This window comes from Thermoactinomyces sp. CICC 10523, from assembly GCF_016055105.1.
Classification (GTDB): Bacteria; Bacillota; Bacilli; order Thermoactinomycetales; family Thermoactinomycetaceae; genus Thermoactinomyces_A; species Thermoactinomyces_A daqus.
The window spans coordinates 57672-115342 of sequence record NZ_JAECVX010000007.1; the positions used below are offsets into that span (position 1 = coordinate 57672).

Here is a 57671-nt window from a genome sequence, read left to right on the forward strand (position 1 = left end):
AACGTGATCGCCGCGAAATTCATGGAAGTCTTGCACGAAGCCGGGGTGCCGGATGGCGTGGTCAACTACGTTCCGGGTCCCGGCGGCGAAGTGGGCGAATACTTTGTAACCCATCCGCTCACCCGGTTCATTTCCTTCACCGGCTCCAAAGAAGTCGGCTTGCGCATTAATGAATTGGCTGCAAAACGGGCGCCGGGACAAAAATGGATCAAGCGCGTCATCGCGGAGATGGGCGGCAAGGACGGCATTGTTGTCGATTCCGATTGTGATCTGGACTTTGCGGCAGAGACGATTGTCAAATCGGCATTCGGGTTCTCCGGGCAAAAATGCTCGGCCTGCTCACGCGTTATTGCACATCAGGATATTTATGACGAACTGTTGGAAAAAGTGGTGGCTAAAACCAGCCAATTGAAAGTCGGCGAAGCGCAAACGCCGGGCATCGACCTCGGTCCGGTTGTGGATGAAAAAGCGTACAATAAAATTCTCGAGTATATTGAAATCGGGAAAAAAGAAGGGCGCTTGATGACCGGCGGCGGGAAAGCGGAAGGAAACGGCTATTTCATTCAACCGACGGTATTCGCTGATGTGGCACCAGATGCCCGCATCGCTCAGGAAGAGATCTTTGGTCCCGTAGTCGCTTTCATCAAAGCAAAAGACTTTGACCATGCGTTGGAAATTGCCAACAACACCGAGTTTGGCCTGACGGGTTCCGTGATCAGCCGCAACCGTCTGCATTTGGAAAAAGCCCGCGAAGAGTTTTTCGTCGGCAATCTGTATTTCAACCGCAAATGCACAGGCGCATTGGTCGGCGTCCATCCTTTCGGCGGTTTCAACATGTCCGGAACCGACTCCAAAGCAGGCGGACGCGACTACCTCTTGCTGTTCACACAAGCGCAAGTGGTCTCTGAGCAACTTTAAACCAATCTCCGAAAAACCGCATCCAAATCCGGGTGCGGTTTTTTATGAATCGCTGCCCCCGAACTTTCCCGATTGCATCCAAAACGGATGATTAAAAATTCAGAACAAATACTGTACAGCCTGTTTTTTTTCTTTATAATGGAATAAAAAGGAAACGAATGAGGCTGATGTAATGGATGAAGTAAAGTCCTTATTGCATGCGATTATGGAACGGCTGGACGTACAAAGCGCCAACATTGAACAGATGAAAGCGGATCTTGCCAAGCTGAGTGAGGGTTTGCTCCGTGTCGAAACCCGTGTGGAAGAATTGAGCCGGCAATGGAGTGAAACCAGCGAAACGGTTGAGGGAATTCAAAAGGAGATCATCTCTCTCAAACAAACGCAGAAACGGTTTGACGAGCAACTGCTGAAAGAAGAAGATTGGCAGAAGCAGATCATGCAGGCTCTTTCGCTGACTTCAGGAGAGCGCGAAAAGACGTTGAAAAAAGGGGTCAATAAAAGCGCCGGATAAAACCCGGACTTCCCGAAAAGGGCAAGCCCGGGTTTTTTGTTGCATAGAATAGTTTGTGACATCTCTGGTAATTGGCTGGACGGCAAACATTGCCTTCCATTATGATCAAAGATGATAGAAAACATTTATGCCCTGTCTAAAACAATCCGGGATGAAAATTAACAACATTCGGAGGGGAGTGAAACCCCTTTGAGCGACCATTGCCAAGATGGGAGCGAAGGGGCCCCAGCCGACCATTATGACACTTCACAGAAAATCGCAATGAAAAAGGCAGGTAAGGGGATACGAAAATGGACCAATTTATCTATTCGGTGCTGGAGTGGCTTTCCAGTCTGGGTTATTTCGGCATCGCTCTTGGACTGATGGTTGAGGTAATTCCGAGTGAAATCGTTCTTGCCTATGGCGGTTTTCTCATCGCTTCCGGGCAAATCAATTTTGTCGGAGCCCTGATTGCCGGCACGATCGGCGGGGTTCTGGCCCAGGTTTTTCTGTACTGGATCGGTTATTACGGCGGCCGCCCTTTTTTGGAGAAGTACGGCAAATATCTCCTGATCAAGAAAAAGCATTTGGATGTGGCAGAGTCCTGGTTTGACCGTTACGGCACGGGTGTGATCTTTGGCGCGCGCTTTATTCCGGTCGTTCGCCATGCCATTTCCATTCCGGCCGGAATTTCCAAAATGCCGCTGTCCCGCTTTACTCTGTTGACCACGCTGGCGATTGTTCCGTGGTCGGTACTGTTTTTATATCTGGGAATGCAGCTGGGCAGTAGTTGGAAAGAGATCGAGGAGATCGCCGCTCCCTACACCGATGATGCGGCCATTGTCGCCGGTGTGCTGCTTCTGCTCTATTTCCTGTTCCAGTGGTATCGCAAAAAGCAGCGTTCCCGAAATGGTTTTTCTCCAAGATAAGATTTCCCTCCTTTGGGTGTAACCGTTTCCGGTATATAATAAAATAGAAATGTTGTGACTTGTCCCTTAAAGGAGGGAAGAGAGTGAGTATCAGCGGAATTGAATGGATTCTGATCTTCGTCGTCGCTCTTATCTTGTTCGGCCCGAAAAAACTTCCCGAACTGGGACGGGCTGTCGGCAAATCCATACGTGAGTTTAAAAAAGCCACCAACGGGATTTTGAGCGAGGATGAGGAGAAAAAGCCGGAACCGGTGAAACTGGCACAAGATCATGAAAAGGCGGGAGAGACGAAGCAACAGTCGGAAAACGGGGCACATCTGAAATGACAAAAAACCAGGCGGTTCAGGGCCTGGTTTTTTGCTGCGCTTTTAAGCAAGCTCTTTTTGCGTCCTGCCAGTCCGAAGCAACCAGCGGTGCTGAAAATGTTCCGTCACGGCTAGCAGCCATCCTGTCACCAGAGCGCCAAACACATTGACATATGCGCCTGGGAGCAGTTGGCCGACAAAATAGACGATCAGCGAAGCGAAAATGAAATCGAGGACGTTATTTTCCCAAAGACGCCCGCGCCTGAGAAAGATGATTTCCATCAAGTGCCCCGTCAGAGCGAGCAAAACGCCGGTCACGATGGCCTGATAAATGTTAAAGAAGTACACTTCGCTCAGGACCCGGTCTGCGAAGATTACGACGAGCGGACAGATGATCAATTTAAGCAACAATCCGGCCATTCTTTCTCCTCCTCTACTTACATCATCTCAGACCGGGATTCTTTTTATGCAAGAAGAGGTTGGAGAAAGGTTAACAACAGCGGCGGATGGAGCCTCCCCCGTATTTTTCGTCGATGGCCCGCCGGTGAAATTCCGCTTCGGTCAGCGGGGTTTCATCCGGATGAGCTTTCCGGAAATGTTCCAGATAGCGTTCATAGTTGGGCACTCCCGCGATTTCATTCAGCACATAGGCGATTTTTCGGAAAGCCCGTTTCCATTTGGGGCAGGCCTGATCGCCATTCATGCGCATCATCCCCCGATCACCCCGGATTGACGGCCGATATAGGGAGATTCTTTTAATGGAAGCTTTTCACGCTTGACCAGGATTTTGTACCAGACGCGGATTGCATCAATGACGATCACGGCCACCAAAATCATGAAGATCGCAGTAAGAATGGCATCGATCTGATTATTCAGCACGATTCTTTGCATTTCTTCGACCGACTTGGCCGGGTTCAGCACCTGTCCGGAGGAAATTGCTTTTTGGTAGACATCGGCCGCTTTCAGAAAACTGATCGACGCTTTTTCATGGAAAAGCTTTTGCCAGCCGGCTGTCATGGTTACTGCCGTCAGCCAGGCAAGCGGGACGATGGTGATCCAGGAGTAAGCCGTTTTGCCCATTTTGATCAATATGGTTGAGCCGACGACCAGGGCGACCACCGCCAGCATCTGGTTGGCGATTCCAAACAGCGGCCATAACGTGTTAATCCCGCCAAGCGGGTCGACTACACCCTGATAGAGGAAATATCCCCAGGCGGCGACGATGAGCGCGCTGGACAGGACGTTGGCCGGGTACCAGTCGGTTTTGCCCAGTTTGGGGGCAAAGCGGCCTAGCAAGTCCTGCAGGATGAAACGCCCCACCCGCGTTCCGGCGTCGATGGTGGTCAGGATGAAGACGGCTTCAAAGAGAATGGCAAAATGATACCAAAAAGCCATCATTGTTTTGCCGCCGATGATGCTCGAGAATATGGTGGCCATTCCAATCGCCAGCGTCGGAGCGCCTCCTGTGCGGGACAGGATGGTTTTTTCCCCGATCGATTGCGCCAACTGCTGAAGATCTTGCGGTGTGACTTTAAAGATGTCGCCAAATTGGGAAATCGTATGGGCGGCGGTTGCCAGATCCGTGCCGATCACCGAAGCGGGACTGTTCAGCGCAAAGTAGGTTCCCGGCGTCAAGACACAGGCGGCGATCAAAGCCATGATCGCGACAAACGATTCGGTCAGCATGCCCCCGTAGCCGATCATCGGCGCATGCGATTCGCGCATGATCATTTTCGGCGTTGTTCCCGAAGAGACCAGCGCATGGAATCCGGAGATGGAACCACAGGCGATGGTGATAAACACAAACGGGAACAGATTGCCGGCGAAAACGGGACCGGTTCCGTCGATAAAACGGGTAAACGCAGGCATCTGCAAATCCGGCATCACCAGCAGAATTCCGAGCGCCAAAGCCCCGATCGTTCCAACCTTGAGAAACGTGCTGAGGTAATCGCGAGGAGCCAGCAGCAGCCACACGGGCAGAACCGAAGCGATAAAGCCGTAGATGATCATCATCCAGGCAATCGTCTTTCCGTCAAACGTGAACAGGGCTGCGAGCGAAGGATGCTGGGAAACATACTGGCCGCCGTATAAAGCGAGCAAGAGCAGAACAAAGCCGATCAGGGATACTTCCAGCACCTTGCCGGGGCGGATATACCGCATGTACAGTCCCATGAACAAAGCGATCGGGAGCGTCATGGCGATGGTAAACATTCCCCACGGGCTGTTTGCGAGCGCTTTCACGACGACCAATGCGAGGACGGCAATCAGGATGATCATAATGCCCAGGATGGCAAACATCGCAGTAAATCCGCCGACCGGACCGATTTCTTCGCGGGCCATGTCCCCAAGCGATTTGCCGTTGCGGCGCATTGACCCGAACAAGATGATAAAATCCTGTACGGCTCCTCCGAGGACAACCCCGACGATAATCCATAAGGTTCCCGGGAGATAGCCCATCTGGGCAGCCAGAATCGGCCCTACCAGCGGTCCGGCCCCGGCGATCGCCGCAAAATGGTGTCCAAATAAGATCCATTTGTTGGTCGGCACAAAATCTTTTCCGTCATTATGAATTTCTGCCGGAGTTTTTCGATTGTCATCCAATTCAAAAACTTTTCTGGCCATAAAACGGGAATAAAACCGATAAGCGACTGCATAAGTGCAAATGGCGGCGACGATGAGCCACATGGCGTTGACCGATTCGCCCCGGTGCAGGGCCAAAATGGCGAAACCTGCTGCGCCGAGGGCGGAGATCGCAGCCCAAACGAGGATCGAAATCCAACGATTTTTCACGTCCGAGCCCTCCTGATTTCATAAATTCGATAAAAATAATGGAATTATACTTATTATACTGAAAAGATTTCAACATTTCGACACAAAAATATATTCTAACTCTACCCATTTGCCATTTTGTCGCAAGGGTATGATGAGGAATCAGCCCGTTTTGTGCTATACTGTTGAAAGATTTGAATGGGAAGACTGGAAATAGGTTTCCAATGTACCGATTGAGCGAATTTCGGAGGTGAAACGATGACGATTTCAAAAGAACAAGTGCAAAAAGTGGCCGCCTTGGCCCGCTTGAAACTGACCGAACAGGAAGCGGACCAATATACGGTTCAGCTTAACAATATTTTGCAATTCGCCGAGAAATTGAATGAATTGGAGACGGAGCAGGTGGAACCGACGAGCCATGTGCTTCCGATGGCAAACGTTTTGCGTGAAGACGAAGTGATGCCCTCGCTTCCGCGTGAGAAAGCCTTGGCCAACGCACCGGATCAGCAGGATGGCATGTTCCGCGTTCCGGCAGTATTTGAAGAGTAAGGGGGAGAACGATGTCGCTGTTAAGAGAATCGCTCAAAGAAATACATAAGCGGCTTGCCAGCCGGGAACTTTCCGCGCGGGATCTGGCAGAAGAGTCGCTCAGGCAGATTGAACAGAAAGATAAAGAGGTGGGCGCTTTTCTCCTCGTCGATCAGGAAGGGGCCATGGAGCGCGCCGCCAAGTTGGACGAGCAATTGGCCGCAGAGGATCAGCGGGGGATTTTGGCCGCGTTGCCGGCGGGCATAAAGGATAACTTGTGTACCGAAGGAGTGACGACCACCTGCGGGAGCAGACTGCTCGCCAATTATGTGCCGATTTACAATGCGACAGTGGTGGACAAGTTGAATGAGGCCGGCGCAATCGCCATGGGCAAGCTGAACATGGATGAGTTTGCAATGGGGTCTTCGACGGAGAATTCCGCTTTCAAGCTGACGCGTAACCCATGGGATCTGGAACGGGTTCCCGGCGGTTCGAGCGGGGGTTCTGCCGCAGCTGTCGCAGCAGGCGAAGTCTATTTTGCACTCGGTTCGGATACGGGTGGTTCGATTCGCCAGCCTGCGGCATTTTGCGGAGTGGTCGGGCTGAAGCCTACTTACGGACGCGTTTCCCGGTATGGTTTGGTCGCTTTCGCCTCATCGCTTGATCAAATCGGCCCGCTGACGAAAAATGTCGAGGATGCCGCCTATGTGCTGCAAGCGATTTCCGGCTTGGATGTGAAAGATTCCACTTCCGCCGATGTGGAGGTTCCTGATTATTTGAGTGCGTTGACCGGGGAGATCAAGGGTCTTTCCGTCGGGGTGCCAAAGGAAATGATGGGGGAAGGCGTGTCAGCCGGCGTCCGCGCACGTGTGGAAGAGGCAATTCAAAAGCTGGAACAGATGGGAGCCACCATCAAGGAGGTATCGCTGCCGCATTCCGAGTATGCTGTCGCCACCTACTATTTGCTCGCTCCGGCGGAAGCTTCTTCCAACCTGGCCCGCTATGACGGAGTGCGATACGGAGTACGCAAACCCGGCAAAAATCTGCTGGACATGTACCTGGAAACACGGAGCCAGGGTTTTGGCCCGGAAGTGAAGCGCCGGATCATGCTCGGGACTTATGCGCTCAGCTCCGGTTATTATGATGCTTACTATCTCAAAGCGCAAAAGGTCCGCACCTTGATCCGTCAGGATTTTGAACGCATCTTTGAAGAAGTGGATGTGATCGTCGGCCCCACCGCCCCGACAACCGCCTTCAAAATCGGGGAAAAGGTGGATGACCCGCTGACCATGTATATGAACGACATTTTGACGATTCCGGTCAACCTGGCGGGATTGCCGGCGATCAGCGTTCCCTGCGGTCTGGCGGACGGACTTCCGGTCGGATTGCAGGTGATCGGCAAAGCGTTTGACGAGTCGACGATCCTGCGTGTGGCGCACGCTTATGAGCAAGCAACGGAACGCTTACCCGTTCCGCCGTTGGGAGGGATCGAGGCATGAGCAAATATGAAACAGTAATCGGACTGGAGGTTCACGTTGAGCTCTCCACCAAGACGAAAATCTTCTGCAACTGTTCCACCGAATTCGGTGCGCCGCCAAATACCCATACCTGCCCGGTTTGCCTGGGGCATCCGGGAGTTCTTCCCGTGCTCAATCGTGAGGCGGTCAACTTCGCGATCAAAGCGGCGATGGCCTTAAATTGCGAGATTGCCGAATACAGCAAGTTCGACCGGAAAAACTATTTTTATCCGGACTTGCCCAAAGCGTACCAAATCTCGCAATATGACCAGCCAATCGGAAAAAATGGCTGGATTGAGATCGAAGTGAACGGGGAGAAAAAGCGCATCGGCATCACCCGTCTGCACTTGGAAGAAGATGCCGGGAAGCTCAACCACATTGAAAACGGAGAAGGCTCCCTGGTCGACTTTAACCGCGTCGGAGTTCCGCTGATCGAAATCGTCTCCGAACCGGATCTGAGATCGCCGGCTGAAGCGCGGGCTTATCTGGAAAAATTGAAAACGATCATCCAATATACCGGCGTCTCCGATGTAAAAATGGAAGAAGGTTCGCTGCGCTGTGATGCCAATATCAGTTTGCGTCCGGTGGGGCAAACGGAGTTCGGCACCAAAACGGAAATGAAAAACCTCAACTCCTTCCGCAACGTGGAACGGGCTTTGGAATATGAACAAAAGCGCCAGGCGGAACTGTTGGATCGCGGTGAACAGGTGGTACAACAAACGCTGCGCTGGCTGGAAAACGAAAACCGCACCAAAACGATGAGAAGCAAAGAGGAAGCGCATGACTACCGCTACTTCCCGGAACCTGACCTGGTTCGCCTGCACATCGACGAAGCGTGGAAAGAAGAGATCCGCCGTTCGATTCCTGAACTGCCGGATGCCCGCAAAGCGCGCTATATGCGTGAGTTCGGGCTGTCGGATTATGATGCGGCCATCCTGACCGGATCCAAAGCGGTGGCCGATTATTTCGACATGACCGTAATGGAAAAAGCGGATCCGAAAACCGCTTCCAACTGGATCATTACCGAGTTGCTCGGATACCTTAACGCTGAGGGAAAAGAAATCGGCGAAATCAAAATGAAGCCGGTTCATCTGGCCGGGATGATCAAGTTGATCCAGAACGGAACCATCAGCAGCAAAATCGCGAAAAAAGTATTCAAGGAAATGCTGCAAACCGGGAAAGATCCGGAACAAATCGTGAAGGAAAAAGGGCTCACGCAAATCAGCGACGAAGGCCAGATCAAGGAGATCGTCGTGAAAGTGCTGTCCAATAACCCGCAGTCGATCGAAGACTTTAAAAACGGGAAAGACCGGGCGCTCGGTTTTCTCGTCGGCCAAGTGATGAAGGAGACGCGGGGCAAAGCGAATCCGCAGCTTGTCAACAAACTCATTCTGGAAGAAATCAAATAAAATTCTTGTTTCGGAGGGCTCGCCTCGGATGAAGGCGGGCTCCTTTTCGCAAAAAAACATTGATCTTTTCCCGGCATACCCAGGGATAACAGGAAAGCAAACACGGAGGGGAGCGGTTCCCCGTGGCTGATCATCGGGCGCGAAAACCCGAGTTGAAGCTTGTTTGCAGAAAAAGGAGGCTCATGATTGCAGATTTTTCATATCGTAATCGTCATTTTCTTTCTTTTATCGGGGATTTATCAACTGTATACAGGGGATATGCCGGTCTTGGCCATCCACTATTTTTTGATCGCCTTATATTTTTTCATCACCTATCAGGAATGGAGAGGGAACCCCTTTTCGCGACTGATCTATTGGCTGGCCATCTGCCTCTTGACGGCAGACGGACTCGCCAACCTGTTCATCTATTCGTACAGTCTGATCGGCGGGGTGATCAGTTTGATTTTTGCCTTCTTGGTATGGAAGTCCTCCCAGCGCCTTACGGGTTGAGAACAGGGCAATATCTTCTCACAGTTTAGCCAGGATGAGGTGATATCGTGGGAAAAAGAGGGATTCTGGTCATCGCTCACGGATCGAGTAAACCGGAATGGGTCCAACTGGTGGATGAAGCGGTAAGCCGGGTGGAAGTGGACCTGCCTGTGGCGACAGGTTTTCTGGAAATGGTGGAGGGACGGACGATATTGGACGGGATCCGGGCGCTCGAAACCGCGGGAGTCACCGAGATCATCGCTGTTCCGCTGTTTGTTTCTTCCGGCAGTACGCATATCGTAGAGATCGGATATTATTTGGGGCTGGTGTCCGAGCCGCAGATTGAAACAGAGGGAGAGAGATTGCCGATCAAGGCGCAAGTCCGGATGACGGACGCGATGGACGATCATCCCTTGATTGCGGAAATCTTGCTCGAACGTGCCCGTGAACTTTCTGAACAGCCGCAGCAGGAAGCGCTGTTATTGGTTGGGCACGGAAGTGAACTTCCCGGCTTTAAGGAGAAATGGGAAAACAGTATGAACAGCCTGGCCAGGCAACTTCAGGAAAAAATGGGCTTCCGGAAGACTGCATGCGCCACCCTGCATCCCGACAGCGTCCGGGAAAAAGCGGAAGCATTGCGTCGCACCTTTTCCCGCGTCATTGTGCTCCCGCTGTTCTTGAGCGAAGGTTATTTTACGAGAAAGGTGGTCCCCGGTCGGTTGCAGGGGCTTGATGTGCAATATTCCGGCAAAACCTATCTGCCGCATCCCCTGATTTCCCGCTGGATCGCATCCGTTGTCAAAGAGCAAAAGGCTGCTGCGGAAAATCCCACAATCCCTTCTGTTTAAGTGTTCGACAGCTTCCGGACGGCGAAGGCATTTTGGCCCAGGCTCATTGCGGATAAGACGAACATACAATAGTGAAGAATTGAACAGGAGGTGGATTGATTTGCAAAAGTATGTTTGCAGTCCTGAGCATCCCGATTACTACCTGCTGTGCCAGGCGTTTTATCATAACCGGGAAGCATACTGGGAATTAAAGCGCTTTTTGAGATCACAACGTTATGGACTGCCGCCGGATCCTCCTGCCCGCAACAATAATCCCGATCCGTCGCCAACCCCTGTGACGCCGGTACCGACCCCCGGTTTTTAAGCAGGAGATTGGAAGCGAAAAAACGTTCGAGGCTGCTGATCTGATCGGTCAACAGCCTCGAACGTTTAAAACAGGCATTTATTCTCATTGGGGGAGCCGGTTTAATCGATCGCATACTTGTTCGGGTGTAAGCCCGTCGCAGTTGATCACCGGGCAATTGTGGACGATGTCTTCCATGCCCATCATGTTCCGGTCCTTCCCGGAAATGAGAATCGCGGAGTATTGGCCTTGATTTTGATTGGCCGTGCTGTTGTTCAGATCTTCCACTTGGAATCCTTCCCGGCTTAAGTATTCGCGGATGGGGGTAAGACCTGACTCAATGGCAACGCGTTTCATGAACGACCCTCCTAAGTAAGAATCTACGAATGTAGTTTGATTCAAAACGTCTGGTTTATGCAGGGAAAGAGAAAGAATTGTAGCCCTTCCCGAAATTCCGGGTTATAATGATAAACGACGATAGGATGAAAGGGGTGGCGAAATTTGGACTGGGACCTTTCCGCATTTGAATGTGTTCTGCTGTTGCTGACCGCTTGTGCTTTTTTATGGTCGGTCCGGTTTCAGTTTCATTTTTCGCACACCCGGGTTCAGCCGACTTGCGCCAGCAAAGCAATACTTCCCCGTGAACGGCAATGTTTGCCTTTGCGTGAAAGCTGGCTTCTCGTCACTCGCATGAAGATGGGAAATGCCGATGGGGAAGGACGGATGGATTCCACCTTGTTTTCATAAAAAACGAGGAGGAATCCGGATGACGAATTGGACAATCATTCAAAAGTTGGCGCATTTGCTTCAGCCCGCGTTTGACCAGCTGTATCAGTGGCTGGGCGACTGGGGGTTGGCGCTGATCTTCTTTACTCTGCTCGTACGCGTTTGCCTGATTCCCGTTTCGCTCAGAACCGCCCGCTTGATGGCCAGTCAGTTTGTTTTTTCCCGGAAAGCGGCTGAATTGCAAAAAACATGGACCGGCTCGAAGGAAGAACTGAGCGGGGAGATCGCAAACCTGATGCAAAAACATAAATTCAATCCTTTCTCCATGCTGTTAAATGCCCTGTTGCAGTCACCGATTCTCGTGGCGGTTTTTGCCGTATTTTCTCATCTTGGAGCACAGGCGTCCTCCGTGCTGGTGCCATGGGTGGACAGTATTGGTTTACGGGACCCGTGGCATTTGCTGCCGCTGATCATCGCACTGCTGACCGGTTTGGCGAGTCGGGTCTCCCTCATTCCAAGGGAGTATACCCCAAATGGTCAGGCGAAAATGAACTTTTTCCTGATGGCCGGGATCGCTCTTTTTATTCTTTGGTCAGCCCCGGTCGCAACCGCCCTTTATTACGGAACGTCTAGCTTGTGGGGTGTACTGGAACGAAAGGCTCTCTCCCGGTATACGCGAAAACTGATCGAAGCGCAGACAGAGGTGTCCACAGGGTAAGCTGAGGAGCATGGAAACTTGATTCATACAGGGGAACCGTTTGGCTTGAAAGAGCGAAATCGGTTCCTTTTTGTCTCTGATTGTGGAGGCAACATTCTCCTTTCCATGTTTTTTATTACGATGAAAATTTTAGTGGATAACAGGAGTAAGGAGAATGAGGAATGGGAAAATAGGTATAGAAATTCAGCGTGAATGAGGAGGGAAAATCGATGGCAAACAGCGATATTGGCGTAATCGGTCTGGCCGTCATGGGAAGAAATCTGGCACTCAACATGGAAAGCAAAGGTTTTACGGTGTCTCTATTTAACCGCTCGCCGGAGCGAACCAAAGCACTTATCCATGAAAATCCGGGGAAAAAACTGGTTGGAACCTATACAATGCAGGAATTTATTGATTCCCTGAAAAAACCGCGAAAAATTATGCTCATGGTCAAAGCGGGGAAACCGACGGATGAAATGATCACGCAACTGAAGAAATATGTTGAACTGGGCGATATCATTATCGACGGTGGAAATGCCTATTATGAGGACACAATTCGGCGCAACCGCGATCTGGCCAGTTTGGGAGTTCATTTTGTCGGCACCGGCGTTTCCGGCGGAGAAGAGGGGGCGCTGAAAGGCCCGGCGATCATGCCCGGGGGGCAAAAAGAAGCGTACGAACAGGTTGAACCGATTTTGACGGCCATTTCCGCCAAAGTGAACGGCGAACCGTGCTGCACCTATATCGGTCCGAATGGAGCCGGCCATTATGTGAAAATGGTACATAATGGAATCGAGTACGGGGATATGCAGCTCATCAGCGAAGCCTACTTCCTGATGAAAAATCTGTTGAAAATGGAAGCGCAGGAGATGGCCGAGGTTTTTGCAGAGTGGAATCAAGGGGAGTTGGACAGCTATCTGATCCAAATCACGGCCGATATTCTTGCCAAAGTGGATAAAGAAACAGGCAAACCTTTGGTCGACCTGATCCTTGATACGGCAGGGCAAAAAGGGACCGGAAAGTGGACGAGCCAAAGTTCGCTGGATCTCGGTGTGCCGCTGACGATTATCACGGAGTCGGTCTATGCCCGCTTCCTGTCCGCGATGAAAGAAGAAAGAATTCGGGCGAGCCGGGAACTGAAGGGACCCAACCTGCCCTGTACGGTTGTGGAGGATCGCGCTGCGTTTATCGAGTCGATTCGCAAAGCGCTCTATGCCAGCAAAATCTGTTCCTATGCTCAGGGATTCGCACAAATGAAGACGGCATCGGATGAATTTGGCTGGAATCTGAACCTGGGGGCCATCGCCAAAATCTTCCGCGGCGGATGCATCATCCGGGCCCGCTTCCTGCAAGAGATTACCAAAGCCTACGAAAGCGATCCGGCCCTTCCCAACCTGCTGCTGAGTCCGTATTTCAAAGAGATTGTCGAATCCTATCAAGATGCATGGCGCGATGTCGTGGCCACCGCTGTGTTAAACGGGATTCCCGTTCCGGCGTTTGCCAGCAGCCTGAGCTATTACGACAGCTACCGTTCGGCTTCGCTTCCGGCCAACCTGCTGCAAGCTCAGCGCGATTATTTCGGTGCCCACACTTACCGCCGGATCGACCGGGAAGGGGTATTTCACACAAATTGGCTGCAAGAAGATTAAGATGAAGATTACCGAACAAGACGGGCCGAAGCTGTTGACCAAGGCGGGCAACAGCTTCGGCCCTTTTATGTTGTTGTGAAAGAATGCAACTTTGGTGTTCCATCTTTTCCAACCATGCCGACTTGTTTTTGGCATGGTTTTTTATTGAAAGTGCATTTTATAAAATAAACCTTGCATCGTTTAATATAAACGAATATTATATAACATGGCTATGGCTAATATTCGTATTTGGAGGAACAATCGCCGATGTTTAAGATACAACAATATGGATCAACTGTTCGGAGAGAGATTGTCGCCGGGATTACGACCTTTGTGACCATGTCCTATATCATGGTTGTCAATCCGATTATTCTGTCCGATGCCGGTGTCCCCTTTGAAATGAGTTTTATGGCCACGATCATTGCCACGGTTGTGGGCACGTTGATCATGGGCTTGTTTGCAAATTATCCGATCGCAATCGCGCCGGCCATGGGGCTCAATGCCTACTTTGCCTATTCCGTGGTCAAGGCGCACGCCGGGCTCGGTTATCAGGCCGGGTTTGCTGCCGTGTTCGTGGCAGGCCTTTTGTTTGTCCTCTTATCCCTGACACCGGTGCGCACCAAACTGATTGAGGTGATACCCGGCAATCTGAAAAGTGCGATTACCACCGGAATCGGGTTGTTTATCGCTTTTATCGGTTTGCGCATGTCCGGTCTGATTCAGGCACACCCGACCAATTTGGTTCAGTTGGGAAATGTGCATTCACCCTCGGCCATCCTTACTCTGATCGGTTTGGCTGTCACGCTGATCTGTCTGGCGCTGAACATTAACGGGGCTTTGTTTATCGGGATGATCGTGACGGGAATTTGCGCTTATTTTATGGGTTTGCTCTCTTTTAAAAAAGGATTTGTCTCCATGCCGCATCTGCCCGATCATCTGGCCATCAGCCCGGTACACGCCTTCCAGGATGTCATTCATTTCGGGCTGTATGCCCTGGTATTTTCCTTCTTGCTGGTTACGTTGTTCGATACGACCGGGACGGTTCTGGGGGTGGCCAGGCAGGCCAATCTGATGGAGGGAGACAAACTGCCGCGCGGGGAGCGTACGTTGCTGGCGGATTCGCTGGCTACCCTGGTCGGTTCACTGTTTGGTACAAGCCCCACCTCCGCCTATATTGAATCCGCTTCGGGTGTCGCTTCCGGCGGCCGAACCGGTTTGACGGCAGTGGTCATCGCGATCCTGTTTGCGATCTCGTCCTTTTTCAGCCCGTTGATCGGCGCAGTTTCCGGCATTTCGGCCATTACTTCCCCGGCTTTGATCATCGTGGGTTCGCTGATGGTCAGCCATGTGAGCCAGATCAACTGGAAAGAAATCGACGAAGCGTTTCCCGCTTTTCTCGTTATTTTGAGCATGCCGCTCACATCGAGCATCGCAACGGGAATTGCCCTTGGCTTCATCTCCTATCCTTTGATGAAAATTTTTAAAGGGAAGTGGAAAACGGTTCATCCGCTGGTGTATATCTTTGCAGTCCTGTTTATCCTGCAACTGGTTTACCTTCCGCACTGATCTCTTCCTGTGGAAAAGGCTTGGATCCCAGCTTCAAACGGATCCAGGCCTTTTTTCCGTAAAGGTTTGCCTCCCTGCCTTCTGATCCATCCCCGGGTTGTGCCTGTCGGTTATGATCGGTTTATCGCGTTATTGGGAAAGATAATAAAGGAAAATGAAGAAAAATCGACACAGGTTTGATCAGAATCACTTTGAAGTGAGCGGGGACGATGAGTAAACTTAACACTGGGAACGTTGATAAAAGTCGATGGAAGGCAGATTGTTGGAAGGATTTTAAAGCCGAGAAAAGGGGTGGGCAGAATTGAAGCGTGCTCGCCTGATTTACAATCCGACCGCCGGTCGCGAACTGGTGGAGAAAAAATTGCCCCTTTTATTGAAAAGGTTGGAAAAAGCTGGATATGAAACTTCTTGTTATGCGACGAGTAAACCGTGGAGTGCCGCGGAAGAAGCTGCATTGGCGGCTGAGCGCGGTTTTGATATAGTGATTGCCGCCGGCGGGGATGGAACGATTCACGAAGTGGTCAACGGATTGGCCCGGGTTCCCGACCCGCCCAAGCTGGGCATTCTGCCGGGGGGAACGACCAACGATTTGGCTCGGGCCTTGAAACTTCCGCGCGATCTGTGCGATGCTTGTGATGTGGTGGCCAGCGGGAAAACGATGATGGTGGATGTGGGCAAATTTGGCGGGCGCTATTTTATCAATGTAGCAGCAGCCGGGCGGATCACCGAAGTGACGTATGAAGCACCGAGCCGGCTGAAAACGGTGATCGGCCCGCTGGCCTATTATGCGAAAGCGATTGAAAAGTTGGGCACGATCAGCAAACCGTTTCCGATCAAGCTGAAAACGCCGCAAGGAGAGTGGGAAGAGGAGATTCTCTTGTTTATCGTGGCGAACAGCGTTTCGGTCGGCGGCTTTGGGCGGCTTGCTCCCGCTGCCGATCTGAGCGACGGCATGCTGGATGTCCTGATCGTGCCCAAAACCAACATCTCCGATTTGCTGCAATTGGCCGCCCTCGCATTTAAGGGGGAGCACGTTCGCGATTCCCGGATCGTCTATTTTCAAACAAACGAGCTTGAGATTGACACACCCGAACCGTTGAAGCTGAATCTGGACGGAGAGTGGGGCGGCGAGTTCAACGGACGGGTGGAGACAGTGCCGAACCATTTGGAAATTTTTTGTCCTTAAGGGCGTTCATCTCATTTGGTGAACGCTTTTTCTGTGAGGCGCCGGCCGGGGCGCAGGTGTCCCCCCTTCCGATATTGATTAAGCTCACGGGAATTCTGTTTGACAAGAGATGATGAAGGAGTTGGAGATGATTTGCAAAAGCTACCTGTTACCAAAGGGCAAGTGATTGAGCTTATGATCACCGGGCATGCGCATGACGGGGCGGGAGTGGGGAAAGTGGAAGGGTTTACCGTCTTTGTTCCGTTGGCCGTGCAGGGGGAAACAGTGCGCGCAAGAATTACGCAGGTGAAGAAAACGTATGCCAAGGCGGTCTTGGAAGAGATCGTCTCAGCCCATCCCGACCGAACTCGGCCGCTTTGCCCCATCTATGAACAGTGCGGCGGCTGCCAGTTGCAGCATCTGTCCTATGAGGCGCAGTTAAAACAAAAGCGGCAACAGGTGATGGACCATTTTATGCGGATTGGGGGAATGACGGATGTTGTCATTCATCCCGTGCTGGGGATGGATGAGCCTTGGCGTTACCGAAACAAAGCGCAAGTTCCCTTTGGCTGGATCAACGGGCGGGCTGTCGCCGGGTTTTATGCTTCCGGCTCCCATGAAATCGTCGACATGGAATCATGCCTGATTCAGCACTCCGCCAACGATCAGGCTGTGGCCAAGGTGAAAGAGCTCGCACGGAAGCTGAAAATTCCCATTTATGATGAGGTCAAGCATCGTGGTGTGTTGCGCCATGTGATGGTGCGGACGGGGTATCACACCGGGGAAATGATGGTCGTCCTCGTCACCAATGGCGAGCACCTTCCACACAAAAAGGAGTTGGTGAGGGAACTGGTTGACTCCCTTCCGCAGCTCAAATCGGTCATGCAAAATATCAACACAAAGCGGACCAATGTGGTGCTGGGAGAAAAGTCGCGCGTCTTGTGGGGAGAAAACGTGATCCATGACAAAATCGGCGATGTGGTCTTCGCCATTTCACCGCACTCTTTTTTCCAGGTAAATCCTGTACAGACTAAGGTTTTATATGATCAAGTTGTTCGTTATGCCCAACTTTCCGGCGAGGAGACAGTCATTGACGCTTATTGCGGCATCGGAACGATTGCCCTCTATCTGGCCAAAAAGGCTCGCCGCGTTTACGGAGTGGAAATCGTGCCGCAAGCGATTCAGGATGCCAAAGAAAATGCCGGGCTGAACCATATGAACCATGTCCATTTTGAGGTGGGCCGTGCGGAAGAGGTAATGCCCCGCTGGCTGCGGGAAGGGATTCGCCCGGATGTCATCGTCGTCGATCCCCCGCGCAAGGGATGCGGCCCCGCAACATTGGATGCCGCAGTCGGCATGGGCCCCGAGCGCCTTGTCTATGTCTCCTGCAACTCGGCCACACTGGCACGGGACGCCAAATACTTAAAGGAAAGAGGATATCAGGTTACCGAGGTGCAGCCGGTCGATATGTTTCCCCATACCGGCCATGTGGAATGTGTCGCTTGTTTTGTGAAAAAGGAAGAGAACTGAAAAACCGTCAGAATGAACATACATGCCGCAACGGCTTCTTTGGCAGAATACAGGAGACAAGATCGCGGGGAAGCAATACACTTTCATGAAAAAAACTTGTATTTATCTACTAAGTTACTTTTTTAAAGTATAATAGAAGCAACCGCAGCAACCTGCGGGAGAAGGTGATGAAGCAGGGGGTTATCAAGGTGGAAGCGAAGGTTTATGATGCAATCGAAGTGATTAAAGCACGGGGAAGCGTACGCAAATTTACGCCCGGGGTGGAAATTCCGGCCGAGGAGCTGGATGAAATCTTGACCCTGGCGGCTAAAGCGCCTTCAGCCTGGAATTTACAACACTGGCGTTATCTGGTGATTACGAAACCGGAGGTGAAAGAGCGCATCCTGCCGATCGCTTTCAATCAGGATCAGGTGGTGAACTCTTCCGCCACCGTGGTGATTCTGGGTGACCTGGAAGCGAATCGCTCTGTTCACGACGTATATGGAACGGCCTACAAACAAGGGCAGCTTCCCAAGGAAGTATATGAGACGATGGTCAGACAGGTGAACGCCGCTTATGAAAATAATCCGCAAGTGGCCCGGGATTCGGCGATCTTAAACGCTTCCCTTTCCGCGATGCAGTTGATGCTGGCGGCAAAAGCGAAAGGATACGACACCTGCCCAATGGGTGGATTTGACCGCGAAGCGTTGATCAAGGAGTTGAACATTCCTTCGCGTTACCTTCCGGTCATGCTGATTTCGATCGGTAAAGCAGCGGAACCGGCACGGCCGACAACCCGCTTTTCCCTTGATCAATTGGTGATTCGCGAAAGCTTTTAAGCAAGAGGCTGCCCGTCTGAGGGCGGCTTTTTGCCGTTTTATCGCCGCAAAAGATTCTTTTTTTCAGGTTTTTTTGGAGTTTGGGGGTGGGAAAAGTCGGGAACTGAGTAGTGAATCACATTTGAGAAAACCGGTGAAAGGGGGGATTTTGGTCATGTTGGTTTGTCTTGATCCCGGACACGGAGGGGAGGATGTTGGCGCGATCGGCTTTTCCCTGCTGGAAAAGAACGTCTGTCTGGATATCGCTTATCGTCTGCGGCGGAAACTGCTTGCCTATGAGGGGATCAAAGTAACCATGACCCGCTCCATCGACATCAATGTCAGTGCGGAAGAGCGGAGCCGGTGGGCCAATGAACAGGATGCGGATTTATTTTTGAGTATTCATACCAATGCATCCCCTGATTCTTCCTTGTCGGGATTTGCTTCTTATGTCAGTGTGATCGCCGGTTATGAAACGCGGCGGATTCAGTGCTGGCTTCACAATCAGATCGCCTGTTTTTTGCGCCGGTACGGGGTTGTCGATCTGGGCAAAAAGAATGATACGGAGATTTTCGGCGGACAGCTTCCGGTGTTGAGAAAGACAAAAATGCCGGCCATTTCCATTGCCTCGCTGTTTATCACGCACTCAAAAGAAAATCATCTCCTGGCCGATTCGGCATTTTTGGATCACTATGCCCAATGTATGGCTGAAGGAATTGCCAGGATTTACAAATGCAAACCCAGAGAAAACGTGAATTCTTTTTGTGAATAAAAGGATATTTGATCCTCGGCGATCGTTCCCGCGCATGACCGGAGAACGGTCGCCCGGAGCGTTTGTCCATAAACCATTTCAACACAAAAAGGCCGGCCCAACAGCCGACCCATGTGTGATGGCGGGTTATTCTTCCCAGACTTTAACTTCCTTCATCACAGTGCCCTGCTTCATATTCAGCACGTGTTCCATCCCTTCCGTCACCTGGCCGAACACGGTATGAACACCGTCGAGATGCGGTTGCGCTTCATGGACAATAAAAAACTGGCATGAACCGGTATCTTTCCCGCGGTGTGCCATCGACAGCGCGCCCGGCACGTGTTTGTGCGGGTTACCATTCGTTTCGCAGGGAATGGTGTAGCCTGCATCGCCCGTGCCAATCCCGTGAGGGCATCCGCCCTGGCTCACAAATCCGGGAATGACGCGATGAAAGATCAGGCCGTTATAAAAACCGGAATTGGCCAGCTTTTGAAAATTTTTAACCGTAATCGGCGCGGCTTCCGGGAAAAATTCGAGATGAATTTTTTCTCCATTTTCCAGTTCAATCGTACCTTTAATCGCCACGGATCAATATCTCCTCTCTCGATTCGTTCCTTCTCATTCTAGCTTACCTCGCTGGGCGTTTCAATCAGTTCCCTGCATGATGCCGGTGCTTAAAAAGATAAGAACAATGTTAGTCCAAGATTTCAAAATCCTTAATGACTGAGGAGGGATGAAATGAACAAGGTTCTGATGTTTTTTGTTATTTTTGGGCTTTTTCTCACAGGCTGCAGCGATCATTTGGAAGGCAATAAAGCCCCGTCTCCGGTTATTCAAATCAATGATCAGCCTGTAAAATACAGAGAACAAACGATCTGTTGGGACACACCATGCAATGACATTGATTTGAATAAAATAAAGGTTACACAACAAACCACGGCAAAACCGGGCGACCCATTAACAATTGTATTTGATCAATCTCCCCAACCAAGTACCATTAACCTGATAAGTAGAAAAGATCGAAAAATAACTAAACTAAAACCTGAAGATACCTTTCGTTTACCTCGGGAGCATGGAGATTACATTTATGATTTATTCGTCTTTTGGAATGACAGTAACGGAAGAACTGATGGGCAGGCCGTGTACAGTTTTTAAATTAAGATTCATTAGGAGCCTGGCCCGGGGAAAACGCGGATTTAAAACCCTGCGGCAAATGGCGATGGCGGGATGATCATGAAACTGTGGCAATTGAAAAGTTCATTGGATGGTTTTGAAACATTAGGGTATCGAGATTTTGATCGCTATTCTAAATTGGATGAGCTGCTGATTCAAATCGCGCCTCTTGCAGATCAATGGGGTTTTGTGGAGGTATGTACGATCGATGAAGGCGAGGATAGTGACTGTCCTCATTTTTGGGATTGTCCTATTCCTGTTTTTAGTGAAAAAGCAGTCCGTGTTTTAGTGATTTCTTAAAAGGCAGGGCAGAGGTATTGCCACTTCATCATGTGGAAAAGAGATTTTATGGGATACATGTCATTAATGCAATTAATGCGATTGATTACGATCGTGCAGTTATTAAACAGTTGGAAACAGGACTTCGGGTTGGTTTGCAAAAACATGCATTTGTTCAAGAAAAAATTGCAAGTGAACATATTTTCCGGATATATTTGGATGACCGGGTGCAGTGGAAGGTGTTTGTATCTAATGAGTTTAAAGAAGCCGTCGAGTCTGGCGGATTGGTTGGATTTCATTTTATCGAGGTTTGGGATCTGGAAAATACGGAAGCTTGATTTTTTCAATCAATCCCCCGTGCTTGGGGGGTTTTTCTTTATATAAAGGCGGTACATGTTTCAGCCGTTTTTAGCCAAACTACTCACACTGCGGAATTTGTTAACACCTATGTGTTTGCCGTGAACTTACAAGGGAGAGTTGAAAATGGCCTATATCGTTGATTTTAAAAATGTATCTGCCGTTGGTTTGGAATCTTCACCTGTGGCAGAAGCGCTTGCCGGGTTACGGGCGAATGAAGCGCGTTACTTTATGAATAAATACAAGCATGCATTTACGGTTGTACCGGCTTTCGAAAGCCAAGAAACCCTTGATTACGTGAATCGGATTTTGAAAGAAGAACGTGGCATTGAGTTGCAGGCCAAACCTTTGGAAACGTCGCGTTTTCAAGTGGAAAATATCAAAATGGCTTACGTCTTTTATGAGAACGGCCTTGTGGTCAACGTCATGTATTCGATTGATGAACCGAAGAAGCGGGCCGTTGGTTTTAAGCTTTCTGAGGGGATGGAAGTACCGGCGGAATTGGAAGGGAAGTTTAAATTTGCCAGGCAGAAGTCTAAACTGGCCGGAACCATTCGGGGCTCCTTTTTTGTCATAAAAGGAGAATATTGAAGTAAGGAATATGGAATCGTCAGGTTCCGTAAACACCCCTGAATCCAAACACCGAAAACGGCTCCCTTGAGGGGTACAGCTTGTCGGTAAAGTTTGTTTTGTCCGACAAGGTGTAAAGGTACATGTTTATATCATTTCAATTAAAAAAGAATATTTTATAGAGAAAATGAGAAGAGGAGGAGTATGAATGGCGATACTCCAAAGGAGAGCGTGTGTAGGGGTTTATTTTAAGGGACCGACCGGTGTTCATAACGGGAAATTTATAGGACCTGTGACGAGTTATGTACCGTCGAAAGGGATTATCCGGGTATCAAAGAAAAGATACGATACGCTTCATGATGTAAACAAATACAAAGGGGTTTTAATAAGTCACTGGACGATCAGAAATCATAAAAGCAAAGCCTTTACCGGAAATGTAATTGGCCCCCGAGGAAGGGAATTCCTGTCTCCTTGATGAAAGCCGTCCCGATGAGAAGAGGACCGAAAGTGGGACGGCATGACCGGATTCTGGGTGTCTTCAAGACATCTGTTCCAAACAATCATAAGGTAATCACAGTAAGAGAGGTCGGCGGTAAAACAAGAACTGTCACTATTACCTATGTATAATAAAAAGCATAGATCAGCAAGGAGAGTTTGATTTTTATTATTTTTCAAATTTCCCTGAATCACTGAGGAGGAAAGGGCATCTGAAGATAAAGGAACATCAATGAGTAAAAGCAGTTATTCGTAAACAAAATTACGACTTACAAATGTTGCGCAAGGTGATCCCTGAGGCTGTTGACAAAAGAAGGTCAACAGCCTTTGTCTGTGAAATCGGGTATCTGTCTGGCATTCGTTCTGAAAGACCTTGCCGGCTTTAAGCCTGGGATGCCGACCAGGAAAAGGCGTGTCGCCGGCATTTCGGAAACAAGTAAATGTCAATGTGATTCTTTCGTGTCTTCGTCGCTTTTGTATTCTAAAATATCTCCGGGCTGACAGTCCAAAGCCTTACAAATTGCCTCCAAAGTTGAAAATCGAATCGCTTTTGCCTTTCCATTTTTCAAGATCGAAAGATTGGCCATCGTTATCCCGACCCTCTTTGAAAGTTCCGTGACGCTCATTTTCCTTTTAGCCAGCATCACATCAATATTGATTATTATTGCCACGTTGTTATTCACCTCAGATCGTTAAATCATTTTCTGATTTTATATTAATAGCATCTTGTAAAAGTTTTTGAAGAACAGTAGTAAAAACAGCGACCACCATAGAGGCGAATATAATAACCAAGTCGATTGGCATAAAACTTGGAGGGTCAATTTTTTTTGACATCAGATAGTAGAGTGGCATTCCCAGCAGGTATAGGGTACTGATAGTGATGGCACAGAATTTTATATTCTTTAAAGCTTTTACCGACAATTCCGAGAACGCTTGCTTCTTATCTATATAGCTTAAAAGGTTAAAGGATTGATACAGAGCAATGTAAAAAGGGATCGCTGCCGCGTACATATCAATTAAAATGAGAGGTTTCAAATAAGAGAGATCCGGATACAATTCTGCAGCAAAATTCCCGATCTTGGGAACCAAAAAAATGCACAGTGCAAGAACCATGATTCCGATAAAAATAAGAGTCAGTTTTAAAAAAAGTGTTTCCTTCATATCGAAAGCCCCCCGCTTACATATTGTCGGTTTGATTATAAAACATATCTTATCGTTTTGGAATATATTTTTATTGAATTTCAATACAAGCAGGGGGATGGCATCATACATTCACCCAGAGGAAAAAATGAAAACCCCAATAAGACGGGGTTTTATGGTCATCCTTGCTTATTGTTTAATTCCTCAGCCAAACGTGCGCCTTCTTCCTTGATCACGCGTTCAATTTCATCGATCATCTTCATTCCGTCAGGCTGGCGTTGCAGTTTTTTCATGTCCGGTTCCAGAAACTGCACTTTGGACCCGTTCAGGGTTTGAATGTAGCGGGCCACGCTGGCCAAAAGTTCTTCTCCGTCTTGCACGACGGCATAGCGGATCACGTAAAACGGGTGCTGATGTTCTTCGAGGCCGCGGGTTTCCACATGGTAAGCCACTTTTTTCACCTCCGGTCACTTCTTCCTGTCTTTGCTAATTGTATCAAATTTTTTGCAAAAAAATGCAGGCTTTTCCCCGTGTGGGCGGAGTATATGGTAAGGGATGGCGATTTTTCCGGGCAGGCAACAGAAAAAGGAGGGCTTCGTATGAAAAGAAAACGTTGGCCATGGATCATGGTGATCGCGTTGTTGCTCACTGCTTGCGCCAAACCGCACGCCCCGTCCGAGCCGAAAGGAGAGCAGCCTCCGCCGGCAGCGTTGAGCCCGTTAACCGGTACGCCGATCAGCGGGGGAAAGCGTCCGCTTTTGATGGTGATGATCAATAACCATCGCCAGGCGCGGCCGCAGTCGGGGCTCCAGCGGGCGGATGTGGTGGTGGAGATTCTGGCGGAAGGGGAGATTACGCGGTTTGCCGCGTTTTATTTCAATGATCTGAACGGAACGGTAGGGCCGGTGCGCAGTGTTCGCCCTTATTATCTCGATTTGGCTGAAGGGGCGCATGCGGTGGTCGTCCATGCAGGAGGGTCGACCGATGCCCTGAAGCAGATCAGGGAAGGGGATATTCCGCATCTGGACGGGATTCATCAGGATGCGCGTTATTTTACGCGGGTATCATTTCGCAAGCCGCCGCACAATCTGTACTCCCGGCTGGAGGAGTTGGAACAGGCCGCCGAAAAAAAGGGAGAAGTGCCGTCCATCCGGGGAGGTTACCATTTCGCAGCTGCTCCGGCCACAGAAAACGGGCAGGCGGCCTCCGAAATCCATCTCGTTTACCATCCGCTTTATGCCGCGGGTTATCAATATGATCGTGCCACAAACGCTTATATCCGGTATACTGAAGGTGAGAAGCAAACCGACCGTGACACGGGGCAGCCTCTGTCGATGCAAAACGTGTTGGTGATCTTCGCCCGGCATCGGGTGCTTGATGCGGCCGGCCACCGGGAGGTCGATGTGACGGGAAAGGGAAAAGGTTACCTGTTCCAGCGAGGGAAAGGGATTCCGATCGAATGGAGATTCCGCGACGGCTGGATTGTTCCCTTCAAGGACGGAAAAGAAGTCGGCTTGCTCCCGGGGAAAACATGGGTCAATATTTTGCCGGAGACCGGGAAAGTCTCTTTTCGATAAACGGGATTTTTTGATATACTTGTCGAAGGTGATACGTTAAAGGATGAAAGGATTTTCCTTCCGCCAAGAGGAGGATGGACGCATGCAACTGAATAAGCTGAATAAGAAAGAAGTCGACCAACTTTTTCATGCGATTCTGAAACTGGAGACGATAGAGGATTGCTATCGTTTTTTTGATGATCTCTGCACGGTCGGCGAGATCAAGTCGCTGGCCCAGCGTTTGGAAGTGGCCCGCATGCTTCAGGAAGGATATACGTACAATCAGATTGAAACGGAAACCGGGGCCAGCACGGCGACGATTTCCCGGGTTAAGCGGTGTCTTCATTACGGAACGGATGGTTACAAACTGGCGCTGGACCGGCTGTATGGAACGCCCGGTATGCCGGATCCGGCGGGTGAGTGAGAAAGAATCAAAAAAGGTCGCTGACCGAGTAGGAGGTTGGCGCTCTTTTTTTGTATAATAGGATTTGTAGTTTTGGGCGGAGGGAACGTGACAATATGATCAAGCAAATGGCAGCTGGCTGGCGGCATGTGTTTAAGCTGGACCCGAACCGTGCTTTGTCCGATCTGGCCCTGAAGATGATTTGTCTTTCGGAGACGGATGCCATTGTCGTGGGAGGGACGGATGGCATCACCTTTGCCAATACATCCGCTCTGCTCGAACGGATTCGCCGGTATTCGGTCCCGTGCGTGCAGGAAGTATCTGATTTGTCCTCCGTCGTTCCGGGATTTGACGGATATTTGATTCCGACCGTACTCAACACCGAAGAGATGAAATGGGCGCACGGCATGCATTTTGAGGCGATCAGGCAGTATGGCGATTTGATTCCGTGGGAAAGATGCCTGCTGCTCGGCTACGTGATTCTTAATCCGGATGCCAAGGTCAGCCGTTTGACAAAGGCGGATGCCCTGCTGCAAGAGGCTGATGTCACTGCGTATGCCCGTTTGATCGAACACCTGTTTGAGTGGCCGGTTATGTATATCGAATACAGCGGACGGTTTGGCGATCCGCAGATGGTGCTGGCGGCGCGCAAACAGTTGAAACGGGCACAGTTGTTTTACGGCGGCGGGATCAGCAACCGGGAACAGGCTGAAAAAATGGCTGAGCTTGCTTGTACGGTAGTGGTGGGCAACCTGGTATATCGCAATGTGGAAATGGCGGTGCGAACAGTGAAATGGGTGCAGGAAACGAAGAAGCGTTTGACCGAACCGGAGCAGGGGCCGGCGACGGACAAGGCGGATGCCGTGCCCCTCGAACCAAAAGATTTGAAAAATGATGTGAAAGGGTGAAAAGATGCTGGATCAGCGCTCGACGGAGAACTTGCTGGCGGGGTTGAACCCGATGCAGAGAAAAGCGGTGGAGACGACGGAAGGTCCCGTCCAGATCATCGCCGGTGCGGGCAGCGGAAAGACCCGTGTATTGACGCATCGGGTTGCGTATCTGCTGGCGGAGAAACGCATTCATCCCTGGAATATTCTCGCCATAACATTTACCAATAAAGCAGCCCGGGAAATGAAGGAACGGATCACTTCACTGGTGGGGTCGGCGGCTGAGGAGATCTGGATTTCCACCTTCCACTCGATGTGCGTGCGCATTTTGCGGAGGGATATTGACCGCCTCGGATATTCACGCAACTTTACCATCCTCGATACCTCAGACCAGCTGACGGTGATCAAGCAGGTGCTGAAGGAGGAAAACCTCGATCCGAAAAAGTTTGAACCCCGTTCGCTTCTCAACAAGATCAGCCAGGCGAAAAACGTACTGCTCGGACCTGAGCGCATGAAGATGCAGGCTCGGACATTGCTGGAAGAAGTGGCGGCCGATGTGTACGCGAAGTATCAGCAGAAGCTGAGAACCAATGAATCGCTCGATTTTGATGACCTGCTGATGGAAACCGTTCGTTTGTTTGATCTCAATCCGGAAGTGAAAGACTATTATCAGCGCAAATTTCAGTACATTCATGTCGATGAATACCAGGATACCAACCATGCTCAGTATGTACTGGTCAGACTTTTGGCAGGACATCATAAAAATATCTGCGTCGTCGGGGATTCGGACCAATCGATTTACCGCTTTCGCGGCGCCGATATTTCCAATATCCTCAACTTTGAACGGGATTATCCGGAAGCGACCGTCATCAAGTTGGAGCAGAATTACCGCTCCACGAAAAACATTCTGGCGGCGGCCAACCATTTGATCGCCCATAACACGGAGCGGAAACCGAAAAACTTGTGGACGGAAAACGACCGGGGGGAGCCGATCTGCCAGTTTGAGGCGGGAACGGAGCATGAAGAAGCGTATTATGTGGCGGAAACCATTTTGAAAGGACGCCGGCAAGGAAATCATTATCGTGATTATGCCGTTTTGTACCGGACCAATGCGCAGTCCCGCGTGGTGGAGGAAGTGATGCTCAAATCCAATATTCCTTACACCGTGGTCGGTGGAATGAAATTCTACGAACGGAAAGAGATCAAGGATATCCTGGCTTACCTCCGGCTGATCGTCAATCCGCACGATGACCTGTCGTTGATGCGTGTGATCAATGTGCCGCGCCGGGGAATCGGAGCAGCCTCGCTGGAAAAGATTGAACGATACGCCAGGGAGCATCAGCTCTCGTTGTTCAGCGCCTTGCTCGAGCCGGAACATATCGGCCTGACGAAGCGGACGCTCGACCCGATCAGCGAATTTGTCAGCATGATCCGCGAGTTCCATGCGATGATTGACTATCTGTCCGCTTCGGAAATCACGGAGGAGATGCTGGAGCGCAGCCGATACCGGGCTGAGTTGAAGAAGGAAAATACGCTGGAAGCAGCGGGCCGGTTGGAGAACATCGAGGAATTTCTCTCGGTGGCACAGGAGTTTGAGAAGAAAAACGAGGATAAATCCCTTGTCGCCTTTTTAACCGACCTTGCCCTGATTTCCGATATTGATGCGCTGGATGAAGAAGCGGAGAAGGAAGACGGGGATGCGGTTGCGCTGATGACCCTGCACAGCGCAAAGGGATTGGAGTTTCCCTATGTCTTTTTGATCGGGATGGAAGAGGGGATTTTTCCCCACGTTCGTTCCCTGGATGATGAAACGGAGATGGAGGAAGAGCGCCGCCTCGCATATGTCGGCATCACCCGTGCCGAGCGGGAGCTTCATCTTACGCGGGCACGGACGCGCACGATTTACGGTCAGACCAATTCCTATCTGCCGTCCCGGTTCCTGGAGGAGATTCCCAAGGAACTGGTGCGGGCCGTCGGAGGAAATGAGAACGTGACCCCGCTGGCATCCGTGCAGAAGCGAAGCCCTGTGCGCCGGGAGCCGAACACCGACTTTGACTGGATGGTTGGAGACAAGGCGAAACACGGAAAATGGGGAATCGGGACAGTGGTAAAAGTGCAGGGGGAAGGGGAGGATCTGGAGCTGAATATCGCATTCCCCGCTCCGATCGGCGTCAAAAAATTGCTGGCCAAATACGCCCCGATTACCAAAGCTTGATTTCTTCCCTTAAGGAGGATGAACGGTTTGAATTTGGACGATGCAAAAAAACGGGCTCAGGAATTGCGCCAACTTTTGCATGAGCACAATTACCGCTATTATGTGCTGGACGATCCGGTGATTTCCGATGAGGAATACGACCGGCTCATGCGTGAGCTGACGGAGATCGAAAAGGAGTTTCCCGAACTGATCACCCCTGATTCCCCCACGCAGCGCGTCGGTGCCGAGCCGTTGCCGTATTTTGAAAAAGTGGTGCACAGCTCGCCGATGTTAAGCCTTGGAAACGCGTTTAATGAGGAAGATTTGCGCGAATTTGACGAGCGGGTGCGAAAAGCGGCGGGGGAGCGTCCGGTTCGCTACGTGTGCGAATTGAAGATCGACGGTCTGGCCGTTTCGCTCCGCTATGAGGACGGTTTGTTCGTACGCGGGGCGACGCGGGGCGACGGGACGACCGGAGAAGATATTACGCAAAACTTGAAAACGATTCGTTCCCTGCCGCTGCGTCTCAATGAACCTGTGACCCTGGAGGTTCGCGGGGAAGCGTTTATGCCCCGGGCCGCGTTTGAGCGTCTCAACAGCCGGAGGGAAGAACGCGGGGAGCCGTTGTTCGCCAACCCGCGTAATGCCGCTGCCGGTTCGCTGCGCCAGCTTGACCCGAAACTGGCGGCAGAACGGACGCTTGATTTGTTCATTTATGCCCTAGGTGAGGCGGATGAGGAACATTTGTCCACCCATGCGGAAACGCTGGAATGGCTTTCGCGGCTCGGGTTCAAGGTGAATCCGGCACGCCGCACGGTCGGGCGGATCGAGGATGTGCTCGCTTTTATCGAGGAGTGGAAAGAGCGGCGTCCCAACCTGTCGTATGATATCGACGGGATTGTCATCAAAGTGGATGATTTGCGTCTGCGCGAAGAGATGGGCAATACGGCGAAAAGCCCGCGCTGGGCAATTGCCTACAAATTTCCGGCGGAAGAAGCGGTGACCGTTTTGCGCGAGATCGAACTGAACGTCGGCCGAACCGGCGTGGTCACTCCGACTGCCGTGTTGGATCCGGTCCCCCTGGCCGGAACTATCGTCAAGCGCGCCTCCTTGCATAACGAAGACATGATCCGGGAAAAAGGGATTATGCTCGGCGACCATGTGATTGTGAAAAAAGCGGGGGATATTATCCCCGAAGTGGTCGGTGTGCTCAAAGAGAAGCGCACGGGGGAGGAAACGCCGTTTTCCATGCCGACCGAGTGCCCGGAATGCGGGAGCCGGCTGGTCAGGCTGGAAGGAGAGGTCGCTCTGCGCTGCATCAACCCGGAATGCCCGGCCCAAACCCGTGAAGGGATTATCCACTTCGTCTCCCGCGGGGCGATGAATATCGACGGATTGGGAGAAAAAGTGGTGACTCAGCTGTTTGAGCACGGGTTGGTTCGTGGGGTCGCCGATCTCTACTACTTGCAAAAGGGAGATTTGCTGAAGCTGGAACGGATGGGCGAAAAGTCGGTGAACAACCTGCTGCAGGCGATTGAAGCGAGCAAGGAAAATTCACTGGAGCGGCTCATCTTCGGCCTCGGCATCCGCTTTGTCGGCGCCAAGGGGGCGAAAATTCTCGCCCGCCACTATAAACGGATGGAGCGCCTGCTTGAGGCCGGGGAAGAAGAACTGACGGCGTTGGAGGAGATCGGGCCCAAAATGGCGGACAGCATTGTCACCTACATGGCCAAACCGGAAGTTCGCGAGACGATCCGGCGCCTCAAGGAAGCGGGCGTCAATATGGAGTACAAGGGGGCGGATGATGCGGCTTTCCCTGCTGCGGAAGGTCATCCCCTGGCCGGAAAAACAGTGGTGATCACGGGAACACTGGAAAGCATGTCCCGCAATGAAGCTTCCGCCCGGCTCGAATCGCTCGGCGCCAATGTGACGGGAAGCGTCAGCAAGAAGACCGACTTGCTCATCGCCGGCGAGAAAGCAGGTTCCAAGCTGGAGAAAGCGCAAAAGCTCGGAATAGAAATCTGGGATGAAGAACGGTTTTTAAGCATTCTCCCGGAGCCTGTGTCGCAAGTATGAGAAATATGCCCGGATATAATCCCCCTGGCAAAGGCAGTCAGGGGGGTTTTTTATTTGAAATCACTGCCCTGAAAAAGCCCGTCCGACGATTGGCTCACGATTTTTTCAAAAATAAAAAGGGAAAAGGATGATCGATGACAAAAAATAGTAGGAGTCAAAATGGCGGGATGATCAGGTATAATGAGAAAAAAAGAATGAGGGTGAAAGGCCGGAGATTTATGAGTTGGAAATGGTTAGCTACCGGTTGTGCGCTGCTTACTGCCTTCCTCCTGGGAATGTCGTCCGTCGGAGATGGATTCGCGCAGTTGCCCCACCAGCCGAAAGAGGGCTTTTCTTTTGTAAAATGGATTAAACAGTTGGAAGAATCATACATAAGTCAACCAATTGTCTTGCAGCCATATGCCAAGCAATTGAAAGCACGGCTGGACGCACCCAAATACGATCGGGTTTCTGCCAACGGATCTTTGCCGATTTCGGGAACGGTGGAAGATTACGGCAGATTGGCCTCTCCCTATGTTTGGATTCATTTGCAATACGAGGGGCATTCCAAGGGAAATCTTCCAGACACGATGGATTACTATGTGCCGATCAAGGAAGGGCGTTTCAAGCAGACGGTCCGCTTTTTTCAAGGAAAAGGGGATTACCAGGTCTCCGTGCGCCTGCCGGATCTGAAGAAAGAGAATTATTACTATCTCATGACCTCTTTTACGGCAGATAACCAGAGCGATGAGATCAGCCGCGACATCGTTTACAGCGTGACGGCCAGACAAGCAGGACTTTCGCTTGCCAATCCTTCCCAAGGCTATGTGCAGGCGGACGATGAGGTTCTGGTAAAAGGAAGTGTGGGCAGCGGCATCCAGCGTGTGCTGATTCAGCTGAAAAAAGGGAATCAGGTGTGGCACAAGGAAGTCAGTACGGACCGCGGCCGGTTTGCCGAACGGGTTCCCTTGCTGTACGGGCAGGGGATTCACGAGATTCAGGTGATGGTTCCGGCCCGAAACAAACCGGATACGTTTATTGAAGGAGCCACTTTATTTGCCGAGCACACGAAAAATGTGGAGCGAAGCCCGGTCATGTTTACTTCGCTCTACAGCAAGCGCGGCATCCATTTGCTCTCTCCCGAGGTTAGCGGAGACATCGCTGATTTGTCCTTCCGCATTGCCGGCACGATTGATCCGTCGGCAGAGGATGCAAAACAGACCCGGTATATGGTCGTGCGCACGCAAAAAGGAGAGGACAAGGCGACATACTTCATCCCGGTTCACGACTATCGCTTTGACGGGAAAGTCTGGCTCCGTTTCGGCCCCGGAACATATAAAGTGACGCTGTATGTCCCGGAGATCACGCAGAAGCAGCGGGATTACTTCCGCTTCTTTACGGTGGCCGAGTTTGATGTGAAGAGCACGGCGAAGGAAGATCTGCGCGATCTGCTGCCGTCAAGGGGCATCCAGTCCGATGATCCGACGATCGAGTGGCTGGCGCAGCATATTACCGAGGGGGATCAATCGGAACGCTCCAAAGCCAGGGATATTTATCTGTATGTGGCCAAAACGATGAACTATGATGTGGAAAAGTTTCGCAAAAACGAATTTGCCTGGGATGACAGTGCGTTAAAGTCGCTGCGAACCGATTCCGGCGTTTGCCAGGATTACGTCTTTTTAACGATTGCGCTGCTTCGTGCCGAAGACATTCCCAGCCGCTTTGTGGAAGGAATGGCCGGAGGTCAGCGCCACGCCTGGGTGGAAGCGAAAATCGGGGGGCGCTGGGTGACGATGGATCCGACATGGGGTTCGGGTTATATCACGCCGGGCGGCCAGTTTGTGAAGAAGCTGGACATGCGGTATTTTGATCCGGACCCGACCTTTTTTGCCAAAACACATAAACGAACCGGTGTGGTTTACTGAGCATGGGGAAACGTCTCCATGCTTTTTTCTGTGGGGTATAACGCATATCGGGTCGTAATCTCCTCCCTGTGTTCCCAACGGCCGGCCAGGGGCACGACTCTTTTTCCGGGTTTGCTTAAATCCCGCTTCGGGTGGGATCGGTCATGATTGTTTTTCTTGCAAGGAAATGAAACATGGTATACTACTTGATGGCCGGATTGAGTGAATGACCTATTGGAAGCAATTGAGGTGTTTGATGAATACGACGATGTTTCACCATGAGGTGACAGAAGAAGAGAGCGGCAAAATGCTGCATCAGGTGCTGAAGAATCGGTTTCGCTTTTCCAGACGGATGATGAGCCGGCTCAGATTGGGCCGTTTTGTGACCGTCAATGGAGAAGTGATTTATTTTACTGCGCGCGTGCAGGAAGGGGACCGGATTGAAATCCGTTTTCCCGAGGAGGAGACGGATCATATTCCCCCGCAGCCGGTGCCGTTTACTGTCCGGTATGAAGACGAGGATCTCATCGTCATCGAAAAACCGCCGGGGGTGGTGGTTCATCCGACACGCGGGTATCCCGACCAGACTCTGGCCAACGGGCTGATGCATTATTGGCAGAAAAAAGGGGAAAAACACAAAGTCCGCCCGGTTACCCGTCTCGACCGCGACACTTCCGGGCTGATGGTGGTCGGAAAGCATGCGTATGCCCATGCCTTTCTGGCCGAGCAGATGGCTGCGAAACGCTATGAACGCAGCTATCTGGCGATCGTGCACGGTGCGGTGAAAGAAGAGTGTGGAACGATTGACCGGCCCATCAAAATCGATGTGGAGCGCAAAGTTTACCGGTACGCCGGGGAAGGAGAAGGAGGGACGCCGGCGGTTACTCACTTTGAGGTGGCAGAGCGCTTGCCCGGGGCCACTTTGCTGCGCTTGCGGCTGGAAACCGGGCGCACGCACCAGATCCGCATCCATCTCTCGTCAATCGGCCATCCCATCATCGGAGATGAGATGTATGGAATCGCCGAAGAACCGCCGTTGATCGACCGCCAGGCGTTGCATGCGTTCCACCTGCGCCTGTTTCATCCCCGCTTTCGCGAGTGGCTGGAATGGGAAGCGCCGCTGCCGGAGGATATGCAACAGTTATGGGAGCGGTTGAAAACGGGCGGGTTTCCGGCATCTGAGGGGGAGAGATAACGTGCAGCCTGACAAAGAGCGCATCGATGAAATCCGCCCGGCAGTCGCAGTGATCATCTTTGACCGCGAGCGACGCATTTTACTGCAAAAACGGGCGGATGTACAACGATGGGGGCTTCCTTCGGGCCATGTCGAACCAGGGGAAACGGTGGAGCAGGCAGCGATCCGCGAAATCTGGGAGGAAACAGGTCTCAGGGTGCGGATTGTGCGGCTGATCGGAGTTTATTCCGAACCGGATTCACAAATTTTTCATTACCCTGACGGGCGAACGGTTCATTTTGTCACCATCTACTTTGAAGCGGAAATCATCGGCGGTGATCTGTCCGTCCATTCAAGGGAGTCGATGGAGATCCGTTTTTTTCCCTGCGATGAACTGCCGCAAGAGATGATTCCGATGCATCCGAAGTGGCTGGAGGATGCCTTGGCCGCGGGGCACAATGGATTTGTCCGGTAGCAGGCTCCGCTTGTGTCCGACGGTTCATCTTGGCCGGAGCGCTTGCGGGAAAGCGTTTAGTAATCATTTTATTGGATCAGTGCATTCATGTGATAACCAAGACGTGTGGATGAAGCGATTTCCGCTGTCAGAGAGTGAATCTGGCAGTGGGAATCGCAGCTAAGGAATGAAAAGTCTGGTTTTTGAAGCATATTTTTATTATTATTTAGCAGGTTTTTATTAATTATATACTGAATATTATTAATATATTGATAACAATACCCCGATAAAGGAGATGACTGCGACGTGAAAGCGCGATGGCGTTTGGCGCTGGTTTTGACCCTTTGTCTGTTGCTGGCATTGCCGATGAGTATCGTGCAGGGAGCAAAGGCGGAAGTGCCCCCGCCGAAAGTGATGGGACATGTCACTGTTTCCAGTTCTGCCGGTACGGAGTCATTGTCGCCGCCATCCAATTCCACCACGCCGGGAACCTGGTTTGTCGGAGCGACTCCGCCCAATGCCGATTTGAGCAAGCCGCCGATCGTGTTTGTGCAAGGGATGAACGGCAAGGCGCAGGACTGGTGGAGCGATACAAGGTATCACGGGGTTAATGATATGTATGAACTCGCTTATGCAAACGGTTACAGAACGGCTTTTGTCCAGTTGTATGATGCGGCGGGCAACGGATCGGCCAGACCGGAGGACAACGGCAAACTGCTCGCGCAAATGCTGGCGCAAATCTCCGCCTATTTCGGTCAGAAAGTGAATATTGTCGCCCACAGCAAAGGCGGGCCGGATACCCAGGCAGCTCTGGTTGAGTACGGCGCTTATCCTTACGTCAACAAGGTGGTCACCCTTTCCTCACCGCACTACGGTTCGGATCTGGCCAATCTGGCATACAGCTGGTGGGCCGGGTGGCTGGCCGATCTGTTGGGGCAGCACAGTCCCGGGGTCTATTCGCTCCAGACGGGTGAAATGGAGAAATACCGGCAGCAGATCGACTCCAATCCCAATGTTTCCAAAAACGCCTATTTTACTGCTGCGGGCGATGATTGGGGACCATTTATGTCCGCGCTCTGGTTCGGGGGCCTTTATCTCTCCCAATACGGTGCCAATGATGGCATGGTAAACGATTGGAGCGCCGATCTTCCTTACGGGCGACACCTGTTTACCTCCCATGCTGACCATGATTCAATTCGGACGGGATCAGCCTCCTTCAGTCAAATCGATCCCGTCCTGCGCACCGCTGCCGCTTCATCAGCCGTGACGACGGCGGCAAAACCGGCAACACAGGATACTGATCCGGCGGCTGATCAGACGTATGTTCATGGCGGTCCGCTGACCACCGGGAAAACGGAAGTGCAAACCGTTCCGGTTGAGACGGGGCTGGCGCAAGCTGTTTTTGCCGTGCTGACTAAAGGTTCCGATGTAAACGTTTCCCTGGTTTCCCCCAGCGGAAAAGTATACAAAAAAGGAAATCCCGTTTACTCGTCGGGAATCGACCAGGATTTCTTCAAAGGGGCAACAGTTCAGGAATTTCGGGTGGAAAAACCGGAAAGCGGAAACTGGCAGGTTCGCCTCTCCAGTTCCCATGATGACGCCTATCTCTTGACCACGATGTTTTCCGGCGGGGAAGCAGCTTCCTTTTCCGTCGATCTCCCGCGCAGGTGGAGCCGCAATGCCCTGCCGATGTCTGTCCGGTTCAAGCATCCGGAAAAATGGGACCTTGCTGCCCTTCAGGCTCAGGTGAAAGTGCTGACTTCTGCCGACATGAAGAACAAGAAGACGAAGGGACTGCAATTTTCCCTGAAGCCAACGCAGGGTTCCGCTTTATCCGGAGCATTCAAGGGGGCAGAGCCGGGCGTCTACAACTTTACCATCGAGGTGCGCGGGAAAACGAAGCAGGGGTCCCCTTTTGCCCGCACCATCATCCGCTCGGTCTATATCGGCAACTAAATCATCCGCTCTGTTCGCAAAACAAAGGGAAGGGGTGCGACGAGACCAATCGGAAATAAGAAACGGGATGAACCGGATCATCACATGGGTGATCCGGTTTTTCTGTTCAGGGCGGTCATGACTGTTGGCCGGATAGCCGGATTGGCCAATGGAATTCCAGGCCGATGCAGATTTTTTTGCCACTTTTTTCATATAGATTATGGAAGAGATGAAAGAATGAGAGGGTGACGTGAACATGGCGAAGCCGGATCGGCCCGTCGCATGGGTGGCAGGCGGCCCGAGGGGCTTGGGCGTGCAAGTGGCAAAAGGATTGGCCCGGGACGGATACCGAATTGTGATCAATTATCGAAAGAGCGCGGAAGCGGCCCGAAAGTTGGCAGCAGAGATCGAACAAATAGGAGAAGAGGCGTATCTCATCCAAGGCGATCTGAGCCGGTTGGAGGAGATCCGGGACATGGCCCGCCGGGTTTTGAACCATTGGGGCAGGGTTGATGTACTCGTGCTGATGGCCGGGCCTTTCATTTTCAATCATACGCCTGTTGCCGCGTTTACGGATGCGATGTGGCGGGAAATGATAGAGGGAAATCTGTCCGGGGCTTTTTACTTGTTCAGGGAAATTATTCCATATATGCGCAAGCAGGGAGGCGGGCGCCTGATCACCCTGGGTTATCCGGATGCGGAAATCGCTCCGGCATGGGCGGGATTTGGGTCTTATGCCGCGGCCAAGACGGGTCTGGTCACCCTGACGCGCACCGTGGCCCTGGAAGAAGCGGAAAACGGCATCACCGCCAATATGGTATATCCCGGCGACATTCGCGATCCTTACAAGGAAGCGATGATTGCCGAAGCGCGGGGCAAAAAAGATCCCCGCACACCGATCGGGCGTCCGGGTACGGGGGAAGACGTGGCACGGGTGGTCCGTTTTCTCGCCCATCCTGATTCCGATTTTATTACCGGTGCTGTGATTCCGGTGACGGGGGGTTTTACAAATCCGCGATTTTATGTAAAATAGGCATAAGTTTTGTGTAATATTCCTGTAATAATTTTAAAAACCGACAAACCCTGTTCACATGATTTAAGCTATAATGATGAAGTGCTATTTAGAAGAATTCTTTTCTTTTCTATTTATGTAAAAAGCCAGCCAAAACCAGAAAGCGGAGCCGGCCAAGCCCAGGATCAGACCGGTCATGCCGGCTGTTTTCCAAAGGAACAGGGAGGCGGCGATCCCGATCACCCCGGTTGTGCGGCTCGCAAAAATGACAGCCTGTGTATGCATGTTTTCTCACCTCTGCTATTACTATAGCACAGATGAGAGGCTGGCAAAAATGCAAGATCGCAGTCCTGGAAGTGGATGATTCGGCGGATCCCGATGCTGGGATACAGATGAAGCAGTGTGCAGGTAACACGTGTTTCAGGAGGTTAACGCAATGGACGATTTTCGCAAGGTGAGCATGAGGAGTGGGTATTCGCCCATGCCGCCACGTTCTCGCAGCGAACGAGTCGGTCCCCGCTCCCGCTCCGGCGGACGAGGTACCGGGGGCCCCGGGAAGCGCGGGAAGAAAGCGGGATGGAGACGTTTTTTCACATGGAAATGGTTCTTATTGGTTCTTTTAACATCTTTTCTGCTCATGGTCGGTGGATGTTCCGCCATCATGATGTCAGCCAACCCGAACGAATTGAACAAAGTGAACAAGAACAATATCGCGGCCGCGTCGAAAATCTATGCTTACAATAATAAGCAAGAGCCGGTCGACTCCTTCGGGTATGATAACCGCGAATGGATCAGTATGGATGAACTGCTCAAGCATAATAAACTGATGGTCAACACATTTGTGAAGACCGAGGACCGCCGTTTCTACCAACACCACGGGGTGGACTTCCAGGGGCTGGCCCGGGCGGTTGTCAAGGATGTCATCTCCATGGGTAAAGCGGAAGGGGCCAGTACGATCACCCAGCAGGTCTGCAAAAACATCGTGTTGGAGAACTCTGCCAAAACGTATACCCGTAAAATTAAAGAGATCGGTTGTGCGCTCAACCTGGAGCGAAAACTGAAAGAAGAGGGAAAAGATCCGAAAAAGCAGATTCTCGAAGCGTATCTCAACTACATCAGCTTCGGCGGCAACATCGCCGGGGTGCAGATGGCGGCCAAATCCTATTTTGGCTACGATTTGAAAAAGCAAGAGCTTCCGGTGCAGGATGCGGCCATGCTGGCCGGGATGCCGAAAGGGCCGTCGTTGTATAACCCGATCCGGCACAAAGAAAAAGCACTGGAACGCCGAAACGTCATTTTGACGCAGGTCATGCCGGTTGATGATGTGATGCCTCCGCTGATTTCGCAGGCAGAAGCGGATAAACTGGCGCAAACGCCTTTGAACCCTTGTGAAAACTGTGCGGAGAAATACGCCAAGAAGAGCGATTTTGACGCGTACAAGGATCTGATTCAAAAAGAGCTGAAAGAGGAATATGGCATCGATCCGGATGATTTGGCAACGGGAAGCTACCAGATTTATACGGCGCTTGATCCCAAGGCGCAAGGTGCGGTGCAGGAAGCTCTGAAGAAAGACAGCCTCTTTACCAACGCTTCCGGCACAAAGCTGACAGCGGGCGGAGGCAAAGTGGATGCCGATGCGGGAATTACCGTGATTGACCCCAAAACAGGCGGGATTCGTGCCATCGGCGGCGGACGGAACTTTGTCCATACCGCTCATATCCGGGCTTTGGAACTGCATCAGCCGGGTTCATCGATCAAGCCGCTCACGGTCTATTCACCGGCGATTGAGAAACATGATTACAATGAGTATTCGATTGTTCACGACAAACCCGTCGACTGGGCCGGTACTTGGCATCCGCAAAACTATGAACCGGGCAGCTTCGGTGATATCCGGATGGAAAAAATGGTGGAGGAATCGTACAACCTGTCGACGCTTAACCTGTTGCACGATGTCGTGACATTGCCTGTGGCCTTCGAATATGCCCAAAAACTGGGCCTCAATCTTGTACCAAATGACCAGGCGTATGCTGCCTTGGGTCTTGGCGGTTTGACCAATGGGGTAAATACGGTGCAAATGGCCGGAGCCTATTCCGTCTTCCCCAACGGTGGTTATTATTATACCCCGCATGCCATCGTGAAAGTGGTGGATGCGGATGGCGACGTCAGGAAACGAAAACATCCGATTGAAGACACTCCTACCAATGTATTCTCGAAGAAAACAGCTTACTATATGACGAGGATGCTGAAAAAAGTAGTGAGTGAGGGTACGGGTTCCACATTTGCCGGATTGCATAACGGTTGGGATGTGGCCGGTAAGACGGGAACGATTAACGGAGAGAAATCCGGCTGGTTTGTCGGCTATACGCCTGATCTTGTCTGTGCGGTTGACGTATTCTACCCGGGTTACTCCGGTGACGACTACGTCAAGATGACCGGGGGAACGGCGCCGGCAAAAATCTTCTCCTACGTGATGAAGAAGTTGACCGACGATAAACCGCCGAAACACTTCAGCAATTTTGGGGTTCCTGATCCACAGCCGCCGTTTGAGCTGCATGCTCCGCATCTGACTGCCGTATCCCAAGAGGATGGCGTTCTGCTGCAATGGCAGGCTCAGCCCAACCGGGTGAAATATCAGGTGTTCCGCGACGGGCAAATGATTGCGGAGCTTGGTCCGGGTTCGACCAGCTATAAAGATACCGATGCCAAACCGCCGGCAGCTTCCGGAGGAGATGGCGGAGACGGCGGATTCTGGGATAAAATCATCGGTGGCGGTGCTGCTCAGTCCAAATCCTACACGTATAAAGTGGTAGCGATTGACACGCAGGCAACCGATCCCGGTGCAGCGCAAAAAGAAAGTAATTCGGTGACGGTGACCCTATCACCAAAAAAGCCGGAAAACCCGGATCCAAACGGAAACACGAACGACCAAAACGGCCAGAATGGCCAAAACGGGAACGACCAGAATGGCCAGAATGGTGGCCAAAACGGGAATAATCCCGGCGGCATTTTCAATCCTCCTCCGTCTGATGGCGGCCAGAATGGCGGTGGTACCCAAGATGGTGGCGGCCAGGATGGCGGCTCAACCGGAGGAAACGACAAACCGCCAAAAGGTGGCGGTGGAGGTGGCGGCGGCTGGTGGTAGTCGCAGCCCTGGAAAAGACCAGCGAACTTTCGCTGGTCTTTTCTTATGCCCGTTTTCATAAACTAGTCCTAACCAGAATAGAGAAGGGACGTGGATTGCCTTGCATGCATTTGGCAGATGGCAGCGTGCCAGCCGCGTCGGGTTTACCTATATCGGAACGGTGATCGGGGCCGGATTTGCATCCGGGCAGGAGATATTGCAATTTTTTACCTCCTTTGGCGAGGAGAGCATCTGGGGAGTGCTGCTGGCAACGGGCCTGTTCGCCTGGTTGGGATCGCGCATGATGTTGATGGGCGCCCGGTTGAGGGCGTTTTCTTATGAAGAATTCAATACGTATCTGTTTGGTGAGCGCTGGGGGCGCTTGATGACCTTATTGGTGGGGCTGATGCTGTTTGGCGTCACCACGGCGATGATGTCGGGGACAGGGGCACTGTTTCAGGAGCAGTTGGGTTTTTCCTTCCATCTGGGCGTCATTTTAACGGCTTTATTCTCCTTTATTGTGATTTTGCGCGGGATGGATGGCATTTTATCGATTAACACTCTGGTCGTTCCGTTCATGTTTTTGTTCACCGTTCTCGTCGCGATTTACGCATGGGGCAGCCATCCGGGATCACTTCTGATTACTTTCCCGGAAGAGCCGCTGCACCATCACTGGTTTCTGGCCGCCATTGTGTATGTCGCTTTTAATTTGGTCATGATGCAGGCCGTGCTGGTTCCGCTCGGTGCCGAAATCGAGGATGAAAGCACCATCCGCCTGGGCGCCTGGATCGGCGGCCTTGGACTTGGTGTGATGCTGCTTGCCTTCAATTTTGCGATGCAAGTGCATTGGAGTGAAGTGGCTCATTTGGAAATCCCGATGGCCTATGTGATCAGCACTTTGGGGGCGGGAATGAAATATTTATTTTTGGTGACGATTTGGGCGGAGATTTTCACCACCCTCGTCGGCAATGTGTACGGCTTGACGGCCAATCTTCGACAGATGATTCCGCTTTCCGATCGTCCGATCGTTGCCCTGATTTTTGTATTGGGCTATCTGTTTTCCCTGTTTGGCTTTCCCGCATTGGTTCGTTACTTATACCCGCTGTTCGGCTATTGCGGATTGATGCTGTTGGTGCTGTTGATCTTTCGCCGGTTGCCCAATCTGTAGAAAGGAGGAAGAGAGGGATGGCCTTACTCATATCGATCATCATCGCCTATTTCATCGGCGCCCTCCCGTTTGATTGGTGGGTGGTCACGAAGCCGGCCTATCGCCTTCGTCCTCCTTCCTTTTCCGTATTGAACCGGCGGGAGGCATTTGTCCTGATCGTCATTGATCTGGTAAAGGGGATGGCGGCGACGCTGATCGGCTTTTCGGTCGCCGGCTGGATGGGAGCCTACCTGGCTGCTGTGGCTGTAGTGGTCGGCAGTTTGTATTCGGTGTTTCTCGGCTTCCGGGGGGGCACCGGGATCGGCGTGGCTGCCGGGGCGCTGCTGATTTTAAGCCCTCTGCTGATTCTCATCGGCATCTTGATCTACCTTTTCAGTCTGCTTACGACACGGGTGCTGTTTGTTTCCACGTTGCTGACCACGACGGCGATGATTATCTTTGCCGTTGTGCTGGCCACCCAAATCTATGTGTGGATGGTGATTATCGTGGTCGGGGGGCTGATCTTGTACCGGATTCGGCCGAAATGGAAACGGATCAAGCGCTTTGAACCACCCTACCGCTTTAGAAACCCGTTTCGGCTGAAATAAAATGGATGCGCACAAAAAAAAGCAGGTTTTTTCCCTGCTTCTCAAAATTCCAGCGCCACCTTGAACCCCGCATGTTTGCGCACACCAAACACGCCGTTGTCCAGGATGAGGTACTGCGCTTTGACGCCGATCAGTTTTCCGCTGATTGTCTCCTGTTTTTCCAGATTAAACGAGGTGATCTTCGTCGGGGTGCCGATGTGCGGGTAATCGAACTGAAGCACTTGCGGCTCCTCGATCAGATAGCGGCGGTATGCGTCCGGCAATTTTTCGATTAAATCAGCCCGGGTTTGCAGCAAATCGATGTCGGCTGTTTCGTTTTTCAACATTTTGCGCCAGTTGGTCTTGTCGGTGATGTATTGGGAGAGGAAAACTTCGATTTCGCCGGCATCTTTTCGGGTGGGCACTTCCATCAACGGCAGGGCCGCGACCGCTCCCTGATCGACCCAGCGTTTCAGCCGGTTGGTTTTTCGCGTGATGCCCACTTTGACATCGCTGGACAGAGCCAGGTAGACGATATGGGGCTGCATGCAGTGATGCCGGCCAAATTCGGGGTCACGGCAGGTTCCTTCATGAAAATGGCAGCGTTCCGGCCTGACGATGCAAATGTCATTGTCCGGCAGTTTGCGAAAACAGTTAAAACAGGAGCTGTTGTTGCCGTAAAACTTTTTCGTTTTGCGGCCGCAAAAGATGCAGTTTCGCTCACCGAGGAACGTGATTTGTACTTCTTGTCCCAACCGCGCGTTCAGCCCGATTTCCTGGTCATCCAGTTGCAGGGCGTATTCGACGGGGGCCGCCCCCTGATGAACAAGCGGACGTAGGATACCGATTTTTTTCACGGAAAAAGCTCCTTTGCATAAGTATATTTCAACGATCGAGATTCGCTCTGGCAGAATCGATTAGTTTCAGTCTAGCAAAGATCGGGCAAATCGATCAATAGAATTCAAGATGTGGAAAATCGGGGGAGATCGGGAGGAACAGCGGCGAGGAAGTGTCAAAAAAGGATTTTTTGCCGGTGAGAATTACCTGCATCTTTCTGAAATGTTTCGCATATAGTATACTTAAGGTATGCTGGCTGGAGGAGGGTTGTATGCCATGTTCGATGCTTTATTGGCCGCGAAAGAAGACGCGCTTGTCAAATGGAAAAAAGAAAGCGAATACGAAAATTTCACGAAGTCGGTACAAAAGCTGAAAAGAGATATGGAAACGATGGGAATCAAGCCATCCAAAGAAAAGTTGTACGGTCGCCCGTACCGGGTCTAATCCAAAGAGAAAAGGGGATTCCATGGATTACCAACAGCTTTCTTTGCCAAAGCAGACACCGCTTTATCATGCCGTTCACCGCGACCGTTATGAAAGGCAGGAATTTATCAAGGAGATTGAACAGGCTACGGGGCGAAGAATCCTGGTTTATTTAGCCAATTTGTCACATCCTGACAGCGCGATCACCAGAGAAGATATCGCTCCGTTTTATGAAATTGTTTCTTCCCTTGATGAGAACAGCGATGTCGATCTGGTGATCGAAAGTCCGGGCGGTGATCCGAATGCTGCCGAAACCCTTGTGCATACATTGCTCTCCAAGACGAAGCATTTGCGCGTTGTAGTTCCCCAGGCGGCCAAAAGTGCAGCGACATTGATCAGTTTGGCGGCCGATGAAATCATGATGAGCAATACGTCGGAACTGGGGCCGATCGATCCGCAAATTTCCATTCCCACGGTTTTCGGTTATCAGTACCGGCCGGCCCAAGCGTTTCTGAATGGATTGGAAATCATCAAGAGAGAACATGCCAATGGACAACCCCTCAACTCGGCTTATCTGCCGTTTTTGCAGGGAGTTGACGCAGCTTTGATCGATTTCTGCCACAAATCGATTGAACATTCCAAACGTTTGGCGGTGAAGTGGCTCCGGCGGTCGATGTACAAGAATCATCCGCTCAAGGCCAAACAGATTGCCGAGACATTGATCAACATTGACAAATACCCCAATCACGGTTCGGTAATTAACTATCAGGAGGCGCAAGCAATCGGGTTAAACGTTGTCTACAAACCGTTTACGGACCCGGTTTGGCAGGCGCTTTGGCGGCTATATACCCAATACCTGGTCATGATGCGGGAGAAAGCAGGCGTAAAAATATTTGAAAGCAATGTCTCCTCCGTCATGATTTAAGTTTGGATAAAAATTCGGGTAAATCACCCGGATTTTTTTATTTTACCGAATTCGCAGGCCGGATAGCGGTGCCTCTCTGATCGGCCGGCAGGGGTGTGGGAAGAATCAGGGAAGCACCGTGTACCTCCCGGTTTTGCCATGATTCGGGGATCCGGCGACTGCCGTTCATTTCATCAGTTTTTTCACCGTAATGAGCAATTCGTCGATCACTTCAATGTCGCCTTCCTGCAACCGTTCCACCACGCAGCTGCGCAGATGCCCTTCGAGAAGAATTTTCCCCACACTGTTCAATGCGGATTGAATTGCTGCGATCTGATTGAGCACATCGTCGCAGTAGGTATCATTTTCAATCATTTTTTTTACGCCGCGAATCTGCCCTTCCACCCGGTTGAGTCGGGAGATAAGGTTGTTTTTTATTTTCGGCGGGTGGTGGCTTTTACGCCCTTCGGCAGGGCAGCATTTTTCCTCATATGGAGGTTCAACCATCATTTCACCCATTTCTGACTGATTTCTCTTAGACGTTCCTATGCTATTTTTTTATTATATCTCGAATCAAGGCAGTATGATAATTTCTTTTTATGATGGACATTCATAAAGATTATTTCCAGTACGACAGTTGCGATTGTGGGTTATAAAATACATGGCAACTATAAGGTTTTTTAGGAATAAAATTCGCTCCTTCATATTTTAATGAATCAAAGTTTATTTGGTAAAAGAGAAGGTACATGATATGAGAGATTTTCAAATCAATAAGCATAATTTTTTGTTTAATATTATTATATTGAATAATAGTGAATTTATTACATAATGTAATTATTAAATTATATCAGGAGGGTGGATCTTTGAAAAAGATAAAACCGATCGTTTTATCTCTTCTTTTTTTCATCTCCATTCTCAGTTTGCCTTTTGTGAATGTAAGTCAGGTAGAAGCAGCTTGTTCGGATTGGGCTGCACAATGATTATTTACGCCTCCCCCCCGAATGGCCATATTGGAACCAGTAATCTGTGCTATTCTAGCGGGGATAAAATCTATGCTCGCGTGATTGCAAATAATGATGGCAATAAAAATGAAACAGTGGGTGTATACTTACAAAAATTGAGTGGCGCAGTTGGGTAACCTTGTCTAGCACACGAGTATATAAAGATGGTGATAATCATTATTTTACATTTTCCAATCTTTCCAGCGGAACCTATCGTTATCTTGTAGAGAATGACCGGCCCCATGATGCCTGGGTGAGAGCAGATTTATCAACCGATAAAGATATCGCCGCATTGTGGGGGCATCCAGGTAAATAAACAGGCTGTAACTCGGTCTTTTGCAATCATTTGATCCCAATCAAACCACATAAATTTTGTTCCCTTGAAAAACGCCATTCCTTCAAATACCTTCAGAAAGAATGGCGTTTTTTTATAAATATGTTGGATGTGAAATGAAAACCAACAGAATCGAAAATACCAGAGAAACAATGCCGATATTTTTTCAGAGATTCTCTAAAACTCCGCCAGGAAAAAGTCTGTTGTCAGGTTCAGCGCCTCTTCCAGCTGCGGGGAGATTCCGGCAAAAGGATGCACCGAACGAAACGTGTGATCAGCCCCGCGGATGATATGCATCGACGCATGGGGAGCGCGTTTGGCCATTTGTTCGGCTCCTTGCAAAAAGCCGGGGAGATCTTCGTCGCCCTGGATGATCAGCAGGGGCTGCTTCAGTTCAGGCAGTCGGTCCATGAACTGGAAGCGTTCCCGGTTGGCTTCAATGTCGTCCAACACTTCACGGTCGATCGGAAGCTGTTGTTTCGTCCGCGCATTGGTGACATAGCCGATTCCCTTTTGCCGGATTTCCTCCATCACTTCCGCAGCGAAAAAGTCGGGGCGGTGGATGCTGTTGAAAATGGCTACGGCACGGATTTCCCCGGGATGATCAAGGGCAAAGATGAGGCTGTTTCCCCCGCCGCGGCTGTGGCCCAGAAGGCCGATGCGCTCCACATCCAGTTGCTCTGCCCCGGGCAGACGGCCTTGTTTCAGATGGCTGAGCAAAACGGACAAGTCTTCCTGCTCCCGGGTAAAGGTCAGGTGAGCGAATTTGTCCAGCTGTGTAAAGCTCTGCAAATCTTCACCGATGCCGTTCATGGAAAAATTAAACGTGATCGCTGCGATCCCTTTGCCGGCGAGGCGCTTGCCGATCACCGGAAAAAAAGACCAGTCCTTGAATCCTTTGAAACCGTGGCAAATGATGACAACCGGATGTTTGCCCCCGGCGGAAGGAAGAAACAGATCCCCGCGGATCACCCGGTTTTCCTTGTTCAATTCAATTGTAAATGGATGTGCCGGCATTGAAGAATCCTCCTTTTTTCATCTGGTTTGAAAATTGCCAACCCTCATCCTCTTCTTCTATAATGATAACGAACGAAGTGCATGGAGAAAAAGGTCTTTCTTTTTACGGGAAAGCGAAGAGGGAAGCCGGTGAGAATCCGGCGCGGTCCCGCCACTGTGATTGGGGAGGACGGCTGCCGTTGATGCCACTGTCCGGACGGATGGGAAGGCGCGGCCCGACGATGAACCATAAGCCAGGAGACCTGCCTTTTTCAATCCATCTGCGTTCTCCTTCGAGGTAAAGGAGAGACGTATGCGCAAAGGGGTTGTATCCGAACCCCCCTGTTTTCGCATGCCATTCTCCTTCCTGTGCCCTTTAAGGCCGGCACAGGTTTTTTCATGAATCGAGCCGAACAGGAGGGGGTTGATCAGATTGCGTAAACTTAATCGTGTCATGGTCTTATGTTTATCGTTTGTGCTCTTGTTTACGTTGGCCGGATGTGCGGGCGCAAATAATCCTGCCGGGCAAACAGCGCCGAAAGCGTCGGGGACCAGCTATCCGGTGCAAGTGAAGGATATGGCCGGAGAAGTGACGACGATCAAAAAAGAGCCGAAGCGGATCGTTTCGCTTATTCCGAGCAATACGGAAATCGCCTTTGCCCTTCATTTGGACAAAGAAGTGGTCGGGGTGACGGCCAATGACGATTATCCGGCCCAGGTGAAAAAATTGCCAAAAGTGGGAGACTTCACGATCAATGTGGAGCAGGTGGTCGCGCTCAAGCCTGATTTGGTGCTGGCCAATACGGCGAATGACAAGCAGACGATCGAACGGTTGAGAAAGCTGGGCATTCCCGTGTTGGTACTGGGGGCGAACAGCATTCAGGACGTTTATCGCTCGATCAACGTCACAGCTGAAGCGACCAATCATCTCCCGGAAGCCAAACAACTGATTGACGGAATGGAAAAAGAGCGGAAAGAGATTGCCGACAAGATTGCCGGGGTTCCCAAGGACAAACGGATGAAGGTATGGATCGAACTGGATCCCAATCTGTTCACCACGGGCGGGGATACCTTCATGAATGAGCTGGTCACCGCTGCCGGAGGGCAAAACGTGGCCGGCGGATTAAAGGGCTGGCCCAAGGTTTCTCCCGAACAGGTAGTCAAATGGAATCCCGACGTAATCATCACTTTTCACGGCGGGGAAAAAGAGATTTTGTCCCGTCCGGGCTGGTCTTCGATCAGTGCCGTGAAAAATCACCGCGTCCACGCGCTTGACCCTGATTTGACCAATCGCCCGGGGCCGCGCATATTTCAGGGCGTGAAACAGATCGCATCGCTTCTCTATCCTGAACTTTTTGGCGGGAAGTCAAAGTGAAGGGCCGGCCAAAGAAGCTGATCTGGGGCGGGGGACTTTTCCTCTGCCTCCTTTTCACTTTCTCACTGTCGGTCTCGCTCGGCAGCACACATATTGACATGATGACCGTCTGGAAAGTGATCGGGGAAAAATGGGGCGTGGGCAACGGAAGCGGAATTAACGCCACCGATGCCGTGATCATTTGGCAATTAAGGCTGCCGCGGGTGTTGTTGGTGGCTTTGGTCGGGGCGATTTTGGCCATCGCCGGCGTGGTTTATCAGGGGATATTGCAAAATCCCCTGGCTGATCCCTATATTCTGGGGGTTTCCTCCGGGGCATCGGTCGGGGCAGTTTTGGCGATTGTGACCAGTTGGGGTGCGGCATTGCTGGGAGGCTGGTCGCTGCCCGGCTTTGCCTTTGCCGGGGCCTGCCTCGCACTGGCGCTGGTGCTGATGCTTGCCCGCGGGCGTTCAGGACTCAACGTGATCTCCCTCATCTTGTCCGGAGTCGTTGTCCAGAGTTTTTTTGCCGCGCTGCTCACCTTTGCCCTGTCATTTAAACCGGAAGAGATGCAGCGGATTCAATTCTGGCTGATGGGCGGGTTTTCGCTGGGGGACTGGAACCAGGTGGGTGCGGTATTTCCCTTTTTACTCATCGGTTTTCCTGCCTGCTGGCTGATGAGCGCCGATCTCAATCTGATGGCACTGGGGGAACGCGCGGCGGCCCATCTCGGGGTCAATGTGGCAAAAACGAGAGTTTGCCTGCTTCTCATCGCATCGATGATGACCAGCGCGGCCGTGGCCGTCTCCGGCATGATCGGCTTTGTCGGATTGGTGATCCCTCACATCATGCGCATGTTGACCGGCGCCGACCATCGCTCTCTGCTTCCCCTGTCTGCATTGGCCGGGGCGATCTTGCTTCTGCTGGCGGATTGTCTGGCGCGGACGCTGATCGCTCCCGCCGAGTTGCCGATCGGAGTGATCACCTCTTTTGTCGGGGTGCCTTTTTTCGCATTGATCCTCAAGCGGCATCAGCGGAAAAAAGGGGAATAGAAAGGAGGGGGCACCATGCTTCAGGCAGCCCGGTTGGGGAAAAAAGCCGGCGGCCGCTGGCTGTTACAGGAGATCGATCTGTGTGTGGAGAAAGGGGAAATGGTTGGCGTTCTGGGGGCAAACGGCAGCGGCAAAAGCACGCTCATCCGTTGTCTTACGGGCGAATGGAAAGCGGACAGCGGCGAGGTGAGGCTGAAGGGAGAGCGGATCGACACGTATTCGCCCAAGGAAAGAGCGCGGATTGTCGCCGTCCTGGCCCAGGAACCGCTGGGAGAGATCGAATTTACAGTCGAAGAAGTTGTGAAAATGGGCCGTTATCCGTACCAAAGCAGGTGGTCATGGGCCTCCGGGCGTGATTTCGATGTGTGTGATTCCGTGCTGCGGCAAACCGGGCTCTGGCCGATGAAACAACGGCAACTGGCCGAGCTGAGCGGCGGGGAACGGCAGCGGGTGGCGATTGCGCGAACGATGGCCCAGGAACCGGAATTATTGGTTTTGGATGAACCCACGACTTTTTTGGACATCCGGCATCAGCTGGCGATTTTAGATTTACTGAAAAAGTGGCAGTCTGAATGCGGCCTCACCATCCTGATTGTGCTGCATGACCTCAACTTGGCAGCGCAATATTGCGACCGGCTGGTTTTGCTGAAAGAAGGCCGGATGGTGACCAGCGGTGTTCCAAAAGCGGTTATCACCCGGGAGAGGATCGAAGAGGCATATGGGGTGACGCCACTGCTTATGACGCATCCGACGCTTCACGTTCCGCAAGTTTTTTTGCAACCCGCAAAGGAGGAGAAAAAATGAAAATCTACACCCGAACCGGTGATGAAGGGAAAACCGGCCTGATCGGAGGGCGTGTCAGTAAGGATGATGTCAGGGTTGAAGCATACGGGACGGTGGATGAGTTAAATGCTTTCGTCGGCGAAGCGGTGATCCGCCTGGACGCAAAACGGGATGAGGATCTGATTCAGGATCTGACGGAAATCCAGCACGAACTGTTTGATGCCGGTGCAGACTTGGCGCAAGCGGGCAAAAGCCGCCAGTACAAGGTTTCTGCGGAAATGGTGACCCGTTTGGAAGAGTGGATCGACAAATACGATGCTGAATGCAAGCCGCTTCAGCGCTTCATTTTGCCCGGTGGTTCCCCGGGAGCATCTGCGCTTCACGTCTGCAGGGTGGTCGCGCGCAGGGCCGAGCGGCGCGTGGTCACACTCTGTGCGCAGCAGGAGACCAATGATGAGGTACGCCGTTACCTCAATCGTTTGTCCGACTTTTTCTTCACAGCGGCCCGTGCCGTCAATGCCAGAGCCAACGTTTCCGATGTGGAATACAAGCGGGGCAGTCAAGTGTTTAGGCAGGCGGATGCGGGGAAAAATGAAAAGGATAAACAGTAGAGGCTGAGGTCTTTGTCAACAGGAACAGGAGGAATGACCGATGTCCCTGATCATGTACCAATACCCGAAGTGCGGAACATGCCGGAAGGCCAAGAAATACCTGGAGGAACACGGCATTTCGTTTACCGATAAAAATATCGCCGAGGAGCCGCCTTCGCGTGAGGAACTGGAAAAACTGATCAAAAAGAGCAGTTTGCCGATCAAAAAGTTTTTCAACACCAGCGGGCAAAAATATCGCGCCCTCGGATTGTCGCAAAAGCTGAAAGAGATGAGTGAGGAAGAAATGCTGGATTTGCTCGCTTCCGACGGCATGCTCATCAAGCGCCCGATCGTGACAGACGGCAACAAGGTGACGGTTGGGTTTAAAGAAGACCTGTATAAAGAAACGTGGGGTTAGAAAGAGGTAACATCCTCGACCGTCATTCGGTCGGGGTTTTTTTGTGCACGAGGTACAAGTGGCGTACATACACTTTCCATAGCATTGTCGTTACTTACTGCGAGGAGGAACGAATTGTGTATAATATTCCCTATCTGCAAATATCGCAAGCACTGGATACGCATCTGGTTCAGGATATCGCCCACGCGATCAACGGAGAATACAGTGCGATTGCCTGCTATGCCCAACTGGCAGAATTGGCGGATACTCAAGAGGAAAAAGAGCGTATTTCAGAAATAAGAGAAGATGAAATCAAACATTATCGTGCCTTTTCCAATATTTATTTTCAGCTTACGGGTAAACAACCGGAACCGAAGATCACGGAAAAATGCCCCGATAACTTTAAAGAAGGATTAAAGTTTGCAATCAAGGATGAACAGAAAACGGTTGACTTTTACCTGGATCTGGCTGACCGGACAAGAAACCGGAATATAAAAAGAGCGTTTCAGCGCGCCGCAGCAGACGAACAGAATCACGCGGTCTGGTTTTTATATTATTACACATTGCAATGTTGCGGATAATTTATAGAAACCGGTGTGTTGATTGATTAAATACGGTACGGTATTAAATTCCGTCAAGGCGACAAGAGTCCAAGACTCATACCGGAAAAACGAAGCCTCCTGTTATAGTGGGGCTTTGTATTTTTTAGGAGTGAAAGTGATCCCGTTGCCTGTTTAATGCGATGGCAGCGTTGAAAATTCCGGAGCATGATCAAGCGAAGCAGATGTTTTTCGTGATCGGTTGTGTAAGATAAAACGGAAATAGGCACAATAGAAAGGGAGGTGTGAAATGGGGATTCATGTCGCCGGGCATTTGCTCAAACAGCTGGATATTTGGGGATGTCAGCGAATTTACGGTGTGATCGGGGATGCCAATCTTGATTTGCTTGGCGAACTGGCGAAACAGTCCGGGGTGAACTATATCGCATGTCGTACGGAAATGGGAGCTGCGCTGATGGCCTCGGCAGAAGCGAAATTGACAGGAAGGCCTGGCGTTGTTCTGGCGACAAGCGGTCCGGGGATCGTTTCGCTTTTGAATGGATTGGCGGATGCCGCGGCTGACGGTGTTCCGGTACTGGCCATCACCGGTCAGGTGGAGCGAAGCAAGTTGGGAACGGGCAGTAAACAGGAAATCGACCAGCAGCGGTTAATCGAGCCCATCGCCCTCTTTTCCGCACTGGTCGCTGACGGGAAAGGATTTTCCACACAGTTGAATCTGGCCTTCAAAGCGGCGGTAAACCGGGGCGGTGTTGCCCATTTGTCGATTCCCAAAGAGATGTGGCGGGAAGCGACGGATGAAATCTTTTACCCGAATCCGCCGCTTATGCCGCCGCTCCAGCCGCAACCTGAGGTGATGGCAGAATTGCTCTCCCGGCTGGGGCAGTCGACGCGGCCTGTATTTTTGGTGGGGCGGGGGATTGCCGGAGCAGAAGAAAAGGTGATTCGCCTCGCAGAAACGGTTCAGGCGGCGATCATTGCGACGATGCCGGCGAAGTCGCTCATACCAAATGATCACCCTCTGTTTGCCGGCGGATTGGGACAGGCGGGCAGCCAGTCGGCAACGGATCTCCTGCAGATGGCGGATTTATGTGTGATCCTGGGAGCAACCTGGTGGCCGCAAGCGTTTGTGCCGCAAAAGATTCCGGTGATCCAGGTGGACCGGATCCCGGAGAATATCGGGCGAACGCGTCCCTGTGTCACCTCGGTGGTTGGCGATGTGTCGTATGTGGTGGAGGTTTGTTTGCAGGAGATGCCGCAGAAGGATCAGGCGGAGTGGATGGAACTGATTCAAAAGCGCAAACAGAGCTGGCAGAAACGGATCGAGGAGGAAACCTCGCCTTCGGCCGGCATGCTTACCCCTGCCAGGCTGATGTCTGCTTTGGGCACGCTTGTTGATCCGCGGGCAGTCATTGTCCTTGATGTCGGAGACCATACTCTTTGGTTTGAACGAACCTTTCCCTTAAAGCAACAGGAAATTCTGATCTCCGGGAAGTGGAGGACGCTCGGATTTGCCCTGCCGGCAGCAATTGCCGCTGCTCTCAATCATCCCGGGCGTCAGGTGATTGCCATCGTCGGTGACGGGGGTTTTCCGGTGACGATGGCTGAGTTGGCCACGGCAGCTGCCCGCCGTCTCCCGATCAAGCTGGTTTTGCTGAATAACGGATGTTACGCGATGGAGAAAAACCGCATGAAAAGCGCCGGTTTGCACACGCTTGGAGCTGATTTGGACAATCCGGATTTCGTGCGTCTGGCCGAAGCGTTCGGGTTTAGCGGATATCGCATTCAGAAGGAGCAAGACTTGCCGCTGCTAAAAGAAATGATCGCGATTGACCAACCGGCACTGGCCGAAGTGATCTGCGCAGATGGGATGCTTCCTCATACGCGGATTTAGGGAAAGACTTTGGCGTAGTAAATGACAAAAGATCTCAATTTATAATTAATATAAATTAGTATTGACTTTAATCTGGGGGCGTGTTATTTTTAATTTGTACCAAACAGGCCTTACCCGCTGTTTAATGCTAATCCAAATTGGGAAAGGTAAGTTTGGATCAAAAGTATACTTAATCTGAGGAGGTTATTCTCGTGGCACATCGTCTTGTAGGATTGCCAGCTCCCGATTTTGAATTGGAGAGCACCAAAAATCTTGAAACGCTTGACGAAAAGGTGCGCCTCTCCGACTATAAAGGAAAATGGCTCGTTCTGTTCTTCTATCCGCTTGACTTCACTTTCGTATGCCCGACGGAAATCACTGCGCTTTCCGATCGCTACGAAGAGTTTGCCGATCTTGATGCGGAAATTCTCGGTGTAAGCACCGACAGCAAATATTCTCACCGCGCTTGGATCAACACTCCGCGCGATGCCAATGGTCTCGGTAAAATCAATTATCCGTTGGCTGCGGACACCACCCATAAAGTAAGCCGCGACTACGGCGTTTTGATCGAAGAGGAAGGAGTTGCGTTGCGCGGGTTGTTCATCATCGACCCGGAAGGCATTGTTCGTTATCAAGTCGTGCATGACAACGATATCGGACGCAGCGTTGATGAAACCCTGCGCGTATTGCAAGCATTGCAAATGGGTGGACTGTGCCCTGCCAACTGGAAACCGGGGGATAAAACCCTTTAATCTTCACATCGATTCCGAGGGCCTAACTAGTGCGTTAGGTCCTCTATTTCCATAAAAGGGGAGGCTGAAGAGAATGGCGTTGCGTTTGCGTACGGAAATGCCCGAAATCAAAGGGATTACGGAATGGGTCAACGGCGAAGTGACCAATGAAGATCTGAAAGGACAACCGGTGATCGTTCACTTCTGGTCCATCAGCTGCCACATGTGCAAGAAGAGCTTGCCGGAAGTGAACAAGATGCGTGAAGAGTATCCGCAAATCAAGTTTGTCGGGATTCACATGCCGCGTTCGGAAAAAGATACAGATGTGGACGCAGTCAAAGAAACCATAGTAAAATACGAACTGAAGCATCCGCAAGGGATCGACAACAGCCACAGCGTCGTGGATGCTTTTGAAAACGAATTTGTTCCTGCTTTTTATCTGTTTGATGCCAACGGATTGCTCAGACACCGCTCTGCGGGCGAAAAAGCCCTGTCGATGTTGAAACGTCCGTTGGAACGCGTATTGGGAGAACTTGAGTAAGCGGAGGGTCCGACATGAATTTGCCAAAAGAGCTGCGTTATTCAGAAGAACATGAGTGGGTACAGCGCCTGGAAGGAAACAAAGTGCGGATCGGGATTACCGACTTTGCGCAATCGGAATTGGGAGACATCGTCTTTGTCGAATTGCCGGAAGCAGGTGCCGAGCTGAAAGCCGGGGAGCCCTTTGGCAGTGTTGAATCGGTTAAGACCGTCTCGGAATTGTATGCGCCGGTCAGCGGAAAAGTGTTGGAGGTAAATGCTGCTTTGGAAGGGTCTCCGGAAAACGTAAACGATTCTCCTTACGAAGACGGCTGGATGATTGTTGTGGAAATGGCGGATTCTTCCGAACTCGAAAACCTTCTTGACGCTGAAGGTTACGAAAAAGTGGTCAGCGAATAAGTTGGCTGACAGACTTTTCGCCCCTGTGGGAACTGTTGCCAGGCTTTGGCCGGCTGTCGGTCCTTCAGAAGGGGCGTTTTTGTTTTTCTGTGGACGGATTGCCACCATCGCACTCGGTTTGGCAGATTGCAAGGATGAGAGAAGAATTTTTGAAGGAGATTACATCGTTTCATATGGTTGCTGGTTTGCACGGAAGAGGCAATCGTGAGTTTGTCGGCGCACGGGAAGGAAATGGCAGTCTATTTTCTTTGGTATAGGTTGTTTTGAACTTACTGATTTGTGGTAAAATATATACACATCCATCGATTCTTGATCGGATCTGGAGAATGGATGATCCCGATCATGAGTGGGAACAGGAGGGAACGCCCATGAGTTACTGCTGTGGAGCTTCAACGATTGGTTTTATCGGGTCTTACCGGCAGCAGTCCGTCATGGTGCATCAGGTGCCATTGCTCTATTGCCCGGTATGCCATGATGTGCAAGTTCATCCTGCCGTAAAGGAAGAGTTTGAGCTGGTGGTAGATTATGCGAAGGAAGATCGCGTCAGAGAGGTAACCCTCCGTGAAACGATTACCCCCGAAATGATCGAGGAATGGAAAGAGTACGGAATCAGTTTTCAAGAAGATGCCGATTTTGAACCGATTTTGCGTGAACAAATCGATCATTCGCTCGATCTGCTCCGAGTTTCCAAGATTTTGAATGATAAAGAGTGGGGAGAAGAACTGAAAAAACGTTTGAAAGTGCTTACAACGCAATTGAAAAAACTGGAAGAGCAAAAAGAGGAAAGCAGATAGACAAAAATGGAACCCGGATTGGCCCCGGGTTCTTTTTCATTGGCGCTTGATTTCGGCCAGGATTCCATCCAACACTCCGCGCCAGGCCGCCAGTGTGGCGTGCGCCACTTTTTCGGCCTGCCCGATCTTGACCGGATCTTCCCCGCACAGGGTGAGCAGCAAATTCTCCGCGATCGGGGCCCGTTTGTTGGAGCTAATCTGGGTATGGCGATTGAGAAAGTAGATGAGCCGCTCTGAAACGGAGATTTTGGAAAAGCTTTTGGCCAGACGGGCATACAGTTCCGGCACCAAATATTCGTATCCGTAGCAGAAGGCAGAGGCGACTTCATGCAACTGACCATTGCCGGCAAGTTCAAGACACTGCTTGGTGAAATCAGCGGCAGAAGGCGGGATTTCGCTCTGAAACAGCGACTCGACCGGATGGTAGCCAGCTTGCAACATTTGCAGGTATGTCTCAATCGGATTCGTGTCTGCTTTCATTTCCTCCATGGCTTGAAAATAAATTTCAAAATGGCTGGCATAGTTGCCCTTTCCGTCTTTGTCGGTTTCTTCCCAGACGGCCAATTCATTGAGAAAGCGGGCAAATGAAGCATTTGTCCGCGGCAGCCAGGGCAGGGAGACACAAGTGAATGACTGTTGCAATTTTTTAAGCAAAGACATATAAACCCATACCACAAAAATATGGTGCTTCATAAAGATTCGCACATTTCCCTCTGTATGGAGATGCGACAGCAAAGCGTGAGTCAAAATTTCCTTGCGGGCGGCTTGAAGTGATTGGGTTTCTAACGTTTTCAACGGTTTCTCCTCCCGGTTTTGCGATTGATCAGCTCCGAATCCCATCCCCCGACTCGCTCGCGGTCAACGGGATTCTCCGTTTATGTTCGCATTGGATTGATCAACAGGTGATGATATCAGTGAAATCAAAGGATATTTTAACGTATTCCTGACATTGTTACAATTTGCGCCGCTAAGCAATCAGGTCTTTTCGGCATAACCCGGGATGAAATCTTGAAATGAGGAAGGAAAGGCGGGCATGATGCCCCGGCTTGTGACGCACTTTACAGAAAAAGCCCTCCAAGTCGGGATTGGAAGGCTTTCAGATCGTATCGGCAATTCGGAGAAAGGTCCGGATCTGATTGATTAACAGATTGATCGCCACTTGGTTGTGACCGCCCTCAGGGATGATGAGATCGGCGTAGCGCTTGCTCGGTTCGACAAATTGCAGGTGCATCGGGCGCACAACATTTAAGTATTGTTCCATCACCGATTCAAATGTTCGCCCACGCTCCTGGATATCCCGCTCGATCCGCCGCAAAATCCGCACATCAGCATCGGTGTCCACGAACACCTTAATATCCATCAGGCTGCGCAAACGTTCGTCATCGAGGATGAGAATCCCTTCGAGAATGATGACATCCCTGGGATTGAGAACGACGGTTTCCTTGGCCCGGGTGTGGAGCTTGTAATCGTAAATCGGTTTTTCAATGGGACAGTAATTTAAAAGCTGCTGGATGTGGGAGTACAAAAGATCATTGTCAAAGGCGAGCGGATGGTCGTAATTCGTTTTTTTTCGCTCTTCCAGGGTGAGGTGGGATTGATCTTTATAGTAGGAATCCTGCTCCAGGTAAACCACCGATTCAGCAAACTGCTGAACCAGTTTTTTGGCTACGGTCGTTTTTCCCGAACCGGTTCCTCCGGCCACTCCAATTACTACGGGTCTTGTCATAAGTCGCTTCCCTTCCTATAGCAATAAAACCCTATATTTTACTGTTGAGATCATATCAATATTATAGTTTTATTGCAAGTTAAACATTGTTCCATTAAAAAATGATTAAGTCTATGTGAATGGAGTGCCGAGGATGAGGGGACGTGATGCCCCTTTACGAAAAAAAGCCAACAGACCGTTTTTGATCTGTTGGCTGTTCCGGTTCAGTCGGCGAATCTGGGACCGGATTGGCGGATGGAATCGCTCACATTTCTAAAGGATGCGAAATGCTGATGGAAGCGCTTGGCCAGTTCTCGCGCTTTTTGATCATATTCCGCTGGGGCGGCCCAGGTATTGCGCGGGTTCAGGATTTCGGCAGGCACGCCGGGACAAGAGACGGGAATTGAAAGGCCGAAGATCGGGTCTTCGATATATTCCACATCGCGAAGCTGCCCTTTGATTGCGGCATGAACCATCGCGCGGGTAAAACGGAGATCCATCCGGCGGCCGATTCCGTAAGGTCCTCCCGTCCAGCCGGTATTGACGAGATATACTTCCACCTGATGCTCGGCCACTTTTTTGCCCAGCATCTCAGCATACATTTCTGCCGGGCGAGGCAGGAAGGGAGCTCCGA

Annotated in this window: 62 protein-coding genes, 1 pseudogene and 1 riboswitch (2 of these 64 cut by a window edge); of the genes and pseudogenes, 48 read left to right on the forward strand and 15 right to left on the reverse strand. The window is 51.2% G+C overall.

Going from position 1 to position 57671, the window contains the following annotated elements; all coding sequences use genetic code 11:
• The 4 genes from pruA to I8U19_RS10265 form a co-directional block, all read left to right on the forward strand.
• Positions 1–918, forward strand: the 3' portion of a protein-coding gene (pruA, locus tag I8U19_RS10250) for an L-glutamate gamma-semialdehyde dehydrogenase (protein ID WP_033100165.1). The gene continues 630 nt to the left of window position 1, outside the view; the window shows 918 of its 1548 coding nt (coding positions 631–1548); its start codon lies off the left edge, out of view; the stop codon is at positions 916–918.
• 172 nt (positions 919–1090) lie between these two features.
• The gene (locus I8U19_RS10255) at positions 1091–1429 is read left to right on the forward strand and encodes a hypothetical protein (protein WP_033100064.1); all 339 of its coding nucleotides are present in this window, start codon (positions 1091–1093) and stop codon (positions 1427–1429) included.
• A gap of 290 nt (positions 1430–1719) precedes the next feature.
• Positions 1720–2337 (forward strand): undecaprenyl phosphate transporter UptA, encoded by a 618-nt coding sequence (gene uptA / locus I8U19_RS10260; protein WP_033100065.1) that lies wholly within the window; start codon positions 1720–1722, stop codon positions 2335–2337.
• Positions 2338–2420: 83 nt separating this feature from the next.
• Positions 2421–2663, forward strand: coding sequence for a twin-arginine translocase TatA/TatE family subunit (locus I8U19_RS10265; protein ID WP_033100066.1), 243 nt, complete (start codon positions 2421–2423; stop codon positions 2661–2663).
• A gap of 42 nt (positions 2664–2705) precedes the next feature.
• Here the strand turns inward: I8U19_RS10265 and I8U19_RS10270 are convergent, their stop codons facing one another.
• The 3 genes from I8U19_RS10270 to I8U19_RS10280 all read right to left on the reverse strand — a co-directional run bounded on the left by I8U19_RS10270 (position 2706) and on the right by I8U19_RS10280 (position 5432).
• Positions 2706–3062: a DUF2512 family protein gene (locus I8U19_RS10270; RefSeq protein WP_033100067.1), complete on the reverse strand. Its 357-nt coding sequence runs from the start codon at positions 3060–3062 to the stop codon at positions 2706–2708.
• 70 nt (positions 3063–3132) lie between these two features.
• A complete protein-coding gene (locus I8U19_RS10275) occupies positions 3133–3354 on the reverse strand; it encodes a YbdD/YjiX family protein (RefSeq protein WP_232330909.1) in 222 nt (73 codons plus the stop codon).
• Positions 3351–5432 (reverse strand): carbon starvation CstA family protein, encoded by a 2082-nt coding sequence (locus I8U19_RS10280; RefSeq protein ID WP_033100068.1) that lies wholly within the window; start codon positions 5430–5432, stop codon positions 3351–3353. Before I8U19_RS10280 ends, I8U19_RS10275 begins: the two co-directional genes overlap by 4 nt.
• A gap of 237 nt (positions 5433–5669) precedes the next feature.
• Here I8U19_RS10280 and gatC point away from each other — a divergent pair, with 237 nt between their 5' ends.
• The 6 genes from gatC (at position 5670) to I8U19_RS10310 (ending at position 10485) form a co-directional block, all read left to right on the forward strand.
• Positions 5670–5960, forward strand: coding sequence for an Asp-tRNA(Asn)/Glu-tRNA(Gln) amidotransferase subunit GatC (gatC, locus tag I8U19_RS10285; RefSeq protein ID WP_198055851.1), 291 nt, complete (start codon positions 5670–5672; stop codon positions 5958–5960).
• Between the two features lie 11 nt (positions 5961–5971).
• The gene (gatA, locus tag I8U19_RS10290) at positions 5972–7438 is read left to right on the forward strand and encodes an Asp-tRNA(Asn)/Glu-tRNA(Gln) amidotransferase subunit GatA (RefSeq protein WP_033100070.1); all 1467 of its coding nucleotides are present in this window, start codon (positions 5972–5974) and stop codon (positions 7436–7438) included.
• Positions 7435–8865: an Asp-tRNA(Asn)/Glu-tRNA(Gln) amidotransferase subunit GatB gene (gatB, locus tag I8U19_RS10295; RefSeq protein ID WP_198055852.1), complete on the forward strand. Its 1431-nt coding sequence runs from the start codon at positions 7435–7437 to the stop codon at positions 8863–8865. The genes gatA and gatB overlap by 4 nt, the downstream gene beginning before the upstream one ends.
• 186 nt (positions 8866–9051) lie before the next feature.
• A complete protein-coding gene (locus I8U19_RS10300) occupies positions 9052–9354 on the forward strand; it encodes a hypothetical protein (protein WP_033100072.1) in 303 nt (100 codons plus the stop codon).
• Between the two features lie 47 nt (positions 9355–9401).
• Positions 9402–10181 (forward strand): sirohydrochlorin chelatase, encoded by a 780-nt coding sequence (locus I8U19_RS10305; protein ID WP_033100073.1) that lies wholly within the window; start codon positions 9402–9404, stop codon positions 10179–10181.
• Positions 10182–10281: 100 nt separating this feature from the next.
• Positions 10282–10485 (forward strand): hypothetical protein, encoded by a 204-nt coding sequence (locus tag I8U19_RS10310; protein ID WP_033100074.1) that lies wholly within the window; start codon positions 10282–10284, stop codon positions 10483–10485.
• A gap of 84 nt (positions 10486–10569) precedes the next feature.
• Here the strand turns inward: I8U19_RS10310 and I8U19_RS10315 are convergent, their stop codons facing one another.
• Entirely contained in the window at positions 10570–10821 is a 252-nt protein-coding gene (locus I8U19_RS10315; protein ID WP_033100075.1) for a YkuS family protein, read from the reverse strand.
• 144 nt (positions 10822–10965) lie between these two features.
• On the opposite strand from I8U19_RS10315, the gene I8U19_RS10320 reads away from it, so the two are divergent.
• The 8 genes from I8U19_RS10320 to I8U19_RS10355 all read left to right on the forward strand — a co-directional run bounded on the left by I8U19_RS10320 (position 10966) and on the right by I8U19_RS10355 (position 19345).
• Entirely contained in the window at positions 10966–11211 is a 246-nt protein-coding gene (locus I8U19_RS10320; RefSeq protein ID WP_198055853.1) for a hypothetical protein, read from the forward strand.
• Positions 11212–11230: 19 nt separating this feature from the next.
• On the forward strand, positions 11231–11908 hold the full coding sequence (locus tag I8U19_RS10325) for a YidC/Oxa1 family membrane protein insertase (protein ID WP_198055854.1): 678 nt from the start codon (positions 11231–11233) through the stop codon (positions 11906–11908).
• 209 nt (positions 11909–12117) lie between these two features.
• Complete coding sequence (gndA, locus tag I8U19_RS10330; protein WP_198055855.1) at positions 12118–13536, forward strand: NADP-dependent phosphogluconate dehydrogenase; 1419 nt, start codon at positions 12118–12120, stop codon at positions 13534–13536.
• Between the two features lie 246 nt (positions 13537–13782).
• Positions 13783–15081, forward strand: a complete 1299-nt coding sequence (locus I8U19_RS10335) for an NCS2 family permease (RefSeq protein ID WP_198055856.1) — start codon at positions 13783–13785, stop codon at positions 15079–15081.
• 301 nt (positions 15082–15382) lie between these two features.
• Positions 15383–16267, forward strand: coding sequence for a YegS/Rv2252/BmrU family lipid kinase (locus I8U19_RS10340; protein WP_033100080.1), 885 nt, complete (start codon positions 15383–15385; stop codon positions 16265–16267).
• A 132-nt stretch (positions 16268–16399) separates the two neighbouring features.
• Positions 16400–17776, forward strand: a complete 1377-nt coding sequence (gene rlmD / locus I8U19_RS10345) for a 23S rRNA (uracil(1939)-C(5))-methyltransferase RlmD (protein ID WP_232336363.1) — start codon at positions 16400–16402, stop codon at positions 17774–17776.
• A gap of 167 nt (positions 17777–17943) precedes the next feature.
• The gene (locus I8U19_RS10350; RefSeq protein ID WP_052154021.1) at positions 17944–18594 is read left to right on the forward strand and encodes a nitroreductase family protein; all 651 of its coding nucleotides are present in this window, start codon (positions 17944–17946) and stop codon (positions 18592–18594) included.
• 154 nt (positions 18595–18748) lie between these two features.
• Positions 18749–19345 carry an N-acetylmuramoyl-L-alanine amidase family protein gene (locus I8U19_RS10355; protein ID WP_052154022.1) on the forward strand — a complete coding sequence of 199 codons (597 nt, stop codon included), beginning with the start codon at positions 18749–18751 and terminating at the stop codon, positions 19343–19345.
• A gap of 126 nt (positions 19346–19471) precedes the next feature.
• On the opposite strand, the gene I8U19_RS10360 is transcribed toward I8U19_RS10355, so the two are convergent.
• Positions 19472–19909, reverse strand: a complete 438-nt coding sequence (locus I8U19_RS10360; protein ID WP_198055857.1) for a peptidylprolyl isomerase — start codon at positions 19907–19909, stop codon at positions 19472–19474.
• 153 nt (positions 19910–20062) lie between these two features.
• On the opposite strand from I8U19_RS10360, the gene I8U19_RS10365 reads away from it, so the two are divergent.
• From I8U19_RS10365 to I8U19_RS10380, 4 genes are all read left to right on the forward strand, one after another.
• Positions 20063–20479, forward strand: a complete 417-nt coding sequence (locus I8U19_RS10365) for a hypothetical protein (protein WP_198055858.1) — start codon at positions 20063–20065, stop codon at positions 20477–20479.
• Between the two features lie 78 nt (positions 20480–20557).
• A complete protein-coding gene (locus I8U19_RS10370; RefSeq protein ID WP_198055859.1) occupies positions 20558–20797 on the forward strand; it encodes a hypothetical protein in 240 nt (79 codons plus the stop codon).
• A gap of 17 nt (positions 20798–20814) precedes the next feature.
• Complete coding sequence (locus tag I8U19_RS10375; RefSeq protein ID WP_033100085.1) at positions 20815–21114, forward strand: imm11 family protein; 300 nt, start codon at positions 20815–20817, stop codon at positions 21112–21114.
• 145 nt (positions 21115–21259) lie between these two features.
• Positions 21260–21724: a hypothetical protein gene (locus I8U19_RS10380; RefSeq protein WP_033100086.1), complete on the forward strand. Its 465-nt coding sequence runs from the start codon at positions 21260–21262 to the stop codon at positions 21722–21724.
• A 917-nt stretch (positions 21725–22641) separates the two neighbouring features.
• On the opposite strand, the gene I8U19_RS10385 is transcribed toward I8U19_RS10380, so the two are convergent.
• The 3 genes from I8U19_RS10385 to I8U19_RS10395 form a co-directional block, all read right to left on the reverse strand.
• Positions 22642–22869, reverse strand: a complete 228-nt coding sequence (locus I8U19_RS10385) for a helix-turn-helix domain-containing protein (protein ID WP_033100088.1) — start codon at positions 22867–22869, stop codon at positions 22642–22644.
• 13 nt (positions 22870–22882) lie between these two features.
• Positions 22883–23359, reverse strand: coding sequence for a DUF2975 domain-containing protein (locus I8U19_RS10390; RefSeq protein WP_198055860.1), 477 nt, complete (start codon positions 23357–23359; stop codon positions 22883–22885).
• 158 nt (positions 23360–23517) lie between these two features.
• Complete coding sequence (locus tag I8U19_RS10395; RefSeq protein WP_152568490.1) at positions 23518–23790, reverse strand: hypothetical protein; 273 nt, start codon at positions 23788–23790, stop codon at positions 23518–23520.
• A gap of 147 nt (positions 23791–23937) precedes the next feature.
• Between I8U19_RS10395 and I8U19_RS10400 the strand changes: the two genes are divergently transcribed.
• The 10 genes and pseudogenes from I8U19_RS10400 (at position 23938) to I8U19_RS10445 (ending at position 36933) form a co-directional block, all read left to right on the forward strand.
• Positions 23938–24915, forward strand: coding sequence for a DUF3048 domain-containing protein (locus tag I8U19_RS10400; protein WP_198055861.1), 978 nt, complete (start codon positions 23938–23940; stop codon positions 24913–24915).
• A gap of 82 nt (positions 24916–24997) precedes the next feature.
• Complete coding sequence (locus I8U19_RS10405; RefSeq protein ID WP_198055862.1) at positions 24998–25318, forward strand: YerC/YecD family TrpR-related protein; 321 nt, start codon at positions 24998–25000, stop codon at positions 25316–25318.
• A 95-nt stretch (positions 25319–25413) separates the two neighbouring features.
• A pseudogene (gene pcrB, locus I8U19_RS10410) lies at positions 25414–26100 on the forward strand (heptaprenylglyceryl phosphate synthase); the annotation flags it as partial.
• Positions 26101–26209: 109 nt separating this feature from the next.
• Positions 26210–28399: a DNA helicase PcrA gene (pcrA, locus tag I8U19_RS10415; protein ID WP_198055863.1), complete on the forward strand. Its 2190-nt coding sequence runs from the start codon at positions 26210–26212 to the stop codon at positions 28397–28399.
• An 18-nt stretch (positions 28400–28417) separates the two neighbouring features.
• Positions 28418–30454 (forward strand): NAD-dependent DNA ligase LigA, encoded by a 2037-nt coding sequence (gene ligA / locus I8U19_RS10420; protein ID WP_198055864.1) that lies wholly within the window; start codon positions 28418–28420, stop codon positions 30452–30454.
• Between the two features lie 218 nt (positions 30455–30672).
• Positions 30673–32358 (forward strand): transglutaminase domain-containing protein, encoded by a 1686-nt coding sequence (locus tag I8U19_RS10425; protein ID WP_033100172.1) that lies wholly within the window; start codon positions 30673–30675, stop codon positions 32356–32358.
• 235 nt (positions 32359–32593) lie between these two features.
• A complete protein-coding gene (locus tag I8U19_RS10430; RefSeq protein ID WP_033100092.1) occupies positions 32594–33532 on the forward strand; it encodes an RluA family pseudouridine synthase in 939 nt (312 codons plus the stop codon).
• A 1-nt stretch (position 33533) separates the two neighbouring features.
• On the forward strand, positions 33534–33986 hold the full coding sequence (locus I8U19_RS10435; protein WP_033100093.1) for an NUDIX domain-containing protein: 453 nt from the start codon (positions 33534–33536) through the stop codon (positions 33984–33986).
• Between the two features lie 285 nt (positions 33987–34271).
• Positions 34272–35921, forward strand: a complete 1650-nt coding sequence (locus I8U19_RS10440; protein ID WP_198055865.1) for an esterase/lipase family protein — start codon at positions 34272–34274, stop codon at positions 35919–35921.
• A 235-nt stretch (positions 35922–36156) separates the two neighbouring features.
• Positions 36157–36933, forward strand: a complete 777-nt coding sequence (locus tag I8U19_RS10445; protein WP_198055866.1) for an SDR family oxidoreductase — start codon at positions 36157–36159, stop codon at positions 36931–36933.
• A gap of 84 nt (positions 36934–37017) precedes the next feature.
• Here I8U19_RS10445 and I8U19_RS10450 read toward each other — a convergent pair whose 3' ends face one another.
• Complete coding sequence (locus I8U19_RS10450) at positions 37018–37197, reverse strand: hypothetical protein (RefSeq protein WP_198055867.1); 180 nt, start codon at positions 37195–37197, stop codon at positions 37018–37020.
• 151 nt (positions 37198–37348) lie between these two features.
• Here I8U19_RS10450 and I8U19_RS10455 point away from each other — a divergent pair, with 151 nt between their 5' ends.
• The 3 genes from I8U19_RS10455 (at position 37349) to I8U19_RS10465 (ending at position 41788) form a co-directional block, all read left to right on the forward strand.
• A complete protein-coding gene (locus I8U19_RS10455) occupies positions 37349–40054 on the forward strand; it encodes a transglycosylase domain-containing protein (RefSeq protein WP_198055868.1) in 2706 nt (901 codons plus the stop codon).
• Positions 40055–40154: 100 nt separating this feature from the next.
• The gene (locus tag I8U19_RS10460; protein WP_033100097.1) at positions 40155–41201 is read left to right on the forward strand and encodes a YkvI family membrane protein; all 1047 of its coding nucleotides are present in this window, start codon (positions 40155–40157) and stop codon (positions 41199–41201) included.
• 17 nt (positions 41202–41218) lie between these two features.
• Positions 41219–41788, forward strand: a complete 570-nt coding sequence (locus I8U19_RS10465) for a glycerol-3-phosphate acyltransferase (RefSeq protein WP_198055869.1) — start codon at positions 41219–41221, stop codon at positions 41786–41788.
• A gap of 41 nt (positions 41789–41829) precedes the next feature.
• Here the strand turns inward: I8U19_RS10465 and I8U19_RS10470 are convergent, their stop codons facing one another.
• Positions 41830–42624, reverse strand: a complete 795-nt coding sequence (locus I8U19_RS10470; RefSeq protein WP_033100099.1) for a DUF2797 domain-containing protein — start codon at positions 42622–42624, stop codon at positions 41830–41832.
• A 256-nt stretch (positions 42625–42880) separates the two neighbouring features.
• Between I8U19_RS10470 and I8U19_RS10475 the strand changes: the two genes are divergently transcribed.
• The gene (locus I8U19_RS10475; protein ID WP_160173816.1) at positions 42881–43048 is read left to right on the forward strand and encodes a hypothetical protein; all 168 of its coding nucleotides are present in this window, start codon (positions 42881–42883) and stop codon (positions 43046–43048) included.
• A gap of 22 nt (positions 43049–43070) precedes the next feature.
• On the forward strand, positions 43071–43952 hold the full coding sequence (locus I8U19_RS10480) for an SDH family Clp fold serine proteinase (RefSeq protein WP_033100100.1): 882 nt from the start codon (positions 43071–43073) through the stop codon (positions 43950–43952).
• Positions 43953–44117: 165 nt separating this feature from the next.
• Here the strand turns inward: I8U19_RS10480 and I8U19_RS10485 are convergent, their stop codons facing one another.
• Both I8U19_RS10485 and I8U19_RS10490 read right to left on the reverse strand, forming a co-directional pair.
• Entirely contained in the window at positions 44118–44450 is a 333-nt protein-coding gene (locus I8U19_RS10485) for a metal-sensitive transcriptional regulator (RefSeq protein ID WP_033100101.1), read from the reverse strand.
• A gap of 993 nt (positions 44451–45443) precedes the next feature.
• The gene (locus tag I8U19_RS10490) at positions 45444–46283 is read right to left on the reverse strand and encodes an alpha/beta hydrolase family protein (RefSeq protein ID WP_033100103.1); all 840 of its coding nucleotides are present in this window, start codon (positions 46281–46283) and stop codon (positions 45444–45446) included.
• A gap of 74 nt (positions 46284–46357) precedes the next feature.
• Positions 46358–46547: riboswitch (cobalamin riboswitch) on the forward strand.
• Between the two features lie 148 nt (positions 46548–46695).
• Between I8U19_RS10490 and I8U19_RS10495 the strand changes: the two genes are divergently transcribed.
• The 11 genes from I8U19_RS10495 to I8U19_RS10545 all read left to right on the forward strand — a co-directional run bounded on the left by I8U19_RS10495 (position 46696) and on the right by I8U19_RS10545 (position 55332).
• Complete coding sequence (locus I8U19_RS10495) at positions 46696–47637, forward strand: ABC transporter substrate-binding protein (protein ID WP_198055870.1); 942 nt, start codon at positions 46696–46698, stop codon at positions 47635–47637.
• The gene (locus I8U19_RS10500; RefSeq protein ID WP_198055871.1) at positions 47634–48668 is read left to right on the forward strand and encodes a FecCD family ABC transporter permease; all 1035 of its coding nucleotides are present in this window, start codon (positions 47634–47636) and stop codon (positions 48666–48668) included. Before I8U19_RS10495 ends, I8U19_RS10500 begins: the two co-directional genes overlap by 4 nt.
• Positions 48669–48683: 15 nt before the next feature.
• Positions 48684–49472 carry a heme ABC transporter ATP-binding protein gene (locus I8U19_RS10505; protein ID WP_052154027.1) on the forward strand — a complete coding sequence of 263 codons (789 nt, stop codon included), beginning with the start codon at positions 48684–48686 and terminating at the stop codon, positions 49470–49472.
• On the forward strand, positions 49469–50062 hold the full coding sequence (locus tag I8U19_RS10510) for a cob(I)yrinic acid a,c-diamide adenosyltransferase (RefSeq protein WP_033100107.1): 594 nt from the start codon (positions 49469–49471) through the stop codon (positions 50060–50062). Before I8U19_RS10505 ends, I8U19_RS10510 begins: the two co-directional genes overlap by 4 nt.
• A 40-nt stretch (positions 50063–50102) precedes the next feature.
• Positions 50103–50459 (forward strand): arsenate reductase family protein, encoded by a 357-nt coding sequence (locus I8U19_RS10515; RefSeq protein ID WP_033100108.1) that lies wholly within the window; start codon positions 50103–50105, stop codon positions 50457–50459.
• Between the two features lie 116 nt (positions 50460–50575).
• Positions 50576–51019, forward strand: coding sequence for a ferritin family protein (locus I8U19_RS10520; RefSeq protein ID WP_235281618.1), 444 nt, complete (start codon positions 50576–50578; stop codon positions 51017–51019).
• A 268-nt stretch (positions 51020–51287) separates the two neighbouring features.
• Positions 51288–52889 carry a thiamine pyrophosphate-binding protein gene (locus I8U19_RS10525; RefSeq protein WP_198055872.1) on the forward strand — a complete coding sequence of 534 codons (1602 nt, stop codon included), beginning with the start codon at positions 51288–51290 and terminating at the stop codon, positions 52887–52889.
• Between the two features lie 191 nt (positions 52890–53080).
• Positions 53081–53620: a peroxiredoxin gene (locus tag I8U19_RS10530; protein WP_033100109.1), complete on the forward strand. Its 540-nt coding sequence runs from the start codon at positions 53081–53083 to the stop codon at positions 53618–53620.
• 79 nt (positions 53621–53699) lie between these two features.
• On the forward strand, positions 53700–54140 hold the full coding sequence (locus tag I8U19_RS10535; protein WP_033100176.1) for a TlpA family protein disulfide reductase: 441 nt from the start codon (positions 53700–53702) through the stop codon (positions 54138–54140).
• A 14-nt stretch (positions 54141–54154) separates the two neighbouring features.
• Positions 54155–54538 (forward strand): glycine cleavage system protein GcvH, encoded by a 384-nt coding sequence (gene gcvH, locus I8U19_RS10540; protein WP_033100110.1) that lies wholly within the window; start codon positions 54155–54157, stop codon positions 54536–54538.
• 368 nt (positions 54539–54906) lie between these two features.
• A complete protein-coding gene (locus I8U19_RS10545) occupies positions 54907–55332 on the forward strand; it encodes a hypothetical protein (protein ID WP_198055873.1) in 426 nt (141 codons plus the stop codon).
• 36 nt (positions 55333–55368) lie between these two features.
• On the opposite strand, the gene I8U19_RS10550 is transcribed toward I8U19_RS10545, so the two are convergent.
• The 3 genes from I8U19_RS10550 to pckA all read right to left on the reverse strand — a co-directional run.
• On the reverse strand, positions 55369–56127 hold the full coding sequence (locus I8U19_RS10550) for a DUF3050 domain-containing protein (RefSeq protein ID WP_160173817.1): 759 nt from the start codon (positions 56125–56127) through the stop codon (positions 55369–55371).
• A 301-nt stretch (positions 56128–56428) separates the two neighbouring features.
• Positions 56429–57058 carry a uridine kinase gene (gene udk, locus I8U19_RS10555; protein WP_033100112.1) on the reverse strand — a complete coding sequence of 210 codons (630 nt, stop codon included), beginning with the start codon at positions 57056–57058 and terminating at the stop codon, positions 56429–56431.
• 203 nt (positions 57059–57261) lie between these two features.
• A protein-coding gene (gene pckA / locus I8U19_RS10560; protein WP_198055874.1) for a phosphoenolpyruvate carboxykinase (ATP) crosses the window boundary here: on the reverse strand, positions 57262–57671 show its 3' portion. 1174 nt of this gene lie beyond the right edge of the window; only the last 410 of its 1584 coding nucleotides appear in the window; its start codon lies off the right edge, out of view; its stop codon occupies positions 57262–57264.

Bases quoted from the DNA above. Each gene is read 5' to 3' on its own strand.
- I8U19_RS10390 (WP_198055860.1), bottom strand. From the start codon at position 23,359: ATGAAGGAAACACTTTTTTTAAAACTGACTCTTATTTTTATCGGAATC.
- pcrA (WP_198055863.1), top strand. From the start codon at position 26,210: ATGCTGGATCAGCGCTCGACGGAGAACTTGCTGGCGGGGTTGAACCCG.
- I8U19_RS10505 (WP_052154027.1), top strand. From the start codon at position 48,684: ATGCTTCAGGCAGCCCGGTTGGGGAAAAAAGCCGGCGGCCGCTGGCTG.
- I8U19_RS10350 (WP_052154021.1), top strand. From the start codon at position 17,944: ATGAAGCAGGGGGTTATCAAGGTGGAAGCGAAGGTTTATGATGCAATC.
- gatA (WP_033100070.1), top strand. From the start codon at position 5,972: ATGTCGCTGTTAAGAGAATCGCTCAAAGAAATACATAAGCGGCTTGCC.
- I8U19_RS10380 (WP_033100086.1), top strand. From the start codon at position 21,260: ATGGCCTATATCGTTGATTTTAAAAATGTATCTGCCGTTGGTTTGGAA.
- I8U19_RS10370 (WP_198055859.1), top strand. From the start codon at position 20,558: ATGAAACTGTGGCAATTGAAAAGTTCATTGGATGGTTTTGAAACATTA.
- I8U19_RS10455 (WP_198055868.1), top strand. From the start codon at position 37,349: ATGGACGATTTTCGCAAGGTGAGCATGAGGAGTGGGTATTCGCCCATG.
- I8U19_RS10475 (WP_160173816.1), top strand. From the start codon at position 42,881: ATGTTCGATGCTTTATTGGCCGCGAAAGAAGACGCGCTTGTCAAATGG.
- I8U19_RS10335 (WP_198055856.1), top strand. From the start codon at position 13,783: ATGTTTAAGATACAACAATATGGATCAACTGTTCGGAGAGAGATTGTC.
- gndA (WP_198055855.1), top strand. From the start codon at position 12,118: ATGGCAAACAGCGATATTGGCGTAATCGGTCTGGCCGTCATGGGAAGA.
- I8U19_RS10465 (WP_198055869.1), top strand. From the start codon at position 41,219: ATGGCCTTACTCATATCGATCATCATCGCCTATTTCATCGGCGCCCTC.
- uptA (WP_033100065.1), top strand. From the start codon at position 1,720: ATGGACCAATTTATCTATTCGGTGCTGGAGTGGCTTTCCAGTCTGGGT.
- I8U19_RS10315 (WP_033100075.1), bottom strand. From the start codon at position 10,821: ATGAAACGCGTTGCCATTGAGTCAGGTCTTACCCCCATCCGCGAATAC.
- I8U19_RS10400 (WP_198055861.1), top strand. From the start codon at position 23,938: ATGAAAAGAAAACGTTGGCCATGGATCATGGTGATCGCGTTGTTGCTC.
- I8U19_RS10255 (WP_033100064.1), top strand. From the start codon at position 1,091: ATGGATGAAGTAAAGTCCTTATTGCATGCGATTATGGAACGGCTGGAC.
- I8U19_RS10545 (WP_198055873.1), top strand. From the start codon at position 54,907: ATGAGTTACTGCTGTGGAGCTTCAACGATTGGTTTTATCGGGTCTTAC.
- I8U19_RS10430 (WP_033100092.1), top strand. From the start codon at position 32,594: ATGAATACGACGATGTTTCACCATGAGGTGACAGAAGAAGAGAGCGGC.
- gatB (WP_198055852.1), top strand. From the start codon at position 7,435: ATGAGCAAATATGAAACAGTAATCGGACTGGAGGTTCACGTTGAGCTC.
- I8U19_RS10510 (WP_033100107.1), top strand. From the start codon at position 49,469: ATGAAAATCTACACCCGAACCGGTGATGAAGGGAAAACCGGCCTGATC.
- gcvH (WP_033100110.1), top strand. From the start codon at position 54,155: ATGAATTTGCCAAAAGAGCTGCGTTATTCAGAAGAACATGAGTGGGTA.
- I8U19_RS10515 (WP_033100108.1), top strand. From the start codon at position 50,103: ATGTCCCTGATCATGTACCAATACCCGAAGTGCGGAACATGCCGGAAG.
- I8U19_RS10355 (WP_052154022.1), top strand. From the start codon at position 18,749: ATGTTGGTTTGTCTTGATCCCGGACACGGAGGGGAGGATGTTGGCGCG.
- I8U19_RS10490 (WP_033100103.1), bottom strand. From the start codon at position 46,283: ATGCCGGCACATCCATTTACAATTGAATTGAACAAGGAAAACCGGGTG.
- I8U19_RS10425 (WP_033100172.1), top strand. From the start codon at position 30,673: ATGAGTTGGAAATGGTTAGCTACCGGTTGTGCGCTGCTTACTGCCTTC.
- I8U19_RS10275 (WP_232330909.1), bottom strand. From the start codon at position 3,354: ATGATGCGCATGAATGGCGATCAGGCCTGCCCCAAATGGAAACGGGCT.
- I8U19_RS10365 (WP_198055858.1), top strand. From the start codon at position 20,063: ATGAACAAGGTTCTGATGTTTTTTGTTATTTTTGGGCTTTTTCTCACA.
- I8U19_RS10405 (WP_198055862.1), top strand. From the start codon at position 24,998: ATGCAACTGAATAAGCTGAATAAGAAAGAAGTCGACCAACTTTTTCAT.
- I8U19_RS10450 (WP_198055867.1), bottom strand. From the start codon at position 37,197: ATGCATACACAGGCTGTCATTTTTGCGAGCCGCACAACCGGGGTGATC.
- I8U19_RS10445 (WP_198055866.1), top strand. From the start codon at position 36,157: ATGGCGAAGCCGGATCGGCCCGTCGCATGGGTGGCAGGCGGCCCGAGG.
- I8U19_RS10485 (WP_033100101.1), bottom strand. From the start codon at position 44,450: ATGGGTGAAATGATGGTTGAACCTCCATATGAGGAAAAATGCTGCCCT.
- I8U19_RS10325 (WP_198055854.1), top strand. From the start codon at position 11,231: ATGACGAATTGGACAATCATTCAAAAGTTGGCGCATTTGCTTCAGCCC.
- udk (WP_033100112.1), bottom strand. From the start codon at position 57,058: ATGACAAGACCCGTAGTAATTGGAGTGGCCGGAGGAACCGGTTCGGGA.
- I8U19_RS10270 (WP_033100067.1), bottom strand. From the start codon at position 3,062: ATGGCCGGATTGTTGCTTAAATTGATCATCTGTCCGCTCGTCGTAATC.
- gatC (WP_198055851.1), top strand. From the start codon at position 5,670: ATGACGATTTCAAAAGAACAAGTGCAAAAAGTGGCCGCCTTGGCCCGC.
- I8U19_RS10480 (WP_033100100.1), top strand. From the start codon at position 43,071: ATGGATTACCAACAGCTTTCTTTGCCAAAGCAGACACCGCTTTATCAT.
- ligA (WP_198055864.1), top strand. From the start codon at position 28,418: ATGAACGGTTTGAATTTGGACGATGCAAAAAAACGGGCTCAGGAATTG.
- I8U19_RS10525 (WP_198055872.1), top strand. From the start codon at position 51,288: ATGGGGATTCATGTCGCCGGGCATTTGCTCAAACAGCTGGATATTTGG.